Raw genomic sequence first — 56,227 nt, 5'->3', positions numbered from 1 at the left:
CAGGTCCACCACCGCCGCCACGTCGACCTCGACGAGGTTCACCTCTTCCTCCGGAACGGATTTCCCGACCAGCCCCAGGGTCGACAGTCCCGCGTTGTTGATCAGCATGTCCGGGGTCAGGCCGCCCGCGCCCGAGGTGGCCGCCCCGGCCCCGCCGCCGGTGCAGCCGGCGCCGCAGACCGTGGTGAACACGCCACCGCCCCGTCGCACACCGAGGCAGCGGGCGCCGGAGGCCGCGCCGGCCCCCGCGTCGCAGGCACCGGCCGCCGTGCCGTCGCCGCAGCCGCAGTACGCAGCGCCCCCGCAGTACACGCCGCCGCCCCCGCAATACACGCCGCCGCCGGCACCGCCCCCGCAGTACCAGCCGGCCCGGCCGCCGCTGACGATGTACCTGCATCTGCCGTTCGTCACGGTGCCCATTCCGATCAACCCGCCGCCGCCGCCCGCCCCGCCGCCGTAGGCCCGCGCGGACCGTCCGTGGCAGACGGCGGCGACGAGGCGCACACTGGGCAATAACTCCGACGACCAAACAGGAGGTCCCGTGGGCGAGCACGGTGCGTTCGGGTTCGATCCCGACGACTTCGACCGCGTGATCAGGGAGGGCAGCGAGGGACTGCGCGAGCTGTTCGAGCGGATCGGCAATTTTGTGGCCGCTCCCGGCGGACGGGCGGGGTGGTCGGCAGTCTTCGAGGACCTGTCGCGGCGGCCCCGGTCCGGGCCGGAAACCACCGGCGAGGCCGGTGACGGCGTCTGGGCCATCTACACCGTGGACGAAGACGGCGGTGCTCGCGTCGAACAGGTCTACGCCACCGAACTCGACGCGTTGCGCGCCAACAAGGACAACGTGGACCCGAAGCGCAAGGTGCGTTTCCTGCCGTACGGCATCGCGGTCAGCGTGCTCGACGACGATTCGGAAGAACCGGCGCAGTAATCACACTGGGGCAGCACGCATTTGGCGTGCGGTCAGCCCTGCTCGACGACGTTGGCATCGCCGGCATTGCTGATCTTCGGTGTGCCCGCATGGTAGGTCACCTTGTTGTTGAAGCCGGATGCGTCGATGGTGTCGACGGCGTCGACGGTGATCGAGTTTTGGACGCCGGACACGGTGAGGCTCGCGCAGTGGCCGGTGATCACGACTGTGTTGGAAACCCCGCTGACGCTGACGATGCTGTCGTTGCAGGCGATCGTCCGGTTCTCGTTGATGCCGGAGATGTTGAGCTGGCCACCCGCCGGCGGGGCGGCGGACGTCGATGGTGCCGAGGTTCGGGTCCTGCTCGTCGACGGCGGCGACTTGGTCGGGTTGTTCGACGGCGAGGTGAACGGTACGGAGATGGTCGGCGGCGACGTGATGATCGACCGGACCCCCGAAAGCTGGTGTGCGGCGAAGGCGGCGATGCCGCCGGCGAGGGCCAGCATGCCGATCACGATGACGGTGCCCAGGATCCACCACACGCGGTTGCCCGACGGCGGTTTGGGCGGGGGACCGGAAAACGGGCCGCCGCCGTAGGTCCACTGGCCCGGTGGCGGAGGGACCGGGGGGCCGGGCGCGTAGGCCTGGCCGCCGGGTTGTGGGTCTCCCACTTCCGACGTGCGCGCCGCGTCGGCCAGCGGCCGCTCGAGTTCGCGGATCCGCTCTTCCGGGTCTTCGTGTGGGTTCATGGCATGAGAATGCCATTCGTTCGGGGATTTTCGGCACGTTCGGTAGTTTCGGCATCGTGCCCGACTTGCCGAACCGCCAGATCGTGTTGCGTCGTCGCCCCACCGGGTTGGTCCAGCCGGAGGACACCGAACTGGTGACGACACCGGCGCCCGAGCCCGGCGAGGGCGAGGCCCTGCTCCGGACCACCTACGTCGGGCTCGACGCCGCGGTGCGGACCTGGCTGAACGACCAGCCGGGCTACCTTCCGCCCGTGCAGCTGGGCGAGGTCATCCGCGCGGCCGGCATCGGCGAAGTCGTGGAATCGCGCTGCCCCGCCTATGCCGTCGGCGATGTCGTCACCACGCTGACGGGCTTCCAGGAGTACGTGCTCGTCCGCGACGACGTGTTCAGCACACCCATCCCCGGCGGGGCCGCGGTCGACCAGCTGGCCGTCATGTCGGTGTACGGCCCGACGGGGGCCACCGCCTACATCGGGATGATGGACATCGGCCGGCCCCAGCCGGGGGAGACCGTGGTGGTCTCGGCGGCCGCGGGCGCCACCGGGTCGGTGGCCGGGCAGATCGCCAAGATTGCCGGCGCCCGCGTCGTAGGCATCGCCGGCGGCCCGGAAAAGTGCCGGGCGGTGGTCGAGGACTTCGGATTCGACGCGTGCATCGACTACAAGAACGACGACCTGACGGCCGCGCTCAAGGAGCACTGCCCCCGCCGCGTCAACGTCTACTTCGACAACGTCGGCGGGCCGATCCTCGACGCGGTGCTGGGCCGGCTGGCCACCAAGGCGCGGGTGGTGCTCTGCGGCGTGATCTCCAGCTACCTGAGCGGCGAGCATCCCGGCCCGGCCAACTATGTCAACCTCCTGTCCAAGACCGCGCTGATGCAGGGATTCAACGCGTTGGACGACTGGGGGCGCTTCGACGAGGCCTTCGCCGCGCTGCGTCAGTGGGAGCACGAGGGCCGAATCAGGCACCGCCAGACCGTGTTTGAGGGCATCGAATCCTGCGTCGACGCCCTCAACGGCCTATTCACCGGGGCCAACATCGGCAAGATGCTGGTCAAGCTCAGCGAACCGGCGTCCGCTTAGTCATGGCGCCCGTCCTTTGAAAACCGCATGAAGCGGGATGCGCGGGACCCCGGTGCGTGGTTTCATAACACCGTTTGCGAAAGTTGCCGAGGGGCATCCCGAGTCAGAGGTCCGACTTTGAACGATTGGTGGTTGTAGATGGATCGTCGCAGCATGTTGTTGACGACAGGGCTCGGCATGCTGGGGGCTGCTATGTGCATGCCGGAGGCCTGGGCCGCGCCGTCGGCACCGGAGGCGCCGGCGCCGGCCGCGGGCGGGCCCTACATTTTCGCCGACGAGTTCGACGGCCCGGCGGGCTCGGGCCCGGACCCGGGCAAGTGGACGGTGCAGACCTGGCAGGACGACGTGTTCCCGCCGGTCGAGGGGATCTACCGCGACGACCGCCGAAACGTCTTCCAGGACGGCAATTCCAATCTCGTGCTGCGCGCCACCCAGGAAATGGGCACCTACTACAGCGGGAAACTGCGCGGCAACTTCCGCAGCATGATCAACCAGACCTGGGAAGCGCGGATCAAGCTGGACTGCTTGTTCCCCGGCCTGTGGGCCGCCTTCTGGGGCGTCAACGAGGACCCCATGCCCGACGGCGAGGTCGACGTCTTCGAGTGGTACGGCAACGGCCAGTGGGCCCCGGGCACCACGGTCCACGCGGCTTCCAACGGAAAAACCTGGGAGGGCAAGTCCATTCCCGGTCTGGTCGACGGCGCCTGGCACACCTGGCGAATGCATTGGGGCGAAGACGGATTCCAATTCTCGCGCGACGGGGGCGCACCGTACTTCACCGTTCCGCCGAAGCCCATCCACGTCTACGGCGGCCCGCCGGAGGACAAGCGGTGGCCGTTCAACAACCCGGGCTATTGGATGACTCCCATGTTCACGCTTGCCGTCGGCGGTGTCGGCGCCGGCGATCCGGCCGCGGGCACCTTCCCGGCGTCCATGCTGATCGACTACATCCGCATCTGGTAGCCGGTCAGCGCTCGGCCTTGAGCACCTGAACCAGGTTGAACTGCCAGCGTTCGACCAGCCGGAAACCCAGGTCGCGCGGCACCGCGAAGGCCGGCGTGGCGCCGTAGTGGGGGCCGGGCGCGAGCGCCGCGCCACGCTCGTGGGCCGGCTGCGATCCGTCGGCCTGGGTGATGATCCACACCACCGCGCAGTGACTCAGCGGCGCCCCGACCACTTCGGGTATGAGGTTGGTGTCGAAGACCTCGTTGCGGTCGGTCGCCCGTTGCCACAGGGTGAGGTCGACCAGCTTCCGGTAGGCGTCGGGGCGCGCCGCCAGCAGCGGGCGCATCGGGGCGGGCATGAACGTCACCGTGTCGTTGACCAGCAGGCAATCGCCCGGCGCGGCCTTCGCGGTGATCAGGTCCGCCACCTGACTGTAGTCCATGCCGTATTTCGCATATGGGTTGCGTTGCGCCCGAACATAATTCGGTGCCGCGGCAAGGGCGAACAGAACCAGGATCCCAGTCGCCACCCACGGCCTGACCGCCAACGCGCCGACGCAGACGCCCAGCGCCAGCGCCATGGCCGGCGCGGTGAAGGACAGATAACGCGGCGTGTAGATCGGGTGCACCGCCGCCGACCAGATCACGATCAGGGTCGTCGGTATCACCAGCCAGGCGACCGCCAGGCTGAGCAGTTGCCGAGACGGCTCCGTCAGCTTCGCGGATCCATTGAGCCACAAGACAATTGCCGCTGCCACCGCCAACGCCGACAACACCGCGAACGGTGGGCTTCGTTCGAAGTACTGCTGGATCGTCACGTCCTCGATGGTCCGGTGCCCGATCGGGGCGATCCATTTGATCTGTTGAACCTGGCCGACGACCTTTAGGAAGAACGGCACAAGCGCACACACGGCCAGTCCCGAGGCGACGGCGAAGTGGACAAGCACGGCTCGACCGCGGCGCAACGCGCACACAAAAACGATGTGCGCCAACAACAACAGCACGAGGTACATCTCGAGCAGGATCGAGGCCGCCAGGGCGATCCCGTAACCCAGCCAGACCCAGGCGTTGTCGCGGCGCGCGGCGACGACGAGCAGCACGGTCAGCCACACCGCCGCCAGCATCGACAGGGCATACGGGCGCGCTTCGATACCCGCCCACGTCGAGCGGGGCAGGATCCCGCAGAAGACACCCGCTGCCACGGCGACGGTGCGCGACGAGAACTGCTTACCCAACACCACCAGGCCGGCCGCGGCGCCCCCGACCGCCAGACCGCTCGGCGCGCGGGACCAGAACTCGGTCGGCGGGAAGATGTGGAACCAGCCGTGCATGAGCAGGTAATACAGCCCGTGCACGGCGTCGACGTTGCCCAGCATCCGCCACAGCTGAGCCAGGGACCGACTGTAGGAGGCCGAGATCGTCGCGGCCTCGTCGTACCAGAAGGACGGACGGCCGGCGCCGGCCAGACTGACTGAGGCGGCCAGCATTCCAACGATCAGCGGGTCGAGCGCACCACGGTTGGGCCGTGACTCGCTGAGCACACCGCCATGTTGCCAGAAGCAGACGACGCCCTCCGCAACCGACTCATTCGAACGTATGATCGATCAATGGGGCAGCTCGCGTCGATCGGGTACAACGGCCAGCCGGTCCGCAGCCCGTTTCGGGTGGTGCGTCCGCCGCTCGCGGTGCTGGTCGACCTGACCGTGCTGTTCCCGCGCGAGCCGCATCGCTCGGGCCGCTATCAGCCCAACGGCCTGCAACTGCACAAGGTCGTGGAGGGCCGGCTGACCTGCTGGGGGCTCTGCGAGCAGGGCGACTGGTGGGGGCTGGTGACCTACCCGATCGCGTACGGGTCGAAGCAGAAAACGGTGACGCACTGGGTGCCGGCCTGGACGCTGCGGCGGAAGGGTTAGACACCACCGCCGAACGTGCTTGCGCCTCACGCCAATGCGATGATTGCTGCCCATGGCGGACGACTGGGGTTCGGTGCTGGCCAAGCTCATTCCGCTCGGGCTGGTCATCGCGCTCTCGCCGATCACGGTCATTCCCGCGGTGCTCGTTCTGCACGCGCCCCGGCCGCGGCCGTCGGGCCTTGCCTTCCTCGGTGGCTGGGTCCTTGGGCTGGTCGCGCTCACCACCGTGTTCGTCGGGGCCTCCGGCCTGCTCGGCGGCTTTCACCAGGCGCCGCCCACGTGGGCGTCCTGGCTGCGCGTGGTGCTGGGGCTGGCGCTGATCGTGTTCGGCGTCTACAGCTGGCGGACCCGGGATCGCCACACCACGTCCCCGGCCTGGATGCGTTCGTTTGCCAAACTGACCCCCGTGCGGGCGGGGGTCACCGGGGCCGTGCTGGTGGCAATCAGGCCCGAGGTGCTGATCATGTGCCTGGCCGCCGGAGTGGCCGTCGGCACCGGCGGCCTGGGCGTCGTCAACGGGGTGATATGCGCCGCGCTTTTCGTCGGCGTGTCCGCGTCGACGGTCGCGCTGCCGGTGTTCGCCTACCTGGAGCTCGGCCACCGTCTCGACGGACCGCTGGAACGGCTTAAGGTCTGGATGGAAGAAAACCACGGCGCGATGATGGCGGTCATTCTGGTCGTGATCGGTTTGATGGTCCTCCACAACGGAATTCGCGGTCTGTAGCAGCGCCGCACGATAGATTGCTGCCCATGGCGGAAAGTTGGGGAACCGTTCTCAGCGGGCTCATCGGGCTGGGGCTGGTCGTTGCGCTCTCACCGATCACGGTGATCCCGGCGGTGCTGGTGTTGCAGGCGCCGAGGCCGAGGCCCAGCGGCCTCGCCTTCCTCGGCGGCTGGGTGCTGGCCCTGGCCGCGGTAACGGCGCTGTCCGTCGGGGCGTCCGGCCTGCTCGGCGGCCTGGACAAGGCGCCGCCGAGATGGGCGTCGTGGCTGCGCGTGGTCCTGGGGTCGGCCCTCATCCTGTACGGCATCTACCAGTGGCTAACCCGGCGTCGGCACACCGAGTCGCCGGCCTGGATGCGGTCGTTCGCCACCATCACCCCAAGGCGCGCGGCGATAACCGGGGCCGCGCTGGTGGTGATACGACCCGACGTGCTGCTGATTTGCGTCCCGGCCGGCCTGGCAATCGGCGGCAGCGGACTGGAAATCGCGGGTGTCTGGATCGCCGGGGTGATCTTCCTGGCCGTAGCCGCGTCGACGGTGGCCGCCCCGATACTGGCCTACGCGGTCGCCGGGCACCGGCTCGACGACGCGCTGGCACGGCTCAAAGACTGGATGGATAGGAACACTGCCGCGCTGATGGCGGCGGTCCTCGTGGTGATCGGATTGCTGGTGCTCTACCACGGCATCGACGCCCTGGATCATCGATAGCCGCCGTCGGACAGGCCGGCCTCCTCCTCGAGCCTGTTCGTTTTGCCAAAGGCCTTGTCCCGCAAGACTTCCCAGAGGTAGGACGTGATCATGCCGGCGTGGCCCTTGGCGGCCCACTGCTGGGAGTGCAGCTCCTCGTGGTGCAGCACCCGGTCCAGCGCGAGGGCGCTCTCGAAGGGTCCGCCATTGCGGTCGGTGTACCAGGCGTGCCCCGACTCGACGATCTGGCGCAGCCGATGGTCGGCGCCGACGGAGTCGTCGACGTTGACCATGAAGATGTCGCCCCAGTCGGTGCCGCCCTCGCGGGTGAAACACCTCTGGATCCGGTTGCCGCCCAGGCCCATGAGCATGCCGTTGGGCGTGGTGACGAGGCGCGCGCCGGTGCGGTTGACGAGACCCACGTCCTGGTCGTAACTCCAGCGGTTTGCCTTCTGCCGGTTGATGATCCGCCGCACCTCGGCGGCGGAGTAGGGCGTCTCGGGGAAGTCCGTGGGCTGCTTGCCCGCCTCGCCGTAGTCGGTGCCCGCGTTGAGGATGTAGGTCATCAGCGCCGCGTTGCGCGCGTCGTCCCCGCTGGCGCCGCGCTCGATCAGGAAGAAGGACTTGCCGTCCGGATCGTTGATCTCGGTGAATCGCCCGAGGATCGTGAAGCTCTCCGCGGTGATGCCGTGTTGCTCGGCGATCTCCGCGAGGACTTCGGCGGGCACGCCCCGACGTTCCGCGTTTTCCAGCCACCTGTCGTGATAGCCGCGGGCGCCGGACGACGTGAAAACGACCACCCGCACATTGTGCGGTGACGGCGTCGAGCATGGACCGGAAGTTGACCCGAGTCGTGACAGCCTCGTGACGTCACCATTTGGAAACGGCGCGGTGCGGCGCGGCTCGCGTTCCACGTGGGCTGCCGACAATTGACCCGGTCGTCGGAAAACGACTTGATTTGCGGAAATATCTGAGCGTGTATGAAGGAGTCGACGCTGATGGCGGAGCGGTTCAACATCAAAGTAGTTGCCGGCGCTGGGTTGTGCGGAGCCGCGATAGCGTTGAGCCCGGACGCGTTGGCCGCCCCGCTGATAACCGGCGGTCATGCGTGCAACGTGCAGCAGGCGGGCGACGTGCCGGCAGCCGTCGGGGGACCGGCGGGCGGAGCGGCTGGCGCGGGCGGACCGGTGCTGGCGGCCGGGCCGGCGGCCGGCGGACCAGCCGAAGTGTGCGCTCCACTCACCAACATGTCGGGTGTTCCGCTCGTTGTGCCGGGGCCCGTCGGTGCTCCCGTGGTTGCGCCGGTGCCGGCGGGCGTCCCGCTGGCCGTGCCCGGGCCGCTTCCCCTGGGTGCTCCCGTCGGTGCCCCGCTGCCCGTCGCGCCGGTGGTGCCGGCCGGCGCTCCGCTGATCGCGCTCGGCGGTCCGGTGGCCGCGGGTGCGCCGATCGAGGGTCTGCCGGCCGCCCCGATCATCGACATGTCCGGGGTCAAGGATGCGCCGACCGGTCCGGCGCCGAGTGGCGGGCCCGTGTCCGGTCAGCCGCTTCCGCCCGGTCCCGCGCACTGAGGCCGATCTCTTCCCGTTGAATGGGCCCGCCGGTTTGCCCCGGCGGGCCCATTCATTTGCGGGTGCGCCCCGGAAAGGGCTACCCAACAACGGTTTTCGATACAGCGTTACGGATGCTAAAGGCTCGCTAACGCGGCACTACGCGAGGAGTTTCGACGCTGTTCTCCTGCACAATGACAGGGTCGCCGATGTTGACCGTGTTGTAGTACCACTCGGCGTCCTCGGGGCTCAGGCTGATGCACCCGTGGCTGACATTCTCGAGCCCGAGGGAGTTGACCGCCCACGGAGCCGAATGCACGAACAGGCCGCGGTTGGTGATGCGGACGGCATAGTCCACCGGTAGCCGGTAGCCGTCGGGGTCGTCGACGGGGATGCCGACGCTGCTCGAATCCATAACGACCGAGCGCTCTTTGGACAAGACGGTGTAGGTGCCGACGGGGGTCTCGTATTCGGGCCTACCCATCGAGGCCGGCATCACCCCCGGTTCTCCGAAGTGGGGTCGGTGATGCGGCGCCGGCAGCGAAGGCGGCGGTCCCGCCTCGACCCCGTCGACGGTCACGGTGAACGTGTGGTCCGCGATGCTGGCCACACCGACGACCGCAGGACCCGTCTTCATCTCCGTGGACAGGCCGCCCACCGAGAGCGCGACCGTGCTGTGCGCCGGCCAGAATCGGTCGGGAACCCACTGCACAACCTTGTTGTCGAGCCATTCGAACTTGCCGGTCATGGCGGGCGAGGATTTGATCGCGATGGCGCGCTCGGCCGCGTGCCGGTCGGCGACGGGCGCACGGAACGTCACCACCACGGGGTGCGCGACGCCGACGACCTCGCCGCGCGTGGGAAGAACCGAGGCGATCGTACGTTGCGGCTGGCTCGCCGACGCCATGCTGACGCCGGGTGGCCCCGCGGCGACGCTCGCCGCGACCCCGACGACGGCAACGACACACCGAACTACCGCCCGCATGGCTCCAATTCCTTCTAACTGACAGAGTTGCAATAGTGATGGTAGGGGTGCCCTGAGCAGTGGAAGCGCAAGGGCGCGTTAGCAATTGATCAAGCCTTTGTCACGATTCGGCTACGGCGGGCCCGACGAGGAGTTCGGGATCGCTGCGCCGCCGGCGCGCTGGGCTGCGGGAGCCGGGTGCGGCTACTTCGGCCCGAAGCCGAATGCAAATATAAGGCCCCTTGTAGAAACTCGTATGACCTCATCACAAAGTGCGACACTGAATCTCAAGTGGCGACAAAACGGCGGCCATTGAGGAGCTCAGGAAGGAGGAGCCGTGAACAGGACACTAGCGGGCGTATTGGCGGCGGCAGCCATAGCACTGGCGTCCCTCTGTATTCCACCGGCACAAGCGCACGCCGACGATCCCTGTGTCGGCATCACCGATCCCGCTGCCCACCAGGCTTGCATCGACGCAGCTTCGCGCGATGATCCCGAGCACAGATACGAGGGCGAGTGCCAGTCGAGCCCCGATTATGGGCAGTTGGGCCAGGTTTGTCGGAACCTCTGGGTCCGAAAGTCCGTGCCCCACCGTGAGTCGGCGACTCTGTAACGGCGAGAGGGGCTGACAGGGGCATCGCCGGCGCGGATATGCTGCTGGGCTAACGCCGCGTGAATGTTCCACGATTCCCAATGTGAGCAACGGCGTGGCCGCATACGCTCTCAATCGGCGAATCGGGCCACGTCGCCGAACAGGAAAGTCACCGAAGGGACAAACAGTGGTGCGCGAGAATCGCTCGTCGGGCAAATGCCAGGCCGCGCGGGCCCGCATGCCTGGCGTCGAGACCGTCGACTCCGAGCGTTGACGGGGTAGGCGTGGACTTCTGGGCTCCTCCCGAGATCACTTCGGCGCTGATTCATTCAGGGCCGGGGCCCGGGTCGCTGCTCACGGCTGCCAACGCCTGGCGCCAGCTGGCGATCGAGCTGGGACAGACCGCCGCTGCCTACGCCTCCACCGTCGCGGGCATCTCCTGGGAGGGACCGTCGGCGACGGCGATGACCCTGTCCACCCTGCCCTACGTCGCCTGGCTGAACACCACCGCGGGGCAGGCCGCACAGATGTCGATGGCGGCCGACACCATGGCCAGCTCGTTCGCCGCCACCCAGGCGGCGGTGGTGCACCCCAGCGTGGTCGCCGCCAACCGCGCGCAACTGGCTCATCTGATCGCGACAAACGCTTTCGGAATCAACTTCCCCGCCATCGCCGCCACCGAGGCCCAGTACGTGCAGATGTGGGAAGACAACGCCACCGCCATGCTGGGCTATCACGCCACCAGCCTGCAAACCATGGCGATGCCGACGTTTACCGCCCCATCCCCGATGACCACTCCGACCGCCCCCGTGACTCAACAGGCCGCAGTGGGTGGGTTGGCAGCAGCCGATCCGGCGGCATCAGCCACCAGCTTCTTCGCCGATCCGTTCGTTCAGACCGTCAACGCCGATCTGTTCCAAGTGATCGCCAGCGGTGTCTTCAACCCGCAGTCGTTTGCAGCCTTGTTCATGAGTGGCCACGATTACATGCCCGGCCAATACCCGGATGTCTTGGCTCCTACTCCTCGCAACCTCGCTATCGCGTACAACATCACCGGTCCCGAGGCCGTGGGAGGGGCTCCCAATTTCTTTGCCCCACCCGCCGCCACCACCAGCGCTGTGCAAGCTTCTGTCACCGCTTCTCTGGGCCGGGGAATGTACGTCGGCAACCTTGTGGTCCCGCCTTCGGCGGTCACCTCCCCGATCCAGCTGGCTGCCCAAGAGGCACCGATGATGGCAACAACAGCCGAGGGCGCTCCACTGGTCCCGATGTTTGTCCCGCCGATGCCACCGGGAGCACGTAAGGCCCAGCGGGACAAGCCCAACGAAAAGGGCTACGGACCGCCGATCTTCGGCACCATCATGCGGCGACCTCCGTCGGGCGGATGAGACGACGGCGTCTCGCCTGACGGTGCTAGGCCGACGGCACCGGTTCGCCTCGCGCAGTGAAGAATTCGATCTTGCGAGGACTCGTTCGGGGCGGGTTCGGGTCGCGCAACAGCGATTCCGCGTGCTGCGCGCTGGCCGCGTCGGGTTGATGCACCCAGCAGCTGCGCTCGATGAAGTTGCCGTCGGGGTCGTGGGTGTAGATCGAGATCGTCATGCCGTGGTCGATGCGCATCATGTCCAGGCCGTGTGCCAGCCAACGGTCCTGCGCCGCATCGAGGCTGGCCAGGTCGTCGACGCCAAATGCGATGTGGTTCACCCAGTTCGGCAGGCCGAGGCCGCGCGAGATGGCGAGATCCATGCCGACGTAGCGATCGCCGTGCAGCTCGAACAGGGCGAGCAGCGACCCGTCGCCGGTGTCGTAGAAGACGTGCCGGAACCAGGCGTCGCCCTCGGGCGCGTCGCCCGCTTCGACATGGACCAGTCGGAAGCCCATTGCGTCTGTGTAGAACCCGTGTGCCGCGTCGAGGTTGCTCGTCGCGATCGCTACGTGGTGGAATGCCATGATGCACGCCCTTGATTCCAGCAATTATGGAATGAATACAGTAGTACTGTATCGAAATGGCTGAGGAAGTCAAGCCTCGACGGCAATACCGGTCATCGGCACGCACCCGCCAGCGTGAAGCGACGCGCGCGGCGATCATCGACGCGGCAACGGCTGCATTCATCGAGAACGGCTATGCGGCAACCACGATCGCGCAGATCGCCGCCCGCGCCGACGTGTCGCCGGAAACCGTGTACGCCGTCTTCGGCACCAAGCGAGACGTCTTGCGTGCGGTGGTCGAACGCGCGTCCGCCGGGGCGCCCAGCACCGACGCGTGGCGAACCGGGGACTGGCTTGCGCGGGTTAAGGCCGAGCCCAACCAGCGGCGCCGGCTCGAGCTGATCACCAACGCCACTCGTGACGTTCTTCGCCGCGTTGCGCCGATCGACGAGATCGTGCGCTCGGTGGCCGCATCCGATCCGGAGATCGCCGAGCTTCAGGACGAAATAGAACGCCGCCGGCGCAGCGACCTTCGGGGGCTCGTGCAGCTGCTCGCGGAAACGAAGCCGCTGCGGGTTTCAATCGAGGATGCGGTGGATCTGTGGTGGGCGCTTGGTCATGGCACCGGGCCGTACCGCTCGCTCACGGTCGACCGAGGGTGGAGCGACCGACGGGCCCGGGCCGCACTGCTCGATGTCGTGGCCCGCGCCCTCCTCGACGACGCATAGTCGACGATGAGCGGCCGCGGCCGAGGCGTGCTGCTCAGAGTGGAGCCGATGACGGGAATCGAACCCGCGTATTCAGCTTGGGAAGCTGATGTTCTGCCATTGAACTACATCGGCGCTTTCGCCCCGAAAGGCTAGCATCCGCCGCAAGCGCTCGTCGGGCGCTCCGGGCGTCGCCCACCGATCTTGTGCACGAAGGCCGACGCCCAGATCGAACGTCGCGACCGATCCGAATCCCCGCCGGTGGTTATGAGAGCCGTCCGCCGATTCTTAGATACGCGATATTTATTATTTCGTGATTGGCCCGTAATGTGCTCTGGATGGGTCGGCACGAATTAGCCAGGAAGCGACGGAATCCGTCGGTGGTGCTGGCTGCGGTGCTCGCGCCCGCCGCGGTGTTCTTCGCGACGGGGGGCGATGTCCGACCATTACCCACCGTCGACCACGCCAAGCCCGTTATCGCCGACGTCGCGCCGTGTTGCATAGAAATTGTGGCGGCCCCATCGAATACGACCCGTGGGGCCGCCGGTTTCGTCGACGGTCAGTTGGCGGCGTCGAGGTACCACACGCGATCCCGATTCTTGGAGGCCGGGGTCGCGCCGGAGCAGGGCCTCCAGGTCCGGACGATCTTGACGGCGCGCAGCATCAGCGCGACGTTCCCCCAGATCCACGAAATCGGCGGCGTCCGACCGGATCCGCTGCCCTGGCATCCCCTCGGTCTGGCGCTCGACGTGATGATTCCCGATCCCGGCTCCGCGCAGGGCATCGCGCTGGGAAACGCGATCGTCGCGTATGTCATGCAGAACGCGGCGCGGTTCGGGATACAGGACGCGATCTGGCGCGGCGTCTACTACACGCCCAACGGTGCGCAGTCGTCCAGGGTCGGCCACTACGACCACGTCCACGTCACGACCACCGGCGGTGGATACCCCACCGGCAGGGAGATGTACCTCGCCGACTGAAGCCGGGACGGCCGGTCCCTGGGCAACGGATACGCTCGTCGGGTGCTGCTCTCCGATCGCGACCTCAGGGCCGAAATCACCGCCGGCCGGGTCGGCATCGATCCGTTCGACGACGCCCTCGTGCAGCCGTCCAGCATCGATGTCCGCCTCGACTGCATGTTCCGGGTGTTCAACAACACCCGCTACACCCACATCGACCCCGCCAAGCAGCAGGACGAGCTGACCAGCCTGGTGCAACCCATCGAGGGAGAACCGTTCGTGTTGCACCCGGGCGAGTTCGTGCTCGGGTCGACGCTGGAGCTGTTCACTCTGCCCGACGACCTCGCGGGCCGGCTGGAGGGCAAATCGTCGCTGGGCCGGCTGGGGTTGCTGACGCACTCGACGGCCGGCTTCATCGATCCCGGCTTCAGCGGTCACATCACTCTCGAGCTGTCCAACGTCGCCAACCTGCCCATCACCCTGTGGCCGGGCATGAAGATCGGGCAGCTGTGCATCCTGCGGTTGACCAGTCCGGCCGAACATCCTTACGGCAGTTCGCGCGTCGGCTCGAAGTACCAGGGCCAGCGGGGGCCGACGCCGTCGCGGTCCTATCAGAACTTCATACGATCTACATAGCTTCGGCGGGGTTCCCTCACCGCCGTTCTGCGAGATACTTAGCCTGTCGTGGTTTTTCCTCCGCCCCGACCATGGCTTGGCCGGCAATACCTTTGGAGGGGTTGTCTTGGATATCGTGCTCGGCGTGTCGATGGCACCGGCATCGATTCAGATGGTTCTTCTGGAAGGTGAGAACGCCGACGGCGCCACGGTGGAAGAGGACGAGTTCGACGTCACTGCCGCCGGCGACCCGCCCACCATCAGCGCGACCGATCGCGTGATCGCCGCCATCCTGGGCACCCGCGAGGGCGCCGCCGATGCCGGCCTCAAGCTGTCGTCGATCGGGGTGACGTGGACGGATCAAGCCGAAGCTGCGGCCCTGCGCGACGCACTTGCCGCCCACAGGCTCGAGAACGTGATGCTGGTCTCGACGTTTCTCGCCGCGACGGCGCTGGGCCAATTCGTCGGTGGGGCAATGGGTTACGAGCGCACGGGCGTGCTGTTCGTCGAGCCCGGGGCCGCGACGCTTGCTGTTGTTGAGACCTCCGACGGTTCCATCGTCGATCTCTACCGGGAACAGATCTTCGCGGAGTCCTATGACGAGGCGACCGCGCAACTGAGCCGGATGATCTCCGGCCTGGACCAACTCGAATGGGGGCCGAACGGTCTGTTCCTGGTCGGCTCGGGCGTCGACATCGCCCCGATCAAGCCGGCGCTGGAATGGGCGACCTCTCTTGCGGTGAACGCACCGGAGGAGCCGGGCACGGCGCTGGCTCGCGGGGCGGCGCTGGCGGCGGCGAACGCGCCGACGTTCGCCTCGTCGACCGCTGCGCTCGCCTACGCCCAGGACCCCGGCACCGGCGCCGTCGGCGCCGACGCGCTGCCCGAGTACCTCAGCGCCTCAGGGCTTTCCGGCGGTGACGACGACGTGGCCTACAGCGCTGTCCCGGACGAGGACGCCGATGTCCCGACCGTCGTCATCGACACGTCCGGCCTCGCCGACCTGGAGAACCAGCCCCGGCGCCGGCCGGTGCTGCTGGTCGGCAGCGGGATGGCCGTGGTCGCCATCAGCGCGGTGGTGGCGCTGGAGATTGCGCTGGCGATCGGCATTCGCACGACGGTCGCTTTGCAGCCCAGTCCCAATCAAAGCCTCATCGTCCCGACACAGCAGGCCCCCGCGCCCCCGCCCGTGGAGGCGACCGCGCCCAAGCCGACGATCAGCGAGCCGGCACCCGTGGCGGCGCCCATGCCGTTGAAGCCGCAGTTGGCGGCGCCCCCGCCCGCGGCCCCACCTCCTCCGCCTCCCGCGGCCCCGGCTCCCGCGGCTCCGGTGGTGCCGGTGCCCGTCGTGGTTCCTCCGCTGGTGGTTCCCCCGCCACCGATCCACGTGGCGGCTCCGGATCCGATCGTCAGGCCGCCGGTGATCGAGTTCCCGCCGCGGCTGTCGCCGCCGGTGATCCAGTTCCCGCCGCGGGTCTCGCCCCCGGTGGTGAACCAGCCGCCGCCGCTGGTCCAGCCGCCGGTGCGCGTCCCGCAGCCTCCGACGCCACCGAAAGTGGGTGGCACTGTTCCGCAGTCGCCGCCGCTAGTCCAGCCGCCACCGCGGGTGTTGCCGCCGGTGGTGAACCAGCCGCCGGTGCGCGTCCCGCAGCCTCCGACGCCACCGAAAGTGGGTGGCACTGTTCCGCAGTCGCCGCCGCTCCAGATTCCCCCGGTGCAGGGCCCATCGCCCAAGCCGACCGGTCCGGGCGGCGTTGGCCCCGGTCCCTTCGGGGGCGGCGGGCCCCTCGGCGGGGGCGGGCACGGCGGCGGTCCCTTTGGCGGCGGCGGTCCCTTTGGCGGCGGAGGTCCCTTCGGCGGTGCAGGTCCCTTGGGCGGCGGCGCCCCGGCTGGTCCCGGACCCTTCGGCGGGGGCGGGCACGGCGGCGGACCCTTCGGCGGGGGCGGTCACGGCGGCGGGCCGTTCGGTGGAAGCGGGCCGCTCGGTGGCGGCCACGGAGGCTTAGGCGGCGGCTTCGGCGGGGGCGGACGCAAGTAAAGCCACGGCGAGGGGCGCTCACTGCCCCGGGGCCGCGCGGGTAGGCTGAAAATACGGGCTGGTCAAGAAGCCGTGCCGCCCGTTTGTCAGAATTCCATAAAGCGCAGCTAATCCCGGATTCTAGGGCCTCGCGGTGCTGTGGCAACAAATCCGTGGTTAATACACAGAAATGAGTGATGTCCGCGGGCGGGCGGGCAGCACAGCAAACGACCAAGGGGGATCTTCAAGCGGTGGTGGGCGTCGTGCTCGGCGTGTCGATGGCGCCGACGAAGGTCCGCATGGTGCTGGTCGAGGGTGAGAGCGCCGACGGGGCCGCCGTCGACCAGGACGACTTCGACGTCGCCGACGATTCGCCGCGCACCGCGCCCACCCAGGTCGTCTCGGCCATCCTGGGTACCCGCGAGGGCGCCGAGGAGGGCGGTTACCAACTTCTCTCGACCGGAGTGACGTGGACCAATCACGTCGAGGCGGCGTTGCTCCGGGACGCGCTGATCGCGCACAAGATCGAGAACGTCATGCTGGTCTCGGCCTTCATGGCCGCGGCCGCGCTGGCCCAGGCCGTCGGCGACGCCACAAATTATGCGAACACGGCGCTGCTCTTCGTGGAGCCGTACACCGCCACCTTGGCCTTGGTCGACACCGCCGACGGATCGGTCTCCGACGTGCATCGCAGGGTTCTTCCCGACGACGAAGACGAGGCCGTCGCCGAACTCGTCAAGATGGTCTCCCGCGCCGAATCGCTGGAGACGCGGCCGGATGGCGTGGTCGTTGTCGGGTCTGGCGTCGATATCCCGCTCATCAAGCCGGCGCTGGAGGCCGCAACCTCGCTCGCGCTGTCCGTACCCGACGAGCCGGAGACGGCCCTGGCTCGCGGCGCGGCGCTGGCATCGGCCAACGCCCCGCTGTTCGCGTCGTCCACGGCCGCACTGGCCTACGCGCTGGATCCCGGCACCGGCGAGGTCGACCCGCTGGCGCTGACCGCACAGTCGCCCGGTTTACTGCCCGGGTATCTGCCCGAATACCGGGGCGTTACGGAGTCCACCGCCGATACCAAGGCGGGCGAGCCCAACGTCGCCTACAGCGCGATACCGGACGAGGATGTCGAGGCCGGCACCGTCATCGGCCTGGACGAGGCCGGGCAGCGGCGCCGGTCTCTCCTACTGGTCGGCAGCGCGCTCGCGGTGGTATTCATCAGTGCGGTGGTGGCGCTGGAGATTGCGCTGGCGATCAGCATCCGCCCGACGGTCGCGTTGCGCCCCAGTCCCGCCGAAAACATCGTCGTCCCAACGCAACCCGCGCCGCCGCCACCGCAGGCTTCCGTTCCCGCGCAGCCGAAGATCCAGGCGCCCGCCCCGGTGGCGGTGCCCCATCCCATAGCTCCGCCGGCGGCGGCTCCGGTTCCCGCAGCTCCGCCGATCCCGCCGCCGGTACTCGTTCCCGTTCCCGTTCCGCGCGTTCCCGTTATCGGGCCCCCGGCGCCGCGCGGGCCCTTCGGCGGTGGACCCGGCCCCCGCGGCCCCTTCGGTGGCGGGCATGGTCCGTTCGGCCCCGGGCCGTTCGGTGGGGGCCATGGTCCTTTCGGCGGTGGGCATGGTCCCTTCGGCGGCGGGCACGGCTTCGGGGGCGGGCACGGCTTCGGTGGCGGGCACGGATTCGGCGGCTTTGGGCACCGGTAGCCTCGCGCGTCAGGTGCGGTGAATCGGACGCGCCGAGCTAGGGTGGTGGGGACCACACGCCAAACCAGTTGGGGGGCTTGGAGAAAGCGGTGGACATCGTAGTTGGTGTATCCATGGCAGCGGAGACGGTCCGCATGGTGCTCATCGAGGGCGCCGGCGCCGGCGGGGTGACAGTCGATCAGGACGACTTCGACGTCAGCGGCCGTCCGCAGGCCAACGCCGCGGTGGATCGGGCGGTCGCCGCCATCGTCGGAACCCGGGAAAGCGCGGTCGAAGGCGGGCACCACGTGCTCTCCAGCGGAGTTGCCTGGACCGATCAGGCCGAGGCGGCGGCACTCCGGGATGCGTTGGCGGAACGCAAGATTGAGAACATCATGCTGGTCTCGGCGTTCATGGCCGCGGCGGCCCTGGCCCAGGCGGTCGGCAGCGCCACCAATTGCGCGCGCACCGCGCTGCTGTTCGTCGAACCGGCCAGCGCGACGCTGGCCGTCGTCGACAGCTCCGACGGGTCGATCGTCGACACGCATCGGCGGTCCCTGCCGCCGAACGATGACGCGGCGCTGGAACAACTGACCGCGATGGTTTCGGGTGCCGAATCGATGAAAGCCCGCCCCGACGGGGTGTTCCTCGTCGGCTCCGGCGTCGACCTCCCGTCGATCAAACCGACGCTGGAAGCCGCGACATCGCTTTCGCTGACCGCCCCCGAGGAGCCCGAGATGGCCCTGGCCCGCGGCGCGGCGCTGGCGTCGGCGAATGCCCAGCTGGGAGCGCCGTCCACCGTCGCGATGCCGGACGCGGGCGCCGCGCGCGAGGCCCGCGCCGCTCGGGCCAGGTGGCGCTCCCGCAAGCCGTTGGTGGCGGCAGCCATCGCGGCGGTGATGTTCGTCGGCGGGGCGGTTGCCGTGGCGCTCGACCTGGCCTTCAGTGTCCGGCCCCACGTGGAGCAGCGGCCGGACATCAGCAAGAACGTCATCGCGCCGACGCCGCAGGCGCCGCCCCCGCCGCCCTCGGCGGTCTCGGCACCGGAAACCGCGGCACCCCCGCAGCAGGATCAGTCGGAGCGGCCCAGGGACAAGGCCCACGACTGGCTGCACCGCCACCTGGGCCCGGGCATCCTGGGCCCGTAACGGGTAGCCTCGCCCAAGGCCCCGACGGTTCGAACAAGCGTAAAATCGGCCAATTGGGGGAACCCTGGGGGAGTTCGCGGCGTGCCGCCGCCAATCGTGCGCGCGACGACGACGTCCCCGGGCGTGATCGCTGGCAATGCGACGATGGAGGAGCTTTGGACACCGTACTTGGCGTGTCGATGGCCCCGACGGCAGTCAGGATGGTGCTGGTCGAGGGCGAAAACGGGGACGGCGCCACCGTCGACGAAGACAACTTCGACGTTTCCGCCGGCGACGACACGGCAACTGTGAGCGCCGCCGACCAAGTGGTGTCGGCGATCCTGGGCACCCGCGAGGGCGCCGCCGAGGGCGGCTATCAACTGGCGTCGACCGGGGTCACCTTCACCGACCCCATCGAGGCCGCCGCGCTGCGTGACAAGCTTGCCGCCCACAAGGTCGAGAACGTGATGTTGGTCTCGGCCTTTCTGGCCGCGGCGGCGCTGGCCCAGGCCGTCGGAAACCAAACCAACTACGCGCACACGGCGCTGTTGTACATCGAGCCCGACACCGCCACCCTGGCGGTCGTCGACAGCGCCGACGGGTCGGTCTCCGACGTGCACCGCGAGCCCCTCCCGGACGACGACGACGCGGCGGTGGCCCAGCTGGCCACCATGGTTTCCGCCGCCGAGGGGCTGGAGACCCGCCCGGATGCGGTGTTCGTCGTCGGCTCCGGCATCGACGTCCCGCTGATCAAGCCGGCGCTGGAGGCGGCGACCACGCTGCCGCTGACGGCGCCCGAGGAGCCGGACACGGCGCTGGCCCGCGGGGCGGCGCTGGCGTCGGCGAGCGCGCCGCTGTTCGTGTCGTCCACCGCGGCGCGTGCTTACGCGCAGGATCCCGGCACCGGCGCCATCGACCCGTTCGCCGTCGCTCCGGGGTACTTCGACTTCCCGGCCACACCGGGGGCCGGCGACGGCCTCGCCTACAGCGCCGTCGGCGACGACTTCGCCGACCCCTTCACCGGCCCGCACACCGCCGCGAGCGGTTTCGTCGATGTCGGCGAGCGCAGGTCGTTCGGCCTGGTGGGGAGCGTTTTGGCGGGAATCTTCATCGTGGGAGTGGCGGCGCTGGTCGTTTCGCTCGCGATCGCCATCCGGCCGACGGCCGGCGTGAAGCCCGTGCCGGGCCAGAACGTCGTCGCTCCCGCCCAGCCGGCACCCGCGGCTCCGGCAGCCCCCCCGCCCGCCCCGGCCGCAGTGCCCGCGCCGGCCCCGGCTCCGGCCCCCGCGGCGCCGGCGCCCCACGCCCCGGCTCCCGCCGCGGTGCCGCCGGCCCCGGCTCCCCCGCCGGTTGTGGCGCCCGCCCCGGCCCCGGTGCCCGTTCCGGAGGCTCCGGCGCCCGTTCCTGCCGCGCCGGCACCCGCTCCTCCGCCGGTGGCGCCCGTTCCAGTGCCGATTCCGCTGCCGATACCAGGCATTGGCGGCCCGCCGGGAGGCGGCTTCGGCGGTGGTCACGGTGACGGCGGTGATCACGGCGGCGGCTTCCCCGGTGGCGGTGGTCACGGCGGCTTCGGTGGCGGTCACGGTCGCGGTGGGTTCGGGATTCCGGGTATCCCAGGGCTTTAATTCGCGCCCACGGCCACCTGTCATCTCCCGTTTGCCTGCCGCTCAGCGGGACGACGCGGTTAGCTCATCGCGGCCACCTACACCGGTGGTATGCGATGCACCGTTTTCGGAACCGGCTACCTGGGCGCCACGCACGCTGTCGGGATGGCCGCGTTGGGACACGAGGTCATCGGGGTCGATATCGACCCGGGCAAGGTCGCCAAGCTCGCCGGGGGCGACATTCCCTTTTACGAGCCCGGACTGCGAAAGCTGTTGACGGACAACCTGACTGCGGGGCGACTGAGCTTCACCACCGACTACGATCTGGCCGCCGAACTCGCCGACGTGCACTTCCTCGGGGTCGGCACGCCGCAAAAGAAGGGCGAATACGGCGCCGACCTGTGCCATGTGCATGCCGTCATCGACACGTTGGTGCCGCGGCTGACCAGATCGTCGGTGCTCGTCGGCAAGTCGACGGTCCCGGTGGGCACTGCGGCCGAGTTGAGCCGACGGGCCGCGGGGCTGGCGCCCCCGGGGGTCGACGTCGAAGTCGCCTGGAATCCGGAGTTCCTGCGTGAGGGGTTCGCGGTGCGCGACACGCTGCGCCCGGATCGCATTGTGCTTGGCGTGCAAGACGATTCGACGCGCGCCGAGCCGGCCGTTCGCGAGCTCTACGGGCCGCTGCTGAAGGCGGGCGTGCCGTTCCTGGTGACCGACTTGCAGACCGCGGAGCTGGTCAAGGTATCCGCCAATGCCTTTCTGGCGACCAAGATTTCGTTCATCAACGCCATCTCCGAGGTATGCGAGGCCGCCGGCGCCGACGTCAGCGTCCTGGCCGATGCGCTGGGATACGACCCACGGATCGGACGCCAATGCCTCAACGCGGGTTTGGGTTTCGGCGGCGGCTGCCTGCCCAAGGACATCCGCGCGTTCATGGCCCGCGCCGGCGAGCTGGGCGCCGACCAGGCGCTGACCTTCCTGCGTGAGGTCGACAGCATCAACATGCGCCGACGGACCCGGATGGTCGAACTGGCCACCGCCGCGTGCGGCGGTTCGCTGCTGGGCGCCAACGTCGCCGTGCTGGGCGCCGCGTTCAAACCCGAGTCCGACGATGTGCGCGACTCGCCCGCCCTCAACGTCGCGGGCCAGCTGCAGCTCAACGGCGCGGCGGTCAACGTGTACGACCCGAAGGCCCTCGACAACGCGCAACGGCTGTTCCCGACACTGAACTACGCGGTTTCGGTGGAAGAGGCCTGCGAGCGCGCCGATGCCGTGCTGGTGCTTACCGAGTGGCGGCAATTCATCGACCTCGACCCCGATGACCTCGCCGACCGGGTGCGGGCCCAGGTGATCGTCGACGGCCGCAACTGCCTCGACGCCGCCCGCTGGCAGCGGGCGGGCTGGCGGGTGTTCCGGCTCGGCGCGCGACGGCCGTAGCAGGGCGTTTTTGACGCGAGGGTCGCAAACCCTCGCTCTTAAGGCTGGGTCAGCTCGCCGAGCGTGAAGTCCACTGCCAGGGGTTCTTTCGTTTGTACCCGGTCACCGATGAGAGCCTCGACCCGGCGATACGTCCCTTCACGGAGCAGGTGCGCGAGGAATCGCTCGTCCCGGTTGGCGTCGAGATCGACGATCCAATAGTGCTCGATGCCGGCCTTCGCGTACTCGTAGGCCTTCATCACCCGGTCCGTGCGACGTGAACCTGGTGACACGATCTCGACGACCAAAACGACATCCGATGCGTCTACTCGCACCGGATTGCGATCCACTACATCGCGGTTCACCACAACCAGGTCTGGGTCACGCACTGTGGGCGGGAAGCGTGCCTCGACCGTGACCTCGACCTCTTGCAGCACGACGAGCCAGTCCGGTCGGCGTTCGTCGAGCAGTCGGGTGAGATTCTTGGAGACCACCTGGTGAAGCGGACGTGGCCGCGGTGTCATGAGGATGCCCCCCTCGACGAGCTCCCAGCGACGCGCCTCGTCCAGATCGAGCGCATCCCACTCTTCGAGCGTCACCAGGTCGCGAGGAAACTCGGCCAATCCCACCACCGTGCACCTCCAGGTCTCCTTTGAAAGCAGGTTACGCCTGCCCGAGTCTCCGCTCGCGAGGAAGCGTCCCACCAGGCACCGACATTCGGCTTCGCCCGTGACTCTTGTGGAACGACCACGCGGCGACACACACGTGTTAACGAGAAGAAAAATGCTTGATTCCGGGCCGTGACGCCGGCGGGGTTGCAAGCCGTTGCGGCCCGAATGATCGCGGCCTCCCATCAGTGCTTTTTCGCCGCCGTCGGCAAAATTGCGGTGCGGCTCACACATACCAATATGTCGGTGGTGTTACCGCAACCGCACAACCGCAAAAGCGTGTCGGTGCGAATTTTTGAAGCGTCAAAAACCTGCCTTACCCTCGGTAAATGACAGCGCGGTAGCCGTCGTTCGAGAGGAGGCGTCATGGTCGATCTGAACGCGAACCGCACGACCGCCGCCGACGCCCTGCTCGGATTCAGCAAATATTTTCACCGAGGCGAGGTGTCCGCGGATCGCCGTGCGCTGCACAAGGTCGGTGGGCGGTCGGCAGACGACTTCTACCGGGACCGCTGGGCGCACGACAAGGTCGTGCGATCGACGCACGGCGTCAACTGCACGGGGTCGTGCTCGTGGAAGATCTACGTCAAGGACGGCGTGATCACCTGGGAATCCCAACAAACCGACTACCCGTCCGTCGGCGCCGACAAGCCGGAGTACGAGCCGCGCGGCTGCCCCCGCGGCGCCTCGTTCTCCTGGTACACGTATTCGCCTGCGCGCGTTCGCTATCCGTATGTGCGCGGCATCCTGCTCGAGTACTACCGCGAGGCCAAGGCGCGGCTGAACGACCCCGTGCTGGCGTGGGCCGACATCGTCGACGATCCCGTCAAGTCCAGCCGCTACAAGGCGGCGCGCGGCAAGGGCGGGTTCGTCCGCGCCGAGTGGTGGGAGGCCGCCGAGATGGCGGCGGCCGCGCACGTGCACACGATCAAGAAGTACGGCCCCGACCGGGTGGCCGGGTTCTCGCCGATACCGGCGATGTCGATGGTCAGCCATGCCGTTGGGGCCCGGTTCATTTCGCTCATCGGCGGGTCGATGCTGTCGTTCTACGACTGGTACGCCGACCTGCCGGTGGCCTCGCCGCAGGTGTTCGGCGACCAGACCGACGTGCCCGAGTCGGCCGACTGGTTCGACGCCGGGTACCTGATCATGTGGGGCTCCAACGTTCCGGTCACCCGCACGCCCGACGCGCATTACATGACCGAGGCGCGCTATCGCGGCCAGAAGGTGGTCGTGGTCTCGCCCGACTACGCCGACAACACGAAGTTCGCCGACGAATGGCTGCCGGCGCGGCCGGGCACCGATGCCGCGCTGGCGATGTCGATGGGCCATGTGATCCTCAAGGAGTTCTTCGTCGACCGGACGACCCCGTATTTCACCGACTACGTGAAGCGCTACACGGACCTGCCGTTCCTGGTGACGCTGACCGAGCGCGGCGGGAACTGGCTGCCCGGGAAATTCCTCACCGCAGCCGATCTCGGCGACACCGGCGAGGGCGCCGCGTCCAAGACGGTGCTGCTCGACGCGCAGGCCAACCCCGTGGTGCCGAACGGCTCACTGGGACACCGGTTCACGGCGTCTGGCGAGGGACGGTGGAACCTCGACCTGGGCGGCGTGGACCCGCTGCTGACGCTGGCCGGCGGCGACGTGACCGAGGTGAAACTGCCGCGGTTCGACGGCGACAAGCCCGGCGTGCTCACCCGCGGCGTGCCGTCGAGAATCGTTGCCGGACAACGCGTGACGACGGTCTTCGACCTGCTGCTCGCCCAGTACGGCGTGCACCGGGAGGGCCTGCCCGGGGACTGGCCTTCCGACTACGACGACGCGACTCAGCCCTACACCCCGGCCTGGCAGGAGCCGATCACCGGCGTGCCCGCCGCGGCGGTGGCACGGATCGCGCGGGAATTCGCCGACAACGCCGAACGTTCGCGCGGCCGGTCGATGATTTTGATGGGCGCGGGAACCAACCACTGGTTTCACTCCGACCAGATCTATCGCTCGTTCCTCACGCTGGTGATGCTCACCGGCTGTCAGGGCGTCAACGGCGGCGGCTGGGCGCATTACGTCGGGCAGGAGAAGTGCCGGCCGGTCACCGGGTGGTCGACGCTGGCCTTCGGGTTGGATTGGCAGCGCCCGCCGCGCCAGATGCAGGGCACGGTGTTCTGGTACCTGTCGACCGACCAGTGGCGCTACGACCGGTTCACCTCCGAGGCGATGGCCTCCCCGCTGGCCGAGGGCCGGTTCGCGGGCCGAACCGCAGCCGACAGCATCGCGCTGGCCAGCCGGCTGGGCTGGATGCCGAGTTATCCCACGTTCAACCGCAATCCGCTCGATCTGGCCGACGAGGCGGCGCGGCTGGGCAAGGACGCGTCGGCGCATGTCGTGGACGGGCTGAAGTCCGGGCATCTGCAGTTCGCCTGCGAGGATCCCGACGCGCCCGAGAATTTCCCGCGCTGCCTGACGGTGTGGCGGTCCAACCTGCTCGGCTCGTCGGCGAAGGGCAACGAGTACTTCCTCAAGCACCTGCTGGGCACCGACTCCAATGTGGCCGCCCGCGACGAGGACGCGGTGCGCCCGCAGGAGGTGCGCTGGCGCGACGAGGCGCCGGTGGGAAAGCTGGACCTGCTGTTGTCGATCGACTTCCGAAACACCAGCACCACACTGTTTTCCGACATCGTGCTGCCCGCGGCCACCTGGTACGAGAAGCACGACCTGTCCAGCACCGACATGCACCCGTTCGTGCACGCGTTCTCCCCGGCGATCTCGCCGCCGTGGGAGACCAAGACCGACTTCGAGGCCTTCCACCGCATCGCGCGCGGGTTCTCCTGGCTGGCCGAAAAACATCTGGGCAAGCGCAAGGACATCGTCGCGGTGCCGCTGCAGCACGACAGCGCCGACGCCACCGCTCAGCCCGGCGGGCGCGTGCTGGACTGGAAAGCCGGTGAGTGCGAGCCGATTCCCGGCAAGACGATGCCGCGGCTGGTCGTCGTCGAGCGGGACTATCCGGCGGTCGGTGACAAGATGGCCGCGCTCGGGCCGATGGTCGAAACCGTCGGCCTCACGACCAAGGGCGTGACGACGCATCCCGACGCGGAGGTCGAATACCTGCGGGGCGTCAACGGCGCGGTGGTCAGCGGCGTGGCCGTCGGGCGGCCGTCGCTGGCCAAGGACACCCACGCCGCCGAGGCGATGCTGGCGCTGTCCGGCACGACGAACGGGCGCTTGGCGGTCGAGGGGTTCGAGGCACTGCAGCGGCGCACCGGCACGGAGCTGGCCGACCTGGCGAAGGAGAACGAGGGCCGGCGAATCACGTTCGCCGACACGCAGTCCCGCCCGGTGCCGGTGAACACGTCGCCGGAGTGGTCCGGTTCGGAGACCGGGGGCCGCCGCTACTCGCCGTTCACGATCAACACCGAGCGGCTCAAGCCGTGGCACACCCTGACCGGTCGCCAGCACTTCTACCTCGATCACGACTGGATGAGCGAGCTCGGGGAGCAGTTGCCGATCTTCCGCCCGCCGCTGGACATGACCGCCCTGTTCGACGAGCCGGCCGTCGGTGACACCGCCGGCGGGATCACCGTGCGGTATCTGACCCCGCACTCCAAGTGGTCCATCCACTCCGCCTACCAGGACAACCTGCATATGCTTACGCTTTCCCGTGGCGGGCAGGCGATTTGGATGTCGGACGTGGACGCGGCGAAGATCGGCGTCAAGGACAACGACTGGATCGAGTGCACCAATCGCAACGGTGTGGTCAACGCCCGCGCGATCGTCAGTCACCGGATGCCCGAGGGCCTCGTGTTCATGTACCACGCGCAGGACAAGGCGGTCGACGTGCCCCGCACCGAGAAGACCGGCAAGCGCGGTGGTATCCACAACGCGCTGACCCGGATCATGATCAAGCCGTCGCACCTGATCGGCGGTTACGCCCAGCAGTCCTTCGCGCTGAACTACCACGGCCCCACCGGAAACCAGCGCGACGAGGTCACCACGATCAGGCGGCGCTCGCAAGAAGTGGAGTACTGACTTGAAGGTCATGGCTCAGCTCGCGATGGTGATGAACCTCGACAAGTGCATCGGCTGCCACACCTGCAGCGTCACCTGCAAGCAGGCGTGGACCAACCGCGGCGGCATGGAGTACGCCTGGTTCAACAACGTGGAAACCCGCCCCGGACAGGGGTATCCGCGCCGCTACCAGGACCAGGAGAAGTGGAAGGGCGGCTGGACGCTGAACAAGCGCGGCCGGTTGACGCTCAAAACAGGGTCGCGGCTGCGCAGGCTCTTCAATATCTTCGCCAACCCCGACCTGCCCACGGTGTCGGACTACTACGACCCGTGGACCTACGACTACGAGACCCTGCTGTCCGCCCCGGCGATGGACACCACCCCGGTGGCCCGGCCCAAGTCGCTGATCACCGGCGAAGACACCAAGGTGACCTGGGGCGCCAACTGGGACGACGACCTCGGCGGCGGACCCGAGCAGGTCGGCCGTGACCCGTTGCTGGCCAAGCTGTCCGACGAGGTGAAGCTCGAGTTCGAGCAGACGTTCATGTTCTACCTGCCGCGCATCTGCGAGCACTGCCTCAACCCCTCCTGCGCGGCGTCGTGCCCGTCCGGCGCGATCTACAAGCGCAGCGAGGACGGCATCGTGCTGGTCGACCAGGACAAGTGCCGCGGCTGGCGGCAGTGCGTCACCGGCTGCCCCTACAAGAAGATCTACTTCAACCACAAGACCGGCAAGGCCGAGAAGTGCACGTTCTGCTATCCGCGCGTCGAGGTGGGCATCCCGACGGTGTGCTCGGAGACCTGCGTCGGGCGGCTGCGCTACATCGGGGTGCTGCTGTACGACGCCGACGCCGTCGCGGCCGCGGCGTCGGTGCAAGACGAGCAGGACCTCTACCCGGCGCAGCTCGGCGTGTTCCTGAACCCGCACGACCCCCGGGTGGTCGCGGAGGCGGAGCGCGCCGGGATCTCCGGCGAATGGATTGAGGCCGCGCAGAATTCGCCGGTCTACCGGCTCATCGTCGACTACCAGCTGGCGCTTCCGTTGCACCCGGAGTACCGAACGATGCCGATGGTCTGGTACGTACCGCCGCTGTCCCCGGTCGTCGACGTGCTGGCCAAGACCGGCCACGACGGCGAGAACAAGAACAACCTGTTCGGCGCGATCGACGCCCTGCGCGTTCCGATCGAGTACCTGGCCGAGCTGTTCACCGCCGGCGACGTCGGGCCGGTTCGCCTTGCGCTGCAACGGCTCGCGGCGATGCGCTCGTACATGCGCGCCGCCAACCTGGGCGAGGAATTCGACGACACGATCCCGGAGTCGGTGGGGCTCGCCGGCGAGGAGATCGAATCGATGTACCGGCTGCTGGCGATCGCCAAGTACGCCGACCGCTACGTCATCCCCAGCGGCGCGGGATCGGACGCGCACCGCCTCGACGCGCTGGCCACCGGGTGCAGCCTCGACGGCGACGGCGGGCCGGGGATGACGGCGTATGACGCGATGGCCGACAAATTCCACGTCACCAACGGCAACGGTAATGGCAACGGCAGCAAGGCCGGGAGAAACCTGCTCAACTGGGACGGCAAGAGCACCGACGGGCTGGTGCCGACAAAGTGAAGACGCTGACGCTGAATCGGCGACCGACGCGCGGCGCCGCGCTGGGCGAGCGCGACCGCCGGCTGGTGTGGCGCGTCGCGGCGCTGCTGCTGGATTACCCCAGCACGCAGACACTCGCACTCACCGACCAATTAGCCGCCGCCGCAGAAGAATTGCCCGCCGCGGTACGAACACCGATACTGGACTTCCTGCGGCGGGAATTCGACGGCGCCGACCCGATGGAGCTCGCCGCGCGTTACGTCGAGACGTTCGACATGCGCCGGCGCGCCAGCCTGCACCTGACCTACTACGCCTACGGCGACACCCGCAAGCGCGGCATGGCGCTGCTGCGCTTCAAGCACGCCTACCGGCAGGCCGGGATGCAGCTGGGGGATGACGAGCTGCCCGACTACCTGCCGCTGGTCCTCGAGTTCGCCGCGACCGTCGACCCCGTGCGGGGCGAGCGGCTGCTGGCCGAGCATGTGCCGGTTCTGGAACTGCTCCGATTGTCGTTGCGGGACAGCGGTTCCGGCTACGCCGGTGTCCTGGGCGCGGCCCTCGCGACGCTGCCCCCGATCAGCACCGCTGACCGGCGCCGCATCGCCGAGCTGGCCGCCGCGGGGCCGCCGGAGGAAGACGTCGGGCTCGAGCCGTTCGCCATGGATCCCCTGAGCGCCGGAGGTCGCCGATGAACAGCCTGCTGTGGCTGACCGCGCCGTACATCGCGCTCACATCGTTTGTGCTGGGCCATGTCTGGCGCTATCGGACCGATCAGTTCGGCTGGACCACGCGGTCCTCGCAGATCTACGAGAGCAGGCTGCTGCGGATGGGCAGCCCGCTGTTTCACTTCGGGCTGCTGGGCGTCTTCGGCGGCCACGTCGTCGGCCTGATGATCCCCGAATCCTGGACGGCGGCGGCCGGTGTCCCCGAGTGGGCCTATCACCTGGTGGCGGTGACGATGGGCTCGCTGGCCGGGGCGGCCGTCGTCACCGGGCTGACAATCCTGCTGTACCGGCGCATTACGGTGCCCGAGGTGCGCAAGGCGACGACCCGCAGTGACAGGCTGATGTACGCGCTGCTGGCGGGGGCCCTGGTGACCGGGATGCTCAACACGCTGACCAACGTGTTCGCCGCCTACGACTACCGCCAGACAGTGGCACCGTGGTTCCGCAGCCTGTTCTCGCTGCATCCGGCGGTGGAGTTGATGGCCGGCGCGCCCGCGACATTTCAGGTGCATGCGCTGATTGTTCTTGCGCTGCTGGGCATTTGGCCATACACCCGGCTGGTGCACATGTTCAGCGCACCGGCCGGATACCTGCTGCGCCCGTACCTGGTCTACCGCAGCCGCGACCCGCAGAAGTCGTCCGGCAACCGCTATGCGAAGGCCTGGGTGGCGCCGGTGGCCCCGCCCGCCCGCAGCCGCTGGGTGTGACACCGGTCGCATAGCTCACCGCCCACCGGGGTCGGAAGTGAGCAGGTTGTAGCACGCGGGTCATCGCGGGAAGCGTTGCCGCAACAACACTTTCCTACCGTGATGGCATGCTGCTACAGACGCGCCGACACACCATCGACGACTGGGACCCCGAAGACGTCGACGCCTGGAACAACGGCGGCGCAAAGATCGCGCGCCGCAACCTGATCTGGTCTATCGTCGCCGAGCACGTCGGGTTCTCCGTCTGGTCGATCTGGTCGGTGATGGTCCTTTTCATGCCGCAGAACGTCTACCACATCGACGCCGCCGGAAAGTTCTTCCTCGTCGCGATGCCGACGCTGGTCGGCGCGATCCTGCGGCTGCCCTACACGTTCGCGACCGCGACGTTCGGCGGCCGCAACTGGACGGTGTTCTCCGCGCTGGCACTGGCGTTGCCCACGGCGTTGACGCTGTACTTCATGGCGCACCCCGGCACGTCGTACACGACCTTCATGGTCGTGGCCGCGATCGCCGGGCTGGGCGGGGGCAACTTCGCGTCCTCGATGACTAACATCAACGCGTTCTATCCGCAGCGGCTCAAGGGGTGGGCGCTGGGGCTGAACGCCGGCGGCGGCAACATCGGCGTCGCGGCGATCCAGATCGTCGGGCTGCTGGTGATCGCCACCGCGGGCAACCGTGCGCCGCACTGGGTGTGCGCCGTGTATCTGGTGTTGCTGTCGGTTGCCGCGGTCGGCGCCGCGCTGTTCATGGACAACCTGAGCAACCAGCGCACCAACGGCCGCTCGATGATAGACGTGATGAAATACCGCGATTCGTGGCTGATCGCGCTGCTCTACATCGGCACGTTCGGATCGTTCATCGGCTTCTCGTTCGCCTTCGGCCAGGTGCTGCAGATCAGCTTTCTGGCCAACCTCAGCCACGGAGGCAAGACAACCCCGGCGATGACCGCCCACGCGGCGCTGCACGCCGCGCAGATCGCGTTCATAGGGCCCCTGCTGGGCTCGATCGCGCGGCCGCCGGGTGGTTGGCTGTCCGACCGCATCGGCGGCAGCAAGGTCACGCTGTACGTGTTCGCCGCGATGATCGCCGCGGCCGGCTGGCTGGTGGTGTTCGGCGAGATGGCCGACGCCCGCCACGGCGCCCTGTCGGGCGGCGGCCTGGCGGCCTACGTGGCCGGGTTCGTCGCGCTGTTCATCCTGTCCGGGATCGGCAACGGGTCGGTGTACAAGATGATCCCGTCCATCTTCGACGCCAAGGCGCACAGCATCGATCACCTCGGCCGGGCCGAGAAGGCCGACTGGTCGCGCCGGATGTCGGGCGCGCTGATCGGCATCGCCGGCGCCATCGGCGCGCTCGGCGGCGTCGGCATCAACGTCGTGCTGCGGGCGTCGTACCTGTCGCCGGCGAAATCGGCGACGACGGCGTTCGTCGTCTTCCTGGGCTTCTACGTGCTGTGTGCGGCGATCACCTGGTTCGCGTACGTCCGGACGCCGGGCGGTGTGCTCGCCCGCAAGACGGTAACCGTCGCGGAGGCCGTCGCGCCCGCGTGATGCCCGGGTAACCTGGCCGGGTGGACTATGCGGCCGCGTTCCTGGATCAGAACCGCGCCTTCGCAGAGCTGTTCCGCGGCGCCGACGACGCCACGCCGGTGCCGACGTGCCCGGGCTGGACCCTCAAGCAGCTGTTCCGCCATGTCGGCCGGGGCGACCGCTGGGCGGCCCAGATCGTGCGGGACCGACTCGACGACTACCTCGACCCCCGCAGCGTCGAGGGCGGCAAGCCGCCACCGGACCCCGACGACGCGATCTCCTGGTTGCGCGGCGGCGCGCAGCTGGTCGTCGACGCTGTCGAGCTGACGGGCGCCGAGACGCCGGTGTGGACGTTTCTCGGGACCCGCCCGGCGAACTGGTGGGTCCGGCGCCGGCTGCATGAGGTGGCGGTGCACCGGGCCGACGCCGCCATCACGCTGGGCGGCGAGTTCACGCTCGACCCCGAACTCGCGTCCGATGCGATCACCGAATGGCTGGAGCGGGTCGCGATCCAGGCCGGAAGGGACGGGGAGGCGCTGCCGCTCGAGGAACCCAACACCATCCACCTGCACGCAACCGATTCCGGCCTCACCGAGCCCGGCGAATGGACGATCGGCGCCTCCGGCGGCCGGGTCGGCTGGTCGCACGAGCACGGCAAGGGGACCGTGGCGCTGCGCGGTCCGGCGACCGAGTTGCTGCTGGCGCTGGTGCGCCGCGTTCCCGTCGGCGACACCGGCGTCGCGGTGTTCGGTGACGAGGCAGTGTGGCAGAACTGGCTGGAGCACACGGCTTTCTAGCCACGGCCGGGCGCGCGCACGGTAACTTGCAGACCATGACCACATCGGAGATCGCCACCGTCTTGGCGTGGCACGACGCGCTCAACGCCGCCGACCTGGACACGTTGGTGGCTCTGTCCAGCGACGACATCGACATCGGTGACGCCCACGGCGCCGCACAGGGCCACGCGGCGCTGCGCCGGTGGGCCGCCGCCCGCAAGGTGACGGCGGAGGTCGGCCGGATCTACGTGCACGACGGCGTCGTCGTCGTCGAGCAGAAGGTCAGCACCCCGGACAACCCCGGCGCCGTCACGAATTCCGCGTCGGCTTTCCGGGTGGTCCACGACCATGTCACCTCGGTATTCCATCACGAGGACCTGGCATCGGCGTTGGAGGCCACCGAGCTCACCGAAGCCGATGCCGTCGATTGAGTCGATTGAGACGTCAGGAGCCATTCATGCGCGGAATCATCCTGGCGGGCGGCTCGGGCACCCGCCTGCATCCGATCACCATGGGCATCAGCAAGCAGCTGCTGCCGGTCTACGACAAGCCGATGATCTACTATCCGCTGTCCACGCTGATGATGGCCGGCATCCGCGACGTCCTGGTGATCACGACCCCGCACGACGCGGACGGCTTTGAGCGGCTCCTCGGCGACGGCTCGCAATTCGGCATCGACATCAGCTACGCGGTGCAGGACCGGCCCGACGGCCTGGCGCAGGCGTTCGTCGTCGGCGCAGACTACATCGGCAACGATTCGGTCGCTTTGGTGTTGGGGGACAACATCTTCTACGGCCCGGGACTGGGCACCAGCCTGAGTCGCTTCCAAAACATCAGCGGCGGAGCCATTTTCGCCTATTGGGTGTCCAACCCGTCGGACTACGGTGTCGTCGAGTTCGGTCCCGACGGCATGGCCCTGTCGCTGGAGGAGAAGCCGGCCACGCCGAAGTCCCAATACGCCGTGCCCGGCTTGTACTTCTACGACAACGACGTGGTCGAGATCGCCAAGGGGTTGAAGAAATCGGCGCGCGGCGAGTATGAGATCACCGAGGTCAACCAGATCTACTTGAACCGCGGGCGCCTCGCGGTCGAGGTGATGGCCCGCGGCACCGCGTGGCTGGACACCGGAACGTTCGACTCGCTGCTGGACGCCAGCGACTTCATTCGCACTCTGGAACGACGGCAGGGCCTGAAGGTCAGCGTTCCCGAGGAGGTGGCGTGGCAGCAGGGCTGGATCGACGAGAAGCAGATGGAGCGCCGCGCCCGCACCCTGGTCAAGTCCGGGTACGGCAGCTACCTGCTGGAGCTGCTGGAGCGGGGCTGACTTGAGCTGACGGGGCCCGGCGTGGCCAGCACCGCGGCGATCGCCGTCGTCAACGGCACCGAAAGTGCAAGCGCGACACCGCCAACCGCCGAGCGCGCGAGCTCGATGGCCACGCTTTCGCTCGTCAGCACGTCGCCCAGCGAGCGGTTGGCGACGCTGAACAGCAACAGCAGCGGCAGCGAGCTGCCGGCGTAGGCGAGCACCAGCGTGTACACCGTGCTGGCGATGTGATCGCGGCCCACCCGGATCGCGCCCAGGAAAATGGCGCGGCGGGAGGTGTCACCGCCCAGGCGGGCGAGCTCGAAGACCGTCGACGCCTGCGTCACCGTCACGTCGTTGAGCACACCCAGTGACCCGATGATGAACCCGGCCAGCAGCAGGCCGCTGATCGAGACGTTGCCCAAATACGCGCTGACCGTGGAGTTCTGGTCGTCGGAGAGACCCGTCAGGTGAGCGAATTCGATTGCCGCCCAAGATAATCCGGCTGCCAGCAGCAACGACGACAGGGTGCCCAGCAGCGCGGCGCTGGTGCGCAGGTTGACCCCGTGCGCGAGGTAGATCACCACGTAGAGGATCGCGGCGGAGGCCACCAGCGCCACCGGAACCGCGGGCGCGCCATCGCGCAGCGCCGGCAGCAGGAACAGCACCAGCACGCCGAACGCGACGACGATCCCCACCAGCGCCAGCAGTCCGCGCCAGCGCGCCACGGCGACGATCACCACCGCGAAGGCGATCGCGAGCCCAACCAGGGGCCAGCCACGCTCGAAGTCGTAGAACGCGTAGCTGGTGCCGCCCTGGTCGTCGACCTGGCGGACCAGCCGAATGTGATCGCCCGCGGCGAACTGCGGTTGGCCCGGGCCGGGGGAGGACTCCAGCTGGGTGTTGGCGCCGGCGTTCGGCCCGGAATCGATTGCTACCAGCGTCAGCACGCACCGCCCGGCGCCCGGGGCTCCCGGCCGGGGCGCCGTGGTGAGCACCTGACCGGTCGACGGGCTGCCGCAGTCGCCCAGCCCGCTGGACAGCACGTGCCCGCGCTGGGTGCTCACCGCGCCGCCGGTGGCGTTCTGGAACGGCATCGGGATGTCGACGTGCTGGCGGCTGGGCCACAGCCACACCGCCCCGACCAGCACCGCCAGACCGAACGCGGCCAGCAGCCCGACGACGATCCGGGCGGGCAGCGGTCCCAGCGGGGACGGCCCCGAGGACAGATTGTGCGAGTGTGCGTGCGTCACCCGCTCCACCGTAGAGGCGGCCGGAAACCGCCTACGGTCGGTAGCTGGCCAGGAAATTGCCCAGTCGCTCGATCGCGGCCGCCAGGTCCCGGGCCCACGGCAGCGTCACGATGCGCAGGTGATCCGGCGTCGGCCAGTTGAACCCGGTGCCCTGGGTGACCAGGATCTTCTCCTGCAGCAGCAGGTCGAGCACCAGCTGCTCGTCGTCCTCGATCTCGTAGACCTCGGGGTCCAGCCGGGGAAACGCGTACAGCGCGCCCTCGGGTTTGACGCAGGACATCCCGGGGATCTCGTTGAGCTTCTTCCACGCGACGTCGCGCTGCTCGAGCAGCCGGCCGCCGGGCAGCACCAGGTCCTCGATGCTCTGGTGGCCGCCGAGGGCAACCTGGATCGCGTGCTGGGCCGGGACGTTCGGGCACAGCCGCATGTTGGCCAGCAGGCTGATTCCCTCGATGAAGCTCTCGGCGTGATCCTTGGGCCCGGTGATGGCCAGCCAGCCGGCGCGATATCCGGCGACGCGATAGGCCTTGGACAGGCCGTTGAACGTCAGGCACAACATGTCGGGCGCCAGCGAGGCCACGTTGATGTGCTTGGCGTCGTCGTACAGGATCTTGTCGTAGATCTCGTCGGCGAGCAGCAGCAGTTGATGCTTGCGCGCCAATTCGACCATCTGGGTGAGGACGTCGCGGCCGTAGACGGCGCCGGTGGGGTTGTTCGGGTTGATCACCACCAGCGCCTTGGTGCGCTCGGTGATCTTGGATTCCAGGTCGGCGATGTCGGGCTGCCAGCCCTGCGTCTCGTCGCACAGGTAGTGCACGGGCGTGCCGCCCGCCAGCGAGGTCGACGCCGTCCACAGCGGGTAGTCCGGCGACGGGATCAGCACCTGATCGCCGTTGTCCAACAGGGCCTGCAGCGTCATGGTGATCAGCTCGGAACATCCGTTGCCCAGGTACACGTCATCGACGTCGAACCGCGGGAAGTCCTCGACCAACTCGTACCGGGTGACCACCGCGCGCCGGGCCGGCAGGATGCCCTGGGAGTCGGAATAGCCCTGCGCGTACGGCAGCGCCTGGATGATGTCGCGCATGATCACGTCGGGCGCCTCGAAGCCGAACGGCGCCGGGTTGCCGATGTTCAGCTTGAGGATGCGGTGCCCTTCGGCCTCCAGCCGCGCGGCGTGCTGGTGCACCGGGCCCCGGATTTCGTACAGGACGTCCTGCAGTTTGGACGACTGCGCGAAGGTCCGCTGCCGGTGATGACCGGGCGGATGACCTGGGGTGGACAGGTGCAGCGGGTGAGTTGTCACGTCCCTATGGTGCCATCGTTGTCCACTGAATTTGCTGGTAGGCATCAGACTCGGCCCGGAACCGTTGCATGCAACATGCGTTTCATGCAACATATGCGTATGGGTAATCCATCGACGCGGCGGGCCAGCGAATACCGCCGCCGCATGCGTGAACGGGGATACCGCCCCGTCCAGATGTGGGTGCCGGACGTCCGGTCGGCGCGGTTCGCCGCGGAGGCGCACCGGGAATCCTTGGCGTTGGCCGAAGCCGACCGGCGCAGCGATGACATGGAATTTGTCGAAGCGATCTCGGAGGATCTGGCGTCACCGGATGACGGCGAGTGAACCGCGGCGAGTTGTGGACGGTCTCCGGGCGCGTCTATGCGGGCAAGCCTCGTCCGGCGATCATTGTTCAGGACGACCTGTTCTCCGCGACGGAATCTGTCGTCGTCGTCCCGCTGACGGCGACGACGGTCGCCGGCGTGGCGGTGGCGCGAATCGCGGTCCCGACGACGACCGGCATTGCGCAGCCGAGCTACGCCATGATCGACAAGATCACGACCGTCCGCCGGTCGAACCTCGGAACGCGGATCGGTCGCGTGTCCGCGACGCTCATGGCGGAGATCGAGCGGTCGCTCATGGTGTTCCTCGGCTTGGCCTCCTGAACGCGGTCAGCGCTTGCCGGGCGGACGCGCCCCGCGGGCGATGCCCAGCCCCTTGACCGGCGCTGCCGGCGGTGCGGCGTCGCCGTCGGGCTGGGCGGAGGGTTCCGGTTTTTGCTCGGGCTCCGGCTTTTGCTCGGGCTCCGCCTTGGCCTCGGGCTCTGCCTTGGCCTCGGCCGGCTTCGCCTCGGCCGCCGGCGCGGCCTTCTTGGCGCCGGGCCGCTTGGCGCCGGCGGCGATGCCCAGCCCCTTGACCGGCTGAGCGGCGGGCGCGGCGCCTGCCGATGCCTCCGACGGTTGGGCCGCGGCCTTCTTGGCGCCCGGTTTCTTGGCGCCGCCGGCGATGCCCAGACCCTTGGCCGGGGCGGGAGCGGCGGGAGCCTTCGCCTCGGCGGGCTTCTCGGCGGGTTTGGCGGGCGCTTCAGCCGGGGCCTCGACGGTCGCGGTGGCCTTGGGCTCCGGCTTGGGCGCCCGAGCCGCCCGCTCTTCGGCTTCCTTGGCGGCCGTGCCCTTCTCGGGCAGCGTCGCCTTGTCGTACTCGAGCGAGCCCAGCAGCACCTGGGCCACGTCCAGCACCTCGACGCCGCTGCGGCCGGCTTCCTCCTGCCGGTCGTTGACGCCGTCGGTGACCATCACCCGGCAGAACGGGCACGCGGTCGCGATGGTGCCGGCCCCGGTGGCCAAAGCCTCGTCGACGCGTTCGTGGTTGATCCGCTTGCCGATGTGCTCTTCCATCCACATCCGGGCGCCGCCCGCGCCGCAGCAGAAGCTGCGCTCGGCGTGCCGCGGCATCTCGGTGAACTTCGCCCCGGAGGACCCGATCAGCTCGCGCGGCGCCTCGTACACCTTGTTGTGCCGGCCCAGGTAGCACGGGTCGTGATAGGTGATGTCCTGGGAGACGGGCGAAACGGGCACCAATTTCTTGTCGCGCACCAGCCGGTTGAGCAGCTGGGTGTGGTGCAGCACGGTGTAGTTGCTGCCCAGCTGCCGGTATTCCTTGCCGATGGTGTTGAAGCAGTGCGGGCAGGTGACGACGATCTTGCGGTCGACGGTCTCCACACCCTCGAACAACCCGTCCAGCGTTTCCACGGCCTGCTGGGCCAGCTGCTGGAACAGGAACTCGTTGCCCGACCGGCGCGCGGAGTCGCCGTTGCAGGATTCCCCGGTGCCCAGCACCAGGTACTTGACCCCGGCGATGGACAGCAGCTCGGCGACGGCCTTCGTGGTCTTCTTGGCTTTGTCGTCGTAGGCGCCCGCGCACCCCACCCAGAACAGGTATTCGTAGCCGTCGAAGCTGTCCACGTCCTGGCCGTAGACCGGGACGTCGAAGTCCACCTCGTCGATCCAGTTGGTCCGGTCGGAGGCGTTCTGCCCCCACGGGTTGCCTTTGGTTTCCAGGTTCTTGAACAGCGTGGACAGCTCGGACGGGAACTCCGACTCCATCATCACCTGGTAGCGGCGCATATCGACGATGTGGTCGACGTGCTCGATGTCGACCGGGCACTGCTCGACGCACGCGCCGCACGTCACGCAGGACCACAGCACGTCGGGGTCGATCACCCCGCCCTGTTCCTCGGTGCCGACCAGCGGCCGGCTCACCTGCTCGGGCCCGTGCCCGGGAACGCGGCCGAAGCCGGACTCCGGCACATGGTGGGCCTCTTCTGTGGGTGTTTCGAGGTCGAGGCCCTCGAGCGGCTCCGAGCTCTTCTCACCCAGCAGGTAGGGCGCCTTGGCCATCCAGTGGTCGCGCAGGTCCATGATGACGAGCTTGGGTGACAGCGGCTTGCCGGTGTTCCAGGCCGGGCATTGCGACTGGCAGCGGCCGCACTCGGTGCAGGTGGCGAAGTCGAGCATGGCCTTCCAGCTGAAGTCCTCGATCTTGCCGCGGCCGAATTCCGCGTCGTCCGGCGGGTTTTCGAAGTCGATCGGCTTGCCGTCGGACTCGATCGGCAGCAGCGGGCCCAGCCCGTCGGGCAGCCGCTTGAAGACCACGTTGATCGGCGCCAGGAAGATGTGCAGGTGCTTGGAGTGCAGCACGATGATCAGGAAGGCCAGCATGACGCCGATGTGCAGCAGCAGCGCCACGGTTTCCAGGACCTCGTTGCCCTGGTGGCCCAGCGGCGCCAGGATCTTGCCGAACAGCTGCGAGAGGAAGGCCCCCTTGCCGTAGGGCAGCGTGCCGTTGTTGACCGCGGAGCCGCGCACCAGCACGTAGGTCCAGATGACGTTGAAGATCATGAACAGGATCAGCCACGCGCCGCCGGTGTGCGAGCCGTAGAACCTCGACGTTCGGCCGATCTCCCGCGGGCTGCGCATGATCCGGATGACCGCGAAGGTGGCGATACCGAGGAACACGGCCGTCGCGAAGAAGTCCTGCAGGAAACCGAGCGCGTCCCATCGGCCGATGATCGGGATGTGGAAGTTCGGCTGGAACAGCAGCCCGTAGGCCTCGATGTAGACCGTCAGCAGGATGAAGAAGCCCCACATGGTGAAGAAGTGCGCGAGCCCCGGAATCGACCACTTCAGCAGTCGGCGCTGCCCGAAAACCTCCGCGACCTCGGTCCAGATCCGGGTCCCGATGTTGTCGGTACGCCCGGTTGCCGGCTGGCCGGACATCACCAGCTTGTACAGCCAGAAGACGCGGCGGGCCGCGAATGCGCCCACCAAGAAGGTCATGCCCAGGCCCAGTACCAGTCTGATGACGGTCTGCGTGGTCACAGAAAGTCTCTCCAATGCATAGTTGCTCTGGCGTGCTTTGTTGCCTGCTTAGGCTTGCTCATAGTGACATCTTCGCCGCTTGCGGCGCGAGAAAGGCTGCCCTAAGCGGCGTCAGTGCGGGAACACCGGGAATATCGGCCTGGGTCGCGAGGTCGACGACGACGGCGCGGTGGTGGTCGCCTGCGATGTCGTGGTCGGCGGGGCCGTGGTGGTCGTGGTGGTGGGCGGCGGGCTGGTCGTCGTCGTTGTCGTGGGCGGCGGGGTGGTCGTCGTCGTGGTCGGGGCGGGCGCCGTCGTCGTGGTGGGGGCGGGCGCCTCGCTGGTGTTGGTCGACGGCGATGGCGGCGGCGGGACGACGGTCACGGTGGGGCTGTTGTTCGGTCCGGTCACGGTGATGGTTTGCGACGTCGGCGGCGGCGCCGGTGCGTTCGCCGGCGCGGTGTTGGTGTGGCGCAGGGTCAGCGCCAGCACCACGGCCACCAGCACCGCGGCGAGGGCACCGGCCACGGTCAGGACCAGCGCCGTGCGCTTGTACCAGGGCAGTCGCGCGGCCTGCGCGCCGTAGCGATCGTCGTCGCCGTCGCCGAATCCCGTTGGCTCCCTGCCGTAATCGCCGACGTATTCGGGGCCGGCGTACGGGACGGGCTCGGCCCCGTCGGCGTCCTGTGACCACGCCAACGGGTGGTCGTCGCCGGCCCGGGCGGCCAATGCGGCCCGGGTCATCTCGTCGGTGGCCCCGCCCACCAACTCGGTCGGGTTCTCCACGATCGGGCTCGCAGCGGTCGCGCCGCCCGCCGACGACTGCAGTTGGCCGAGCACCGCCGCGCCGATGGCGGCGCTGTAGACGGGCTGCGGCGTGGTGAGGACGGGCACCCGCAGGCGCCCGGACAGTCGCGTGGTGATCAACGGGATGCTCGCGCCCCCGCCGACGATGGCCGTGGCAGCCAGGTTCGACCGAATCCCGTTGCGCTGCAACATTTCTTCCACGGCGCCGACGAACCGTTCCAGCGGCTCGGAAACGAGTTGCTCGAACTCGCTGCGGGACAGGCTGACCTCCGCGCCGGGGCCGGCGTGGACCGTGGTCACGGTGCCCGCCGACAGGTGTTCCTTGGCGCGCCGGCATTCGCCGAGCAGGCGGGTCCACGAACCAGCCCGCGTGGTGCCCGCGACGTCGAGGGCGGTGTCCGCGCCGGCCTCCGCCGCCGCCCGCACGTGATCCAGCACGAGCTGATCGATCCCGTCGCCGGAGAAACCCGCATACCGGACCGTCGGACCGACCTGCTGAAAGTTCGCTCCGGCGTTCGTCAACGTGACGCTGGTGCCGCCGGCGCCGAAGTCGCACAGCGCGACGATGCCGTTCGCCGGGAACCCGGGCTGGGCGCGCAGCGCCGTCAGCGCGGCCGTGGCGTCGGAGATCAACGCCGGGGCCACGCCGTTGGGCGCCAGCGTCGGTTGGGCGAAGAACTCGGCCCGCAGGGCGGCGTACTGCCCCTGGGACCAATACGCCGGGACGGCGACGGTGACCGGCGACCCGTAGCCGACCTTGCGCGCCATCACCTCGAGCGCCTCGACGGTCAATGCCTCGCCGCTGAACTTTGTCCCGTCGGCCGCCACCAACGGGGCCCGGTCCCCGACCCGCTCGACGAATCCCCGCATCACCAGACCGGGTTCGCCCGCGTTCGGGTTCTCTTCCGGCAGGCCAACTTCGGACGGCCGCTGGTCGTACACCGTGAGCACGGACGTGCGGACCACCGGGGTGCTGCCCTCGCGGGCCGCGACCAGGTTGGCCAAACCCAGCGACAGCCCGAGCGACTCGCCCATATCGCGCACCCCTGTGTTCGTCGTTAGCGGCGGTGGATTCCAGCGAGTCTAGGTGCGCCGCGGCGGCACATGCCGGGCGGCGACGTCATTGGGCGCAATGTCAGCGCAGGGCGGGCGGGACGTTCACCGTCGGCCCCCCGGGGATGGTGATCACCGGCGGCAGCTGTGGCATGTGATGCCGATGCGATGGCTGCTGCGTGGGCTGCTGCGTGGGCTGCTGGGTCGGCTGTTGGGCCGGCGGCTCGACCACACTGCTGGTCGGCGGTGTCGTCGTGGCCGTGGTGCTCGGCGGTGTCGTCGTGGTGGTGGTAGTGCTGGGCGGGGTCGTGGTGGTGCTCGGGACGGGGCTGATGCCCTGCTGTCCACCGATCAGCTGCATGATGCCGAAAACGATCAGCGCGATCAGGATCAGAACGAGCACGGCCCAGCCGATGAGCATCACGGGCCTGCGGTACCACGCCGTCGGCTCGGTTTCCTGGTCGAACGGGTCGCCGCCGGGTTCGTACTGCTCGGGGGGAAATTGCTCGGGCGACGGATCGGTGCGGCCCGCGTCGTTCGGTTGCTCGGCCATGTCGAAGTTGGCATTGCGGGTCGGCTGGTTGTGGAAGTCATCCGGTGGGCCAAAGCGTGCCACGAATCCGATCGTACTGACCCCGTTCGCGCTCCAGCTCAGGCCGGTCTCGCGGCGGGCGCTCGTTGATCAATTAGTTCTGGGCGGTGACCCAGGGATCGTTGGGCTTCTGGCCGGTATAGGGCATCCACTGGTAGTTGCTGTCACAGATGATGGCCTGACCGTTAGGGGCGACGTCCCGCTTGCCGATGTCGGCGCCGATGCACTGCTCACCCACAACATGCTCGGCCTTGGGTTCTGCGATGGCCGCACCGGCTGTCGTGCCCGCTACGGTTCCGGCGACAGCGAATGCGGCCATGGCTACTGCCATGCGTTTCATGGCAAAAGTATGGACCGCCCGCCGATGCCATGAGGTCAGATCCGCGTGACGCGAGCACTCAGAACGTGTTCACCTTGTCGACGCTGACGAACATTCCGTGCCCGGTGTGGTCGTTGGTGAACCGGGTTCCGTCGGCGGTGGCGTTGATCGTCCAGCCCTGAGCCGAGTAGGTCTTGTAATCGATGGTGACGGTCGGGATGGCCCCCAGGTTGCCCAGCACCCACTGAACGGCGCCGCCCGACGTGACGCTGACGCCATTGGCGTGCTCACCGTCCTGCAGCGGAGAGTTGGTGAACGGCGCCTCGCAGCCCACGGTCTCCTTGTTGATCTGGCAGCGCGTCATGCCGGACTTGGTTTCGATGAAGACGTAGCCGTTGTTATCCGGCGGAAGCGGGATGGCGCCGGCCGGCGTGGTGGGGCCCGTCGGCGCCAGGGTGGGGCTGGTGGGTGTCGTGGGCGGCTCCGCTGTGGGGAACGCGGGTTCGGTCGGCCCGGCGCCGGGCGCCGCGAGCGGCCTGCCGTCGATGGTGTTGCTGCAGCCGGAAACCAGGGCTGAACTGGCCAGCAGGGTCACCAGGAGCAGCGAGCCACCGGACAGGCTCCGCTGCGCCTTTCGCGATAACCGCACAGGAAATCAGGGTACGCACGGAGTCGCGAAAGTTGCTGCAACCAGTCGGCTATCGATATCGAGCCGATGGCGCGGGTTTATCGCTGCGTGACGGATCCGCTTTCCGGACGGGTCCGGCCGAGCGTGAATCCAGGGCGTTGAGCGTGAGCGTGGGGCGGGATTCCGGCGACATCCACGCCGTGGGTTCACTGCGAAAGCCCTGGCTTCACGCTCAAAGCCCTGGATTCACACCCAAAGCAGACCCCCGGGAACAAGACGGCGCCGCCCACCGTTAGCATGATCGATAAGTTGAGTGAACCAGGCTCAATCCTGGGTTGACAGTTTGACGTCACCGGTAGCAGGCTTGAGTGGGGTTCACTCAGCATAGTGCCACCAACAAGCTCTACATATTCAGGAGGAATCACCATGGCTCGTGCGGTCGGTATCGACCTCGGGACCACCAACTCCGTCGTCTCGGTACTCGAGGGTGGCGACCCAGTCGTCGTCGCCAACTCGGAGGGCTCGCGGACCACTCCGTCGGTCGTCGCGTTCGCGCGCAACGGCGAGGTGCTCGTCGGCCAGCCCGCCAAGAACCAGGCGGTGACCAACGTCGACCGGACCGTTCGTTCGGTCAAGCGGCACATGGGCACCGACTGGTCCATCGAAGTCGACGGCAAGAAATACACCGCGCAGGAGATCAGCGCCCGGATTCTGCAGAAGCTGAAGCGCGACGCGGAAAGCTACCTCGGTGAGGACATCACCGACGCGGTCATCACCGTGCCCGCGTACTTCAACGACGCCCAGCGTCAGGCGACCAAGGAGTCCGGCCAGATCGCCGGTCTGAACGTGCTGCGCATCGTCAACGAACCGACCGCTGCGGCACTGGCTTACGGCCTGGACAAGGGCGAGAAGGAACAGACGATCCTCGTCTTCGACTTGGGCGGCGGCACATTCGACGTCTCGCTGCTCGAGATCGGCGAGGGCGTGGTCGAGGTGCGAGCCACCAGCGGTGACAACCACCTCGGTGGCGACGACTGGGACGACCGCATCGTCAACTGGCTCGTCGACAAGTTCAAGGGCACCAGCGGCATCGACCTGACCAAGGACAAGATGGCGATGCAGCGGCTGCGTGAGGCGGCCGAGAAGGCCAAGATCGAGCTGTCGAGCTCGCAGAGCACCTCGATCAACCTGCCCTACATCACCGTCGACTCCGACAAGAACCCCCTGTTCCTCGACGAGCAGCTGACCCGCGCCGAGTTCCAGAAGATCACCCAGGATCTGCTGGACCGCACCCGTCAGCCCTTCCAGTCGGTGATCAAGGACGCCGGCATCTCGGTTTCCGAGATCGACCACGTCGTGCTGGTGGGTGGTTCCACCCGTATGCCCGCGGTGACCGACCTGGTCAAGGAGCTCACCGGCGGCAAGGAGCCCAACAAGGGCGTCAACCCCGACGAGGTCGTGGCCGTTGGTGCCGCGCTGCAGGCGGGTGTCCTCAAGGGTGAGGTGAAAGACGTTCTGCTGCTTGACGTTACGCCGCTGAGCCTCGGCATCGAGACCAAGGGTGGCGTGATGACCAAGCTCATCGAGCGCAACACCACGATCCCGACCAAGCGGTCGGAGACCTTCACCACGGCCGACGACAATCAGCCGTCGGTGCAGATCCAGGTCTATCAGGGTGAGCGCGAAATCGCCTCGCACAACAAGCTGCTCGGCTCCTTCGAGCTGACCGGCATCCCGCCGGCTCCGCGCGGCGTCCCGCAGATCGAGGTCACCTTCGACATCGACGCCAACGGCATCGTGCACGTCACGGCCAAGGACAAGGGCACCGGCAAGGAGAACACGATCAAGATCCAGGAGGGCTCCGGCCTTTCCAAGGAGGAGATCGACCGGATGATCAAGGACGCCGAGGCGCACGCCGAGGAGGACCGCAAGCGCCGCGAGGAGGCCGACGTTCGCAACCAGGCCGAGACGCTGGTCTACCAGACGGAGAAGTTCGTCAAGGAGCAGCGCGAGGCCGAGGGCGGCTCGAAGGTTCCCGAGGACACCCTGAACAAGGTGGACGCCGCGGTCGCCGACGCGAAGAAGGCGCTCGAGGGCACCGACATCACCGCGATCAAGTCGGCGATGGAGAAGCTGGGGCAGGAGTCCCAGGCGCTCGGGCAGGCGATCTACGAAGCCACGCAGGCGGAGGCCGCGCAGGCCGGCGGCGGTGAGCCCGGCGCGGGTACCGGCTCGGCTGACGACGTCGTGGACGCGGAGGTGGTCGACGACGACCGGGAGGCCAAGTGAGCGAAGGTAACCCGCAGGAACAGGTGACGGTCACCGACAAACGGCGAATCGATCCCGAGACCGGCGAAGTCCGCCACGTCCCTCCCGGCGCCCCTTCTGGTTCGGGGCCGGGAGGGACGGCGCCGGAAGCCGCGATCACCGTGTCGGGCGGCGCCGCAGCCGACAAGGTCGTCGAGCTGACCGCCGATCTGCAACGCGTGCAGGCTGATTTCGCGAACTACCGCAAGCGGGCGCTGCGCGATCAGCAGGCGGCAGCGGATCGGGCCAAGGCCACCGTGGTCAGCCAATTGCTGGGCGTGCTCGACGATCTCGATCGGGCGCGCGCCCACGGCGACCTCGACTCGGGCCCGCTGAAGTCGGTCGCCGACAAGCTGATGAACGCGCTGACCGGGCTCGGCCTGACGGCGTTCGGCGCCGAGGGCGAAGACTTCGACCCGCTGCTGCACGAAGCCGTGCAGCACGAGGGCGACGGCGGCGAGGGCTCCAAACCGGTCATCGGCACCGTCATGCGGCAGGGCTACCGGCTCGGCGAGAACGTGCTGCGCCACGCTCTGGTCGGCGTCGTGGACACCGTCGACGACGGCGAAGCCGGTGCGCCCGAACCCGAGCAGGCCGAAACCGTGCAGGCCGAAACCGAGCAGGCCGATGCGGACGATAACGCCGACGCCTCCGGTGAATAAGGCACAGAATCAAGACAACCGAAGAGACAAGCAAAGAGAAAGGTGGGAGGGGGTGGCGCGACATGGCCCAGCGTGAATGGGTCGAAAAAGACTTCTACAAGGAGCTGGGCGTCTCCTCCGACGCCAGTCCCGAAGAGATCAAGCGGGCGTACCGCAAGCTGGCGCGCGACCTGCATCCGGACGCGAATCCCGACAACCCCGCCGCCGGCGAGCGGTTCAAGGCGGTGTCGGAGGCGCACAACGTCTTGTCGGATCCGGCTAAGCGCAAGGAGTATGACGAAACCCGCCGGCTGTTCGCCGGCGGTGGCTTCGGTGGCCGCAGGTTCAACACCGGCGGCTTCACCTTCGACGTGGGCGGCGACGGCGCCGAGTTCAACCTCAACGACCTGTTCGACGCCGCGGGCCGAACCGGCGGCACCAACATCGGCGACCTGTTCGGCGGCCTGTTCGGCCGGGGCGCCAGTGCGCGCCCCAGCCGGCCGCGGCGCGGCAACGACCTGGAGACCGAGACCGAGCTGGATTTCGTCGAGGCCGCCAAGGGCGTGGCGATGCCGCTGCGGCTGACCAGTCCGGCGCCGTGCACCAACTGCCATGGCAGCGGCGCGCGGCCGGGAACCAGCCCGAAGGTGTGTCCGACGTGCAACGGCTCCGGCGTGATCAACCGGAATCAGGGCGCTTTCGGCTTTTCCGAGCCCTGCACCGATTGCCGGGGCAGCGGCTCGATCATCGAGCACCCGTGCGACGAGTGCAAAGGCACCGGTGTCACCACCCGCACCCGCACCATCAACGTGCGGATACCGCCGGGTGTCGAAGACGGACAACGCATTCGGCTGGCCGGTCAGGGCGAGGCCGGGTTGCGAGGTGCCCCGTCGGGAGACCTGTACGTGACGGTGCATGTGCGGCCGGACAAGATCTTCGGCCGCGACGGCGACGACCTCACCGTGACCGTTCCGGTGAGCTTCACCGAATTAGCTTTGGGCTCAACGCTTTCGGTGCCCACGCTGGACGGAAAGGTCGGTGTCCGGGTGCCGAAGGGCACCGCCGACGGCCGCATCCTGCGGGTGCGCGGACGCGGTGTGCCCAAGCGCGGCGGGGGACACGGGGACCTGCTCGTCACCGTGAAGGTCGCCGTCCCACCGAATGTGGAGGGCGCGGCCAAGGAGGCGCTGGAGGCGTACGCGGAGGCCGAGCGCTCCAGCGGGTTCAACCCGCGGGCCGGATGGGCAGGTAACCGCTGATGGCCAAGAACCGCAAGGAACGCGAGTCGCGGACCTTCCTGATCTCGGTGGCCGCCGAGTTGGCCGGCATGCATGCACAGACCTTGCGCACCTACGACCGGCTCGGGCTGGTCACCCCGAGCCGGACTTCCGGTGGGGGGCGCCGTTATTCGGAGCGCGACGTGGATCTGCTGCGCGAGGTGCAGCGGCTGTCGCAGGACGAGGGGGTCAACCTCGCCGGCATCAAGCGGATCATCGAGCTCACCAATCAGGTCGAGGCCCTGCAGTCGCGGGTCAAGGAATTGACCGAGGAGCTGATGACGCTGCGCGCCAACCAGCGCCGCGATCTCGCCGTGGTGCCCAAGAGCACCGCGGTGGTGGTCTGGCAGCCGCGCAAGTCTCGCTAGCTCTCGCCGAACGTGCAGCCATGGCGAAAAAATCGCGAAAATATCTCCCCCAGTGCACGTTCGGCGATCAAACCCGGACCGAAAACTGCATGACCGTCGGCTCGCCGGGGCGCGCGCACCGGTAGCCGCCGCGGCGCAGGGCATCGGTCGGTGCGGTCATCGGCTCGAAGCACACCACGTCCTCGGCGAGTGGTGCAAAGATCTGCGCGACGGGAAATCCTCGCTCGAAGCGCACCTCGACACGTCGTCCGCCGCCGGACACCGCGAACACCGCGCCGTCGGCAACTTGGTCGTAGGCGTCGTCAAAGGCCTTGTCGCCCAACGGCCCTGACGCAGCGGGCGCCTCGGCCGCATCGCCGGTGGGCAGCCCCTTTTCGTCCAGGCTCAGATGCCGCATCGGCGGCGTCTCGATGATCCACTCACGGCGGGCCACGCCCGGCACGCGCAGATACGGATGAAAGCCGAAGCACAGCGGCACCGCCGTCGAACCGGTCGCGGTGACCGTGGTGCGCACGGTCAGCGTCCGCTCCGCCAGCCGCACCCCCACCGCCAGCAGATGCGGGTACGGGAAGCTGGCCAGCAGCCGGGGGTCTGCGCCGTAGTCCAGCTCGGCGGTCAGCTCGTTGGCCGTCTGCGCCGTCACCCGCCATCCGGGATGGGCGGCCAGCACACCGTGGATCGGCAACCCGTTGGGGTCGGGCCGGACACCGTTCTCTCCCGGCGTCAGCGTCACCGTCACACCCTGTGCCGTATAAGTGTTGTCACCCAACCGATTTGCCCAGGGATACAGGATCGGAATGCCCATCGTCTTGCCGTCCGAGACGTAGGCGCCCAGCCCGCGCCGCTGCCCGAGCAGCTCCGCGCCGGAGTCGTTGAGCGACGTGCCGATCATGCCCGCCTCTGGCACCCACTGCGCGGTCACCGACGACGACGGGTCGCGCAGGGTCACCACCTGCACAGCCTAGCGTGACAGCGGGTCGTGCCGAATGCGCTCCGGTGGCGCACCTTTGGCGATCAGCGCCGCCTTGGTGGCACGGACCATCGCCGGTCCGCCGCAGATCAGAATCTGCCGGTCGCCCCAGCCGCCGTACTTGGTCACCACATCGGGCAACCGCCCGCTCTGGCGCACGTGCAGCCCGCGCGGCGGCGTCACGTCGGGATAGTCGGCGGCCCAGGGCGGATCGCGGTTGTACTCGGTCACCGGCGAGACCGACAGCCACGGGTTGTGCGTCGAGACCTGCCACAGCGTGGGCAGGTCGTAGAGCTCACAGAAATAGCGGGCGCCGAAGAACAGGTGCACGCGCGGGTTCTCGGCGTAGCGCGACAGGTCCATGATCAGCGCCCGCAGCGGTGCCAGGCCGGTGCTGCCCGCCACCATCAGAACGTCGCCGCCGTCGCGGTCGACCCGCAGGCCGCCGTGCGGGCTGGACAGCCGCCACCGATCGCCGGGCCGGGTCTCGTCCACGATGGCGGTGCTGACCAGCCCACCGGGAACGAGGCGAACATGGAATTCGATCCCGCCGTCCGGGTCGGCCGGAATGGCCGGGCTCAGATACCGCCAGCGGCGCGGGCACTGCGGAATGTGGACGTTGACGTATTGGCCCGGGTGATAGTGCATCGGCCGGTCCAGCCGCAGCCGAACGACCGCGAGATCCCTGGAGACCCTGAGGTGTTCGATGACGGTGCCGTCCCACCAGGCGGGTCCTTCGTCGGCGTCGGCGGCCCCGCTCATCACCCCGGTGATGAGGTTGAGCGACTGCGTGGCGGCGGCGTCGACCGCGTCGCTCCAGGCGTCGCCGACGTGGGTTCGCAGCGTCGCGTACAGCGCGCGACGCAACGTGTCGTAATGGCTTGGCAGCACACCATATTTGCGATGGTCGCGGCCGAGCTGGGCGAGGAAGGCGACCGGCTCCTGCGCGCGCTGCGCGACCAGCTCGCCGTACACCCAGTGCAGCGCGTGGGCGAAAGCGGCCCGCTGACCCTCCATTTCGGGCGGGAACAGGTCGCGGACCGACATGTCGAGGTCGAACCAGCTGGTGTAGAAGCGGCGGACGACCTCGTTGCCGCGGCCGGGCCCCTCCGGCGCGAACGCGTCGCGCAGCACCTGCAGCGCGTCCCGGTCGTCCAAACCCACGGACGCCGATTCTAAGTTCCAGCAGCGTGTCAGCGGTGTCCGCGCTCCGAATCCAAAAATCTAGAGTTGAGCGGAACAGACTCAATCTTGACGACGTTGAACATCCCGACAAGCATTTTCCTAGTACCCGAACGGAGGTGTCGTGGACTCTTTCAACCCGACAACCAAGACGCAGGCGGCCCTGACGTCGGCCCTGCAGGCGGCGAGTTCCGCCGGTAATCCCGAGATCAGGCCCGCTCACCTGCTGCTGGCGCTGCTGACCCAGAACGACGGGATCGCCGCGCCGCTATTGGAGGCTGTCGGCGTCGAGCCCGCCACCATCCGCGCCGAAGCGGAGCGCCTCCTCGCCCAGCTGCCGCAGGCCAGCGGCGCCAGCTCGCAACCGCAGCTGTCCCGCGAATCGCTGGCCGCCATCACCACGGCCCAGCAGCTGGCCACCGAGATGGACGACGAGTACGTCTCCACCGAGCACCTGATGGTCGGGCTGGCCACCGGCGACTCCGAGGTCGCCAAGCTGCTGACCGGGCACGGCGCCTCACCGCAGGCCTTGAGGGAGGCGTTCGTCAAGGTGCGCGGCAGCGCCCGGGTCACCAGCCCCGACCCCGAGGCCACCTACCAGGCGCTGGAGAAGTACTCCACCGACCTGACCGCCCGCGCGAGGGAGGGCAAGCTCGACCCGGTGATCGGGCGGGACAACGAGATTCGCCGCGTCGTGCAGGTGCTGTCGCGTCGCACCAAGAACAACCCGGTGCTCATCGGCGAGCCCGGCGTCGGCAAGACCGCGATCGTGGAGGGCCTGGCGCAGCGCATCGTCGCCGGCGACGTGCCGGAAAGCCTGCGGGACAAGACCGTCATCGCCCTGGACCTCGGGTCGATGGTGGCCGGCGCCAAGTACCGCGGCGAGTTCGAGGAACGGCTCAAGGCCGTGCTCGACGACATCAAGAACTCCGCGGGCCAGATCATCACGTTCATCGACGAGCTGCACACCATCGTCGGCGCGGGCGCTACCGGCGAGGGCGCGATGGACGCCGGCAACATGATCAAGCCGATGCTGGCCCGCGGCGAGCTGCGGCTGGTCGGCGCCACCACGCTCGACGAGTACCGCAAGCACATCGAGAAGGACGCCGCCCTGGAGCGGCGCTTCCAGCAGGTCTTCGTCGGCGAGCCGTCGGTCGAGGACACCGTCGGCATCCTGCGCGGCCTGAAGGACCGCTACGAGGTGCACCACGGGGTGCGCATCACCGACTCCGCGCTGGTGGCCGCGGCCGCGTTGTCCGACCGCTACATCACCGCCCGCTTCCTGCCGGACAAGGCGATCGACCTGGTCGACGAGGCGGCCAGCCGGTTGCGGATGGAGATCGACTCGCGGCCCGTCGAGATCGACGAGGTCGAGCGGCTGGTGCGCCGGCTCGAGATCGAAGAGATGGCGCTGGCCAAGGAGGAGGACGACGCGTCCAAGGAGCGGCTGGAGAAGTTGCGCTCCGAGCTGGCCGACCAGAAGGAGAAGCTGGCCGAGCTGACCGCCCGCTGGCAGAACGAGAAGAACGCCATCGACGTCGTCCGCGAACTCAAGGAGCAGCTGGAGACGCTGCGCGGGGAGTCCGAGCGCGCCGAGCGCGACGGCGACCTGGCCAAGGCCGCCGAGCTGCGCTACGGGCGAATCCCCGAGGTGGAAAAGCAGCTCGAGGCCGCGCTGCCGCAGGCCGAGGCCCGCGAGAACGTGATGCTCAAGGAGGAGGTCGGCCCCGACGACATCGCCGACGTGGTGTCGGCGTGGACGGGCATCCCGGCCGGGCGGCTGCTGGAGGGCGAGACCGCCAAGCTGCTGCGGATGGAGGACGAGCTGGGCAAGCGCGTGGTCGGGCAGAAGAAGGCGGTGCACGCCGTGTCCGACGCGGTGCGCCGCAGCCGCGCCGGGGTCGCCGACCCCAACCGGCCGACGGGCTCGTTCCTGTTCCTCGGCCCCACCGGCGTCGGCAAGACCGAGCTGGCCAAGGCGCTCGCGGACTTCCTGTTCGACGACGAGCGGGCAATGGTCCGCATCGACATGAGCGAGTACGGCGAGAAGCACTCGGTGGCCCGCCTGGTGGGCGCGCCCCCCGGCTACATCGGGTACGACCAGGGCGGTCAGCTGACCGAGGCGGTGCGCCGCCGGCCCTACACGGTGGTGCTGTTCGACGAGGTCGAAAAGGCCCACCCGGATGTGTTCGACGTGCTGCTGCAGGTGCTCGACGAGGGGCGCCTGACGGACGGGCAGGGCCGCACGGTCGACTTCCGCAACACCATCCTGATCCTGACGTCCAACCTCGGGTCGGGCGGCAGCGAGGAGCAGGTGATGGCCGCGGTGCGCGCCACGTTCAAGCCGGAGTTCATCAACCGCCTGGACGACGTGCTGGTCTTCGACGGCCTCAACCCCGAAGAGCTGGTGCAGATCGTCGACATCCAGCTGGCCCAGCTGGACAAGCGGCTGGCGCAACGGCGGCTGCAACTCGAGGTGTCGCTGCCGGCCAAGCGCTGGCTGGCGCAGCGCGGGTTCGACCCCGTGTACGGCGCCCGGCCGCTGCGGCGGCTGGTGCAGCAGGCCATCGGTGACCAGCTGGCCAAGATGCTGCTGGCAGGCGAGGTGCACGACGGCGACGTGGTGCCCGTCAACGTCGGCCCGGACGGCGACTCGCTGGTCCTGGGGTAAATCTCTTTGGCGAGCAGACGCAAACGCCCCCGTTTCAGCGCGAAATTGGGGGCTTTTGCGTCTGCTCGGCGCAATGCCGTAACCGCGTTGTGACCTGGTCGGTTTCGGTATTCCGGCCCAACAGCAGATACCCTGTGTGGGATGGTCCCCCTCTGGTTCACGCTGTCCGCGCTGTGTTTTGTCGGCGCGGTGGTGCTGCTGTACGTCGATATCGATCGGCGCCGCGGCCGCAGCCGGCGGCGCAGGTCGTGGGCGCGGTCGCACGGCTTCGACTACGAGCCCGAATCGACCGACATCCTGAAGCGCTGGAAGCGCGGGGTGATGTCGACCGTGGGCGATGTCCCGGCCCACAACGTCGTGCTGGGCCAGATCCGCGGCGAGGCGGTGTACATCTTCGACCTCGAGGAGGTCGCCACCGTGATCGCGCTGCACCGCAAGGTGGGCACCAACGTCGTCGTCGACCTGCGGCTCAAGGGACTGAAAGAGCCACGGGAGAGCGACATTTGGCTACTGGGCGCGATCGGGCCGCGGATGGTGTACTCCACCAACCTGGACGCGGCGCGGCGCGCCTGCGACCGGCGCATGGTCACCTTCGCGCACACCGCGCCCGACTGCGCCGAGATCATGTGGAACGAGCAGAACTGGACGCTGGTCGCCATGCCGATCTCGAGCACCCGCACCGAATGGGACGAGGGCCTGCGCACCGTGCGCCAGTTCAACGACCTGTTGCGGGTGCTGCCGCCACTGCCGGACGAGACCGCGCAGGAGGCGGGAGCGCCTGCGGGCCGTCGCAACGCGGCGCCGAGCCGCCCGTTGGCGCCGGCCGGCCGCGCGGAGCTGCCGTCCCGGCGCCCGGGGCAGGATGTGGCCGGTCTGTTGGGCACCGACGTCCAGGGCGCCCGTCGCAAACCCGAGCCGGTCCGCCGCGACGAGGGCCGCTCCGAGGCCGGCCGGCGACCACCGCCGGCGGGCCGCAACGGCCGCCAGGCCAGCAACTACCAGCGCTGACGGCGCCCCGGGCCGGGCAGGGCCCGGTCGGGCCGCCGTCATTAAGATGTCGCTCATGCCACGCCCCGTCGCCCTGATCACCGGGCCCACGTCCGGGATCGGCGCCGGCTACGCGCGGCGCTACGCGAGCGACGGCTACGACCTGGTTCTGGTCGCCCGCGACGTGGACCGGCTGAACCGCTTGGCGGGCGAGCTGAAGGGCCAGGCGGGCAACGTCGAGATTCTGCCCGCCGACCTGGCCGAGCGCGCGGGCCGGGAAAAGGTCTGTGAGCGCCTCGGCGCCGGTGTCCGAGTCCTGGTGAACAACGCGGGATTCGGCACGTCCGGCGAATTCTGGGAAACGGATCCCCAGCTGCTGCAGGCGCAGCTCGACGTCAACGTGACCGCGGTCATGCACCTCACCCGCGCGGCGCTGCCGGCCATGCTCGACGCCGGCGCGGGCACCGTCATCAACATCGCCAGCGTCGCGGGCATGGTGCCGGGGCGCGGGTCGACCTATTCGGCGTCCAAGGCCTGGGTGATCTCGTTCAGCGAGGGCCTGGCCGTCAGCCTGCAGGGCACCGGGGTCGGCGTGCACGCGGTGTGCCCGGGCTACGTGCACACCGAATTCCACACCAGGGCGGGGATCGAGATGGCCAAGCTGCCGTCGTTCATGTGGCTCGAGGTCGACGACGTCGTCGCGCAAAGCCTGGCCGACGTCGCGGCCGGCAAGGTGGTCAGCATTCCGGGCGTGCAGTACAAGGCGATCGTCACCGCGGGCCGGATGATGCCGAGGGGCCTGATGCGGGGCATAACCAAGCGAGTCGGCGGCGGCCGTGGCAGAACCTGACCGCGCCGAGCTGGCGGAGCTGGTGCGGCGGCTGTCGGTGGTGCGCGGCCGGGTCACGCTGTCGTCGGGCAAGGAGGCCGACTATTACGTGGACCTGCGCCGCGCCACCCTGCACCATCGGGCCTCCGCGCTGATCGGCGCGTTGATGCGCGAGCTCACCAGCGACTGGGACTACGCGGTCGTCGGCGGCCTGACCCTGGGCGCCGACCCGGTGGCGACGGCCATCATGCACGCGCCGGGCCGCCCGATCGACGCGTTCGTGGTGCGCAAGTCGGCGAAAACCCATGGCCTGCAACGACTTATCGAGGGATCTGAGGTCGCCGGTCAGCGGGCGTTGGTGGTCGAGGACACCAGCACGACGGGCGCGTCGGCGCTGACGGCGGTGCGGGCCGTGCAGGACGCGGGCGGGCACGTCGTCGGGGTGGCCACGGTGGTGGACCGCGCCACCGGCGCCGCCGAGGCCATCGAGGCCGAGGGGCTGCCGTACCGCAGCGTGCTGGGCCTTGCCGACCTGGGGCTGGACTAGGCCGCGGGCGGTATGCGCAGTCTTCTCGTGTTGCTCGCCTGCCTGGCGGTCTGCCTGCTGGGCTGCTCGGGCTCCAACCGACCCGTCAACCCGTACGGCGCCCAGGGCGCGCGGCTCGGCGAATCGCTGGCGCTGCTCGGCTGGAACGTGTCGGTGTCGAACCTGCGCTGGGACGGCGACTATGTGCTCATCGACGTCTCGGGTGCGGTGGCGTCCAAGGACCCGCACGCGCCGCACGCCAAGCCCGAGGACATTCGGTTCGGGTTGTACGGGGCGCTGGCGCACCCGCTGGAGGCGTTCGGATTGGGCAGCTGTGACGCCGCGACGGCCAGCGTGCACGACCTCGGGTCGCCGCTGTCGGCGCCCCCCGACCGGCTCACCGGCACCGTCTGCCTGGGCCCGCTGAAGGATCACAGTCAGGTTCGCGGGGTGTACGTGTACTCGCCGCGGGACCGCATCCCCAACACCTCGGCGGCCTACCCGGCGGCGTTCCCCGTGGGGCTGATGCCGACCAACGCCAACGACACCGGCCTGGTGGTCAAGACCACCAGCCTGTCGGCATGGCGCGCCGACGGCACCCCGATCACCAAGGCGCAACTGGGCGACGCGGGTGCGTTCACCGGCAACGGCTACATGCTGCTGGGGCTGCAGGCCGACGCCGTCGCCGCCCGGTATCGCGACGACTCCGCCAAGCGCGGCGGCCCGATGATGCTGCTCGCGTCGCCGACCGTGCCCGGCCCGGGGCTCAATCCGGCGTGCGCGACGTACGGGTCGTCGGTGCTGATCCTGCCCGACGCGTCGCTGGACGCGGTGCGCGTCAACGCGTCGCTGTGCACCCAGGGCGAGATCAACGAGGCGCTGCTCTACGCGACGGTTGCCATCGACGGCACCCACGCCGGTGTGTGGACGCAGCGATGAGCGAACCCGGGCCCACCGAATGGGGGAGGCCGGCCGGTGGCGTCGGCCCCTGGCGGGGCGACCTTCCCGACGACCCACGGTATGACGCAGTCCTGTTGCGCGACGGCGATACTCGCAACGTCGTCGATGCCTACCGGTACTGGACCCGGGAAGCGATCATCGCCGACATCGACAAGCGGCGCCATCCGCTGCACGTGGCGATCGAGAACTTCGGCCACGACGCCAACATCGGCTCGGTGGTCCGCACCGCCAACGCGTTCGCGGTGCACACCGTGCACATCGTGGGGCGGCGGCGGTGGAACCGCCGCGGCGCCATGGTGACCGACCGCTACCAGCGGCTGTGTCATCACGACAGCACCGCCGACCTGCTGGACTTCGCCGCGGACGCGGGCCTGACCGTCGTCGCGGTGGACAACGTCCCGGGCGCGGCGCGCCTGGAGGAGACGACGCTGCCGCGCGACTGCCTATTGGTGTTCGGCCAGGAGGGCCCCGGCATCACCGACCACACCCGCGCCGGCGCGGCGCTCACGGTGTCCATCGCCCAGTTCGGCTCGACGCGCAGCATCAACGCCGGCGTGGCCGCCGGGATCGCGATGCACACCTGGATCAGGCAGCACGCGGACCTGACCCAGGCCTGGTAGCGGCGGGCCGTGAAGCCTCGGCGTTGATTGTGAACTGGCGCAGGGGATTTGGCGGCGCTTTCACGCGATGGATGCAACAGTGGGCGGTTTGGGTGGGTTAGACAGTAGTTCGTCGAGGGCTTCAG

The 56,227-nt window shown here is 68.6% G+C and carries 52 protein-coding genes, 1 tRNA gene and 2 pseudogenes; 38 read left to right on the top strand and 17 right to left on the bottom strand.

Translation table 11 applies throughout. From position 1 onward, the window contains the following. Positions 1-192 (bottom strand): annotated as a pseudogene (locus OQ968_RS24245) (hypothetical protein); the annotation flags it as partial. Here OQ968_RS24245 and OQ968_RS24240 point away from each other — a divergent pair. Together OQ968_RS24240 and OQ968_RS24235 are read left to right on the top strand one after the other, a co-directional pair. After that, positions 185-460: a hypothetical protein gene (locus OQ968_RS24240; RefSeq protein WP_324682139.1), complete on the top strand. Its 276-nt coding sequence runs from the start codon at positions 185-187 to the stop codon at positions 458-460. The pseudogene OQ968_RS24245 and the gene OQ968_RS24240 overlap by 8 nt on opposite strands. An 81-nt stretch (positions 461-541) precedes the next feature. Next, positions 542-931: a hypothetical protein gene (locus OQ968_RS24235; protein ID WP_324682138.1), complete on the top strand. Its 390-nt coding sequence runs from the start codon at positions 542-544 to the stop codon at positions 929-931. Positions 932-963: 32 nt separating this feature from the next. On the opposite strand, the gene OQ968_RS24230 is transcribed toward OQ968_RS24235, so the two are convergent. Further along, complete coding sequence (locus OQ968_RS24230; protein ID WP_324682137.1) at positions 964-1,659, bottom strand: DUF3060 domain-containing protein; 696 nt, start codon at positions 1,657-1,659, stop codon at positions 964-966. Positions 1,660-1,715: 56 nt separating this feature from the next. Between OQ968_RS24230 and OQ968_RS24225 the strand changes: the two genes are divergently transcribed. Next, positions 1,716-2,741: an NADP-dependent oxidoreductase gene (locus OQ968_RS24225; protein ID WP_324682135.1), complete on the top strand. Its 1,026-nt coding sequence runs from the start codon at positions 1,716-1,718 to the stop codon at positions 2,739-2,741. 138 nt (positions 2,742-2,879) lie between these two features. Then, positions 2,880-3,704: a glycoside hydrolase family 16 protein gene (locus OQ968_RS24220; protein ID WP_324682133.1), complete on the top strand. Its 825-nt coding sequence runs from the start codon at positions 2,880-2,882 to the stop codon at positions 3,702-3,704. Positions 3,705-3,708: 4 nt separating this feature from the next. On the opposite strand, the gene OQ968_RS24215 is transcribed toward OQ968_RS24220, so the two are convergent. After that, entirely contained in the window at positions 3,709-5,172 is a 1,464-nt protein-coding gene (locus OQ968_RS24215; RefSeq protein ID WP_324682147.1) for a glycosyltransferase family 39 protein, read from the bottom strand. Between the two features lie 120 nt (positions 5,173-5,292). On the opposite strand from OQ968_RS24215, the gene OQ968_RS24210 reads away from it, so the two are divergent. The 3 genes from OQ968_RS24210 to OQ968_RS24200 are packed head-to-tail and all read left to right on the top strand — an operon-like array spanning position 5,293 to position 7,029. Continuing rightward, complete coding sequence (locus OQ968_RS24210; RefSeq protein ID WP_324682131.1) at positions 5,293-5,598, top strand: hypothetical protein; 306 nt, start codon at positions 5,293-5,295, stop codon at positions 5,596-5,598. A gap of 52 nt (positions 5,599-5,650) precedes the next feature. Further along, a complete protein-coding gene (locus OQ968_RS24205) occupies positions 5,651-6,322 on the top strand; it encodes a GAP family protein (protein WP_324682130.1) in 672 nt (223 codons plus the stop codon). A gap of 26 nt (positions 6,323-6,348) precedes the next feature. Then, on the top strand, positions 6,349-7,029 hold the full coding sequence (locus tag OQ968_RS24200; RefSeq protein ID WP_324682128.1) for a GAP family protein: 681 nt from the start codon (positions 6,349-6,351) through the stop codon (positions 7,027-7,029). Here the strand turns inward: OQ968_RS24200 and OQ968_RS24195 are convergent. Then, positions 7,020-7,808 (bottom strand): hypothetical protein, encoded by a 789-nt coding sequence (locus tag OQ968_RS24195; protein ID WP_324682127.1) that lies wholly within the window; start codon positions 7,806-7,808, stop codon positions 7,020-7,022. The genes OQ968_RS24200 and OQ968_RS24195 overlap by 10 nt on opposite strands. A gap of 180 nt (positions 7,809-7,988) precedes the next feature. Between OQ968_RS24195 and OQ968_RS24190 the strand changes: the two genes are divergently transcribed. Next, on the top strand, positions 7,989-8,576 hold the full coding sequence (locus OQ968_RS24190) for a hypothetical protein (protein WP_324682125.1): 588 nt from the start codon (positions 7,989-7,991) through the stop codon (positions 8,574-8,576). Positions 8,577-8,703: 127 nt separating this feature from the next. Here the strand turns inward: OQ968_RS24190 and OQ968_RS24185 are convergent, their stop codons facing one another. Beyond that, positions 8,704-9,540, bottom strand: a complete 837-nt coding sequence (locus tag OQ968_RS24185; protein ID WP_324682123.1) for a L,D-transpeptidase — start codon at positions 9,538-9,540, stop codon at positions 8,704-8,706. Positions 9,541-10,395: 855 nt separating this feature from the next. On the opposite strand from OQ968_RS24185, the gene OQ968_RS24180 reads away from it, so the two are divergent. Continuing rightward, positions 10,396-11,499: a PPE family protein gene (locus tag OQ968_RS24180; RefSeq protein ID WP_324682122.1), complete on the top strand. Its 1,104-nt coding sequence runs from the start codon at positions 10,396-10,398 to the stop codon at positions 11,497-11,499. A 25-nt stretch (positions 11,500-11,524) separates the two neighbouring features. Here OQ968_RS24180 and OQ968_RS24175 read toward each other — a convergent pair whose 3' ends face one another. Then, positions 11,525-12,061 carry a VOC family protein gene (locus OQ968_RS24175; protein WP_324682121.1) on the bottom strand — a complete coding sequence of 179 codons (537 nt, stop codon included), beginning with the start codon at positions 12,059-12,061 and terminating at the stop codon, positions 11,525-11,527. 56 nt (positions 12,062-12,117) lie between these two features. Between OQ968_RS24175 and OQ968_RS24170 the strand changes: the two genes are divergently transcribed. Continuing rightward, positions 12,118-12,768, top strand: a complete 651-nt coding sequence (locus tag OQ968_RS24170; RefSeq protein ID WP_324682120.1) for a TetR/AcrR family transcriptional regulator — start codon at positions 12,118-12,120, stop codon at positions 12,766-12,768. 40 nt (positions 12,769-12,808) lie between these two features. On the opposite strand, the gene OQ968_RS24165 is transcribed toward OQ968_RS24170, so the two are convergent. Continuing rightward, a tRNA-Gly gene (locus OQ968_RS24165) sits at positions 12,809-12,882 on the bottom strand. 203 nt (positions 12,883-13,085) lie between these two features. Here OQ968_RS24165 and OQ968_RS24160 point away from each other — a divergent pair. From OQ968_RS24160 to OQ968_RS24130, 7 genes are all read left to right on the top strand, one after another. Then, entirely contained in the window at positions 13,086-13,727 is a 642-nt protein-coding gene (locus OQ968_RS24160) for a hypothetical protein (RefSeq protein ID WP_324682118.1), read from the top strand. 42 nt (positions 13,728-13,769) lie between these two features. After that, positions 13,770-14,342, top strand: coding sequence for a dCTP deaminase (gene dcd / locus OQ968_RS24155; protein WP_324682116.1), 573 nt, complete (start codon positions 13,770-13,772; stop codon positions 14,340-14,342). Between the two features lie 130 nt (positions 14,343-14,472). After that, positions 14,473-16,359 (top strand): DUF7159 family protein, encoded by a 1,887-nt coding sequence (locus OQ968_RS24150; protein WP_324682146.1) that lies wholly within the window; start codon positions 14,473-14,475, stop codon positions 16,357-16,359. A gap of 230 nt (positions 16,360-16,589) precedes the next feature. Further along, a complete protein-coding gene (locus tag OQ968_RS24145; RefSeq protein WP_324682144.1) occupies positions 16,590-18,035 on the top strand; it encodes a DUF7159 family protein in 1,446 nt (481 codons plus the stop codon). Positions 18,036-18,148: 113 nt separating this feature from the next. Further along, positions 18,149-19,162 (top strand): DUF7159 family protein, encoded by a 1,014-nt coding sequence (locus tag OQ968_RS24140; RefSeq protein ID WP_420716000.1) that lies wholly within the window; start codon positions 18,149-18,151, stop codon positions 19,160-19,162. A gap of 155 nt (positions 19,163-19,317) precedes the next feature. Further along, entirely contained in the window at positions 19,318-20,766 is a 1,449-nt protein-coding gene (locus tag OQ968_RS24135; protein WP_420715999.1) for a DUF7159 family protein, read from the top strand. Between the two features lie 90 nt (positions 20,767-20,856). After that, positions 20,857-22,182 carry a UDP-glucose/GDP-mannose dehydrogenase family protein gene (locus OQ968_RS24130; protein WP_324682112.1) on the top strand — a complete coding sequence of 442 codons (1,326 nt, stop codon included), beginning with the start codon at positions 20,857-20,859 and terminating at the stop codon, positions 22,180-22,182. A gap of 38 nt (positions 22,183-22,220) precedes the next feature. Here the strand turns inward: OQ968_RS24130 and OQ968_RS24125 are convergent, their stop codons facing one another. After that, positions 22,221-22,790 (bottom strand): Uma2 family endonuclease, encoded by a 570-nt coding sequence (locus OQ968_RS24125; RefSeq protein WP_324682110.1) that lies wholly within the window; start codon positions 22,788-22,790, stop codon positions 22,221-22,223. 171 nt (positions 22,791-22,961) lie between these two features. On the opposite strand from OQ968_RS24125, the gene OQ968_RS24120 reads away from it, so the two are divergent. From OQ968_RS24120 to rfbA, 9 genes are all read left to right on the top strand, one after another. After that, complete coding sequence (locus OQ968_RS24120; RefSeq protein ID WP_324682108.1) at positions 22,962-23,162, top strand: hypothetical protein; 201 nt, start codon at positions 22,962-22,964, stop codon at positions 23,160-23,162. Between the two features lie 33 nt (positions 23,163-23,195). Further along, the gene (locus tag OQ968_RS24115; RefSeq protein WP_324682106.1) at positions 23,196-26,855 is read left to right on the top strand and encodes a nitrate reductase subunit alpha; all 3,660 of its coding nucleotides are present in this window, start codon (positions 23,196-23,198) and stop codon (positions 26,853-26,855) included. Between the two features lie 10 nt (positions 26,856-26,865). Continuing rightward, positions 26,866-28,449, top strand: a complete 1,584-nt coding sequence (narH, locus tag OQ968_RS24110) for a nitrate reductase subunit beta (protein WP_324682104.1) — start codon at positions 26,866-26,868, stop codon at positions 28,447-28,449. Beyond that, on the top strand, positions 28,446-29,120 hold the full coding sequence (narJ, locus tag OQ968_RS24105; RefSeq protein ID WP_324682103.1) for a nitrate reductase molybdenum cofactor assembly chaperone: 675 nt from the start codon (positions 28,446-28,448) through the stop codon (positions 29,118-29,120). Before narH ends, narJ begins: the two co-directional genes overlap by 4 nt. After that, positions 29,117-29,860 (top strand): respiratory nitrate reductase subunit gamma, encoded by a 744-nt coding sequence (gene narI / locus OQ968_RS24100; RefSeq protein ID WP_324682102.1) that lies wholly within the window; start codon positions 29,117-29,119, stop codon positions 29,858-29,860. Before narJ ends, narI begins: the two co-directional genes overlap by 4 nt. 107 nt (positions 29,861-29,967) lie before the next feature. Next, positions 29,968-31,410, top strand: a complete 1,443-nt coding sequence (locus tag OQ968_RS24095) for a nitrate/nitrite transporter (protein ID WP_324682101.1) — start codon at positions 29,968-29,970, stop codon at positions 31,408-31,410. Positions 31,411-31,430: 20 nt separating this feature from the next. Then, on the top strand, positions 31,431-32,186 hold the full coding sequence (locus OQ968_RS24090) for a maleylpyruvate isomerase family mycothiol-dependent enzyme (RefSeq protein WP_324682100.1): 756 nt from the start codon (positions 31,431-31,433) through the stop codon (positions 32,184-32,186). A 35-nt stretch (positions 32,187-32,221) separates the two neighbouring features. After that, positions 32,222-32,596, top strand: coding sequence for a nuclear transport factor 2 family protein (locus OQ968_RS24085; protein WP_324682099.1), 375 nt, complete (start codon positions 32,222-32,224; stop codon positions 32,594-32,596). A gap of 26 nt (positions 32,597-32,622) precedes the next feature. Continuing rightward, positions 32,623-33,489, top strand: coding sequence for a glucose-1-phosphate thymidylyltransferase RfbA (rfbA, locus tag OQ968_RS24080; protein WP_324682097.1), 867 nt, complete (start codon positions 32,623-32,625; stop codon positions 33,487-33,489). Here rfbA and OQ968_RS24075 read toward each other — a convergent pair. Both OQ968_RS24075 and OQ968_RS24070 read right to left on the bottom strand, forming a co-directional pair. Further along, positions 33,459-34,721, bottom strand: coding sequence for a YibE/F family protein (locus OQ968_RS24075; protein WP_324682095.1), 1,263 nt, complete (start codon positions 34,719-34,721; stop codon positions 33,459-33,461). The genes rfbA and OQ968_RS24075 overlap by 31 nt on opposite strands. Positions 34,722-34,752: 31 nt before the next feature. Beyond that, a pseudogene (locus tag OQ968_RS24070) lies at positions 34,753-36,053 on the bottom strand (pyridoxal phosphate-dependent aminotransferase). 73 nt (positions 36,054-36,126) lie between these two features. Between OQ968_RS24070 and OQ968_RS24065 the strand changes: the two are divergent. Together OQ968_RS24065 and OQ968_RS24060 are read left to right on the top strand one after the other, a co-directional pair. Beyond that, positions 36,127-36,351 (top strand): antitoxin MazE-like protein, encoded by a 225-nt coding sequence (locus OQ968_RS24065; protein WP_324682093.1) that lies wholly within the window; start codon positions 36,127-36,129, stop codon positions 36,349-36,351. Continuing rightward, the gene (locus tag OQ968_RS24060; RefSeq protein ID WP_324682092.1) at positions 36,348-36,671 is read left to right on the top strand and encodes a type II toxin-antitoxin system PemK/MazF family toxin; all 324 of its coding nucleotides are present in this window, start codon (positions 36,348-36,350) and stop codon (positions 36,669-36,671) included. Before OQ968_RS24065 ends, OQ968_RS24060 begins: the two co-directional genes overlap by 4 nt. Positions 36,672-36,677: 6 nt before the next feature. Here the strand turns inward: OQ968_RS24060 and OQ968_RS24055 are convergent, their stop codons facing one another. The 5 genes from OQ968_RS24055 to OQ968_RS24035 all read right to left on the bottom strand — a co-directional run bounded on the left by OQ968_RS24055 (position 36,678) and on the right by OQ968_RS24035 (position 42,755). Next, on the bottom strand, positions 36,678-39,386 hold the full coding sequence (locus tag OQ968_RS24055; protein WP_324682091.1) for a (Fe-S)-binding protein: 2,709 nt from the start codon (positions 39,384-39,386) through the stop codon (positions 36,678-36,680). A gap of 111 nt (positions 39,387-39,497) precedes the next feature. Further along, positions 39,498-41,207, bottom strand: coding sequence for an Hsp70 family protein (locus OQ968_RS24050; RefSeq protein ID WP_324682089.1), 1,710 nt, complete (start codon positions 41,205-41,207; stop codon positions 39,498-39,500). 100 nt (positions 41,208-41,307) lie between these two features. Further along, a complete protein-coding gene (locus tag OQ968_RS24045) occupies positions 41,308-41,841 on the bottom strand; it encodes a hypothetical protein (RefSeq protein ID WP_324682088.1) in 534 nt (177 codons plus the stop codon). A gap of 70 nt (positions 41,842-41,911) precedes the next feature. Continuing rightward, positions 41,912-42,157 carry a hypothetical protein gene (locus tag OQ968_RS24040; RefSeq protein WP_324682086.1) on the bottom strand — a complete coding sequence of 82 codons (246 nt, stop codon included), beginning with the start codon at positions 42,155-42,157 and terminating at the stop codon, positions 41,912-41,914. Between the two features lie 58 nt (positions 42,158-42,215). Next, on the bottom strand, positions 42,216-42,755 hold the full coding sequence (locus OQ968_RS24035) for a hypothetical protein (protein WP_324682140.1): 540 nt from the start codon (positions 42,753-42,755) through the stop codon (positions 42,216-42,218). Between the two features lie 435 nt (positions 42,756-43,190). Here OQ968_RS24035 and dnaK point away from each other — a divergent pair, with 435 nt between their 5' ends. The 4 genes from dnaK to OQ968_RS24015 all read left to right on the top strand — a co-directional run bounded on the left by dnaK (position 43,191) and on the right by OQ968_RS24015 (position 47,357). Continuing rightward, on the top strand, positions 43,191-45,053 hold the full coding sequence (gene dnaK, locus OQ968_RS24030; protein ID WP_324682085.1) for a molecular chaperone DnaK: 1,863 nt from the start codon (positions 43,191-43,193) through the stop codon (positions 45,051-45,053). Further along, complete coding sequence (gene grpE, locus OQ968_RS24025; protein WP_324682084.1) at positions 45,050-45,733, top strand: nucleotide exchange factor GrpE; 684 nt, start codon at positions 45,050-45,052, stop codon at positions 45,731-45,733. Before dnaK ends, grpE begins: the two co-directional genes overlap by 4 nt. A gap of 62 nt (positions 45,734-45,795) precedes the next feature. Next, positions 45,796-46,971 (top strand): molecular chaperone DnaJ, encoded by a 1,176-nt coding sequence (gene dnaJ / locus OQ968_RS24020; RefSeq protein ID WP_324682082.1) that lies wholly within the window; start codon positions 45,796-45,798, stop codon positions 46,969-46,971. Beyond that, positions 46,971-47,357 (top strand): heat shock protein transcriptional repressor HspR, encoded by a 387-nt coding sequence (locus OQ968_RS24015; protein ID WP_324682080.1) that lies wholly within the window; start codon positions 46,971-46,973, stop codon positions 47,355-47,357. Before dnaJ ends, OQ968_RS24015 begins: the two co-directional genes overlap by 1 nt. 67 nt (positions 47,358-47,424) lie before the next feature. On the opposite strand, the gene OQ968_RS24010 is transcribed toward OQ968_RS24015, so the two are convergent. Continuing rightward, entirely contained in the window at positions 47,425-48,315 is an 891-nt protein-coding gene (locus OQ968_RS24010) for an aldose 1-epimerase (RefSeq protein ID WP_324682078.1), read from the bottom strand. 3 nt (positions 48,316-48,318) lie between these two features. Then, positions 48,319-49,491, bottom strand: a complete 1,173-nt coding sequence (locus tag OQ968_RS24005; RefSeq protein WP_324682076.1) for an FAD-binding oxidoreductase — start codon at positions 49,489-49,491, stop codon at positions 48,319-48,321. A gap of 142 nt (positions 49,492-49,633) precedes the next feature. Between OQ968_RS24005 and clpB the strand changes: the two genes are divergently transcribed. The 6 genes from clpB to OQ968_RS23975 all read left to right on the top strand — a co-directional run bounded on the left by clpB (position 49,634) and on the right by OQ968_RS23975 (position 56,102). Further along, on the top strand, positions 49,634-52,180 hold the full coding sequence (gene clpB, locus OQ968_RS24000) for an ATP-dependent chaperone ClpB (RefSeq protein WP_324682074.1): 2,547 nt from the start codon (positions 49,634-49,636) through the stop codon (positions 52,178-52,180). Between the two features lie 141 nt (positions 52,181-52,321). Next, positions 52,322-53,188, top strand: a complete 867-nt coding sequence (gene ttfA / locus OQ968_RS23995) for a trehalose monomycolate transport factor TtfA (RefSeq protein ID WP_324682073.1) — start codon at positions 52,322-52,324, stop codon at positions 53,186-53,188. A gap of 55 nt (positions 53,189-53,243) precedes the next feature. Next, on the top strand, positions 53,244-54,017 hold the full coding sequence (locus OQ968_RS23990) for an SDR family oxidoreductase (protein WP_324682071.1): 774 nt from the start codon (positions 53,244-53,246) through the stop codon (positions 54,015-54,017). Further along, positions 54,004-54,543 (top strand): orotate phosphoribosyltransferase, encoded by a 540-nt coding sequence (gene pyrE, locus OQ968_RS23985; protein WP_324682070.1) that lies wholly within the window; start codon positions 54,004-54,006, stop codon positions 54,541-54,543. Before OQ968_RS23990 ends, pyrE begins: the two co-directional genes overlap by 14 nt. Before the next feature lie 12 nt (positions 54,544-54,555). Beyond that, positions 54,556-55,461 (top strand): hypothetical protein, encoded by a 906-nt coding sequence (locus OQ968_RS23980; protein WP_324682068.1) that lies wholly within the window; start codon positions 54,556-54,558, stop codon positions 55,459-55,461. Next, complete coding sequence (locus OQ968_RS23975; protein ID WP_324682067.1) at positions 55,458-56,102, top strand: RNA methyltransferase; 645 nt, start codon at positions 55,458-55,460, stop codon at positions 56,100-56,102. The genes OQ968_RS23980 and OQ968_RS23975 overlap by 4 nt, the downstream gene beginning before the upstream one ends. Positions 56,103-56,227: the final 125 nt, after the last annotated feature.

Source organism: Mycobacterium sp. 663a-19 (genome assembly GCF_035616495.1).
Lineage (GTDB): Bacteria > Actinomycetota > Actinomycetes > Mycobacteriales > Mycobacteriaceae > Mycobacterium.
This window is presented reverse-complemented; position numbering and strand designations above follow the sequence as displayed.

Bases quoted from the DNA above. Each gene is read 5' to 3' on its own strand.
- OQ968_RS24150 (WP_324682146.1), top strand. From the start codon at position 14,473: ATGGCACCGGCATCGATTCAGATGGTTCTTCTGGAAGGTGAGAACGCC.
- OQ968_RS24170 (WP_324682120.1), top strand. From the start codon at position 12,118: ATGGCTGAGGAAGTCAAGCCTCGACGGCAATACCGGTCATCGGCACGC.
- OQ968_RS24015 (WP_324682080.1), top strand. From the start codon at position 46,971: ATGGCCAAGAACCGCAAGGAACGCGAGTCGCGGACCTTCCTGATCTCG.
- OQ968_RS24190 (WP_324682125.1), top strand. From the start codon at position 7,989: ATGAAGGAGTCGACGCTGATGGCGGAGCGGTTCAACATCAAAGTAGTT.
- OQ968_RS23990 (WP_324682071.1), top strand. From the start codon at position 53,244: ATGCCACGCCCCGTCGCCCTGATCACCGGGCCCACGTCCGGGATCGGC.
- OQ968_RS24050 (WP_324682089.1), bottom strand. From the start codon at position 41,207: ATGGGCGAGTCGCTCGGGCTGTCGCTGGGTTTGGCCAACCTGGTCGCG.
- OQ968_RS24115 (WP_324682106.1), top strand. From the start codon at position 23,196: ATGGTCGATCTGAACGCGAACCGCACGACCGCCGCCGACGCCCTGCTC.
- OQ968_RS23975 (WP_324682067.1), top strand. From the start codon at position 55,458: ATGAGCGAACCCGGGCCCACCGAATGGGGGAGGCCGGCCGGTGGCGTC.
- OQ968_RS24130 (WP_324682112.1), top strand. From the start codon at position 20,857: ATGCGATGCACCGTTTTCGGAACCGGCTACCTGGGCGCCACGCACGCT.
- OQ968_RS24065 (WP_324682093.1), top strand. From the start codon at position 36,127: ATGGGTAATCCATCGACGCGGCGGGCCAGCGAATACCGCCGCCGCATG.
- OQ968_RS24160 (WP_324682118.1), top strand. From the start codon at position 13,086: ATGGGTCGGCACGAATTAGCCAGGAAGCGACGGAATCCGTCGGTGGTG.
- OQ968_RS24200 (WP_324682128.1), top strand. From the start codon at position 6,349: ATGGCGGAAAGTTGGGGAACCGTTCTCAGCGGGCTCATCGGGCTGGGG.
- OQ968_RS24185 (WP_324682123.1), bottom strand. From the start codon at position 9,540: ATGCGGGCGGTAGTTCGGTGTGTCGTTGCCGTCGTCGGGGTCGCGGCG.
- dnaJ (WP_324682082.1), top strand. From the start codon at position 45,796: ATGGCCCAGCGTGAATGGGTCGAAAAAGACTTCTACAAGGAGCTGGGC.
- OQ968_RS24215 (WP_324682147.1), bottom strand. From the start codon at position 5,172: ATGCTGGCCGCCTCAGTCAGTCTGGCCGGCGCCGGCCGTCCGTCCTTC.
- OQ968_RS24140 (WP_420716000.1), top strand. From the start codon at position 18,149: ATGGCAGCGGAGACGGTCCGCATGGTGCTCATCGAGGGCGCCGGCGCC.
- ttfA (WP_324682073.1), top strand. From the start codon at position 52,322: ATGGTCCCCCTCTGGTTCACGCTGTCCGCGCTGTGTTTTGTCGGCGCG.
- OQ968_RS24040 (WP_324682086.1), bottom strand. From the start codon at position 42,157: ATGAAACGCATGGCAGTAGCCATGGCCGCATTCGCTGTCGCCGGAACC.
- OQ968_RS24205 (WP_324682130.1), top strand. From the start codon at position 5,651: ATGGCGGACGACTGGGGTTCGGTGCTGGCCAAGCTCATTCCGCTCGGG.
- OQ968_RS23980 (WP_324682068.1), top strand. From the start codon at position 54,556: ATGCGCAGTCTTCTCGTGTTGCTCGCCTGCCTGGCGGTCTGCCTGCTG.
- OQ968_RS24175 (WP_324682121.1), bottom strand. From the start codon at position 12,061: ATGGCATTCCACCACGTAGCGATCGCGACGAGCAACCTCGACGCGGCA.
- OQ968_RS24085 (WP_324682099.1), top strand. From the start codon at position 32,222: ATGACCACATCGGAGATCGCCACCGTCTTGGCGTGGCACGACGCGCTC.
- OQ968_RS24230 (WP_324682137.1), bottom strand. From the start codon at position 1,659: ATGAACCCACACGAAGACCCGGAAGAGCGGATCCGCGAACTCGAGCGG.
- dnaK (WP_324682085.1), top strand. From the start codon at position 43,191: ATGGCTCGTGCGGTCGGTATCGACCTCGGGACCACCAACTCCGTCGTC.
- narI (WP_324682102.1), top strand. From the start codon at position 29,117: ATGAACAGCCTGCTGTGGCTGACCGCGCCGTACATCGCGCTCACATCG.
- OQ968_RS24210 (WP_324682131.1), top strand. From the start codon at position 5,293: ATGGGGCAGCTCGCGTCGATCGGGTACAACGGCCAGCCGGTCCGCAGC.
- narH (WP_324682104.1), top strand. From the start codon at position 26,866: ATGGCTCAGCTCGCGATGGTGATGAACCTCGACAAGTGCATCGGCTGC.
- rfbA (WP_324682097.1), top strand. From the start codon at position 32,623: ATGCGCGGAATCATCCTGGCGGGCGGCTCGGGCACCCGCCTGCATCCG.
- OQ968_RS24095 (WP_324682101.1), top strand. From the start codon at position 29,968: ATGCTGCTACAGACGCGCCGACACACCATCGACGACTGGGACCCCGAA.
- OQ968_RS24220 (WP_324682133.1), top strand. From the start codon at position 2,880: ATGGATCGTCGCAGCATGTTGTTGACGACAGGGCTCGGCATGCTGGGG.